This window comes from Cohnella cholangitidis, from assembly GCF_014107495.1.
GTDB lineage: Bacteria > Bacillota > Bacilli > Paenibacillales > Paenibacillaceae > Cohnella > Cohnella cholangitidis.
The window spans coordinates 2997501-3055171 of the sequence record NZ_CP041969.1; the positions used below are offsets into that span (position 1 = coordinate 2997501).

Annotated in this window: 56 protein-coding genes, 2 tRNA genes, 3 rRNA genes, 2 pseudogenes and 1 riboswitch (1 of these 64 only partly in view); of the genes and pseudogenes, 60 read left to right on the top strand and 3 right to left on the bottom strand. The window is 52.0% G+C overall.

Going from position 1 to position 57671, the window contains the following annotated elements; all coding sequences use genetic code 11:
• Nucleotides 1-23: 23 nt before the first annotated feature.
• The 5 genes from rrf (FPL14_RS14160) (at nt 24) to rrf (FPL14_RS14180) (ending at nt 3697) form a co-directional block, all read left to right on the top strand.
• Nucleotides 24-140 (top strand): 5S ribosomal RNA (gene rrf, locus FPL14_RS14160).
• A gap of 69 nt (nt 141-209) precedes the next feature.
• Nucleotides 210-286, top strand: a tRNA-Ile gene (locus FPL14_RS14165).
• Nucleotides 287-313: 27 nt separating this feature from the next.
• Nucleotides 314-389, top strand: a tRNA-Ala gene (locus FPL14_RS14170).
• A gap of 164 nt (nt 390-553) precedes the next feature.
• A 23S ribosomal RNA gene (locus FPL14_RS14175) occupies nt 554-3481 on the top strand.
• A gap of 99 nt (nt 3482-3580) precedes the next feature.
• Nucleotides 3581-3697, top strand: a 5S ribosomal RNA gene (gene rrf, locus FPL14_RS14180).
• Between the two features lie 134 nt (nt 3698-3831).
• Here the strand turns inward: rrf (FPL14_RS14180) and FPL14_RS14185 are convergent.
• Nucleotides 3832-4359, bottom strand: coding sequence for a transposase (locus FPL14_RS14185; RefSeq protein WP_182303601.1), 528 nt, complete (start codon nt 4357-4359; stop codon nt 3832-3834).
• Between the two features lie 161 nt (nt 4360-4520).
• Here FPL14_RS14185 and FPL14_RS14190 point away from each other — a divergent pair, with 161 nt between their 5' ends.
• From FPL14_RS14190 to rsmI, 11 genes are all read left to right on the top strand, one after another.
• Nucleotides 4521-4706 carry a sigma factor G inhibitor Gin gene (locus FPL14_RS14190; protein ID WP_182303602.1) on the top strand — a complete coding sequence of 62 codons (186 nt, stop codon included), beginning with the start codon at nt 4521-4523 and terminating at the stop codon, nt 4704-4706.
• Nucleotides 4707-4815: 109 nt separating this feature from the next.
• A complete protein-coding gene (locus FPL14_RS14195; protein ID WP_182303603.1) occupies nt 4816-6309 on the top strand; it encodes an aminotransferase class I/II-fold pyridoxal phosphate-dependent enzyme in 1494 nt (497 codons plus the stop codon).
• Complete coding sequence (wsfD, locus tag FPL14_RS14200) at nt 6302-7765, top strand: glycan biosynthesis hexose transferase WsfD (protein WP_182303604.1); 1464 nt, start codon at nt 6302-6304, stop codon at nt 7763-7765. Before FPL14_RS14195 ends, wsfD begins: the two co-directional genes overlap by 8 nt.
• Before the next feature lie 25 nt (nt 7766-7790).
• Nucleotides 7791-8429: a dTMP kinase gene (gene tmk, locus FPL14_RS14205; protein WP_182303605.1), complete on the top strand. Its 639-nt coding sequence runs from the start codon at nt 7791-7793 to the stop codon at nt 8427-8429.
• Between the two features lie 100 nt (nt 8430-8529).
• Nucleotides 8530-8859 (top strand): cyclic-di-AMP receptor, encoded by a 330-nt coding sequence (locus FPL14_RS14210; RefSeq protein WP_115995932.1) that lies wholly within the window; start codon nt 8530-8532, stop codon nt 8857-8859.
• A gap of 22 nt (nt 8860-8881) precedes the next feature.
• Nucleotides 8882-9325 (top strand): YaaR family protein, encoded by a 444-nt coding sequence (locus FPL14_RS14215; RefSeq protein ID WP_182303606.1) that lies wholly within the window; start codon nt 8882-8884, stop codon nt 9323-9325.
• A gap of 22 nt (nt 9326-9347) precedes the next feature.
• A complete protein-coding gene (gene holB, locus FPL14_RS14220; RefSeq protein ID WP_182303607.1) occupies nt 9348-10325 on the top strand; it encodes a DNA polymerase III subunit delta' in 978 nt (325 codons plus the stop codon).
• Between the two features lie 2 nt (nt 10326-10327).
• On the top strand, nt 10328-11128 hold the full coding sequence (locus tag FPL14_RS14225) for a PSP1 domain-containing protein (protein ID WP_182303608.1): 801 nt from the start codon (nt 10328-10330) through the stop codon (nt 11126-11128).
• A 92-nt stretch (nt 11129-11220) separates the two neighbouring features.
• Complete coding sequence (locus FPL14_RS14230; protein ID WP_407644653.1) at nt 11221-11586, top strand: initiation-control protein YabA; 366 nt, start codon at nt 11221-11223, stop codon at nt 11584-11586.
• Nucleotides 11587-11753: 167 nt separating this feature from the next.
• Nucleotides 11754-12593, top strand: a complete 840-nt coding sequence (locus FPL14_RS14235) for a tRNA1(Val) (adenine(37)-N6)-methyltransferase (RefSeq protein ID WP_182303610.1) — start codon at nt 11754-11756, stop codon at nt 12591-12593.
• Nucleotides 12590-13534: a 16S rRNA (cytidine(1402)-2'-O)-methyltransferase gene (gene rsmI, locus FPL14_RS14240; RefSeq protein WP_182303611.1), complete on the top strand. Its 945-nt coding sequence runs from the start codon at nt 12590-12592 to the stop codon at nt 13532-13534. The genes FPL14_RS14235 and rsmI overlap by 4 nt, the downstream gene beginning before the upstream one ends.
• Before the next feature lie 120 nt (nt 13535-13654).
• Here the strand turns inward: rsmI and FPL14_RS14245 are convergent, their stop codons facing one another.
• A complete protein-coding gene (locus tag FPL14_RS14245) occupies nt 13655-13909 on the bottom strand; it encodes an AbrB/MazE/SpoVT family DNA-binding domain-containing protein (protein WP_027086730.1) in 255 nt (84 codons plus the stop codon).
• A 331-nt stretch (nt 13910-14240) separates the two neighbouring features.
• Between FPL14_RS14245 and FPL14_RS14250 the strand changes: the two genes are divergently transcribed.
• From FPL14_RS14250 to FPL14_RS14320, 15 genes are all read left to right on the top strand, one after another.
• Nucleotides 14241-15533 carry an HD domain-containing protein gene (locus FPL14_RS14250; protein WP_182303612.1) on the top strand — a complete coding sequence of 431 codons (1293 nt, stop codon included), beginning with the start codon at nt 14241-14243 and terminating at the stop codon, nt 15531-15533.
• A 76-nt stretch (nt 15534-15609) separates the two neighbouring features.
• Nucleotides 15610-16383, top strand: a complete 774-nt coding sequence (locus FPL14_RS14255) for a TatD family hydrolase (protein ID WP_182303613.1) — start codon at nt 15610-15612, stop codon at nt 16381-16383.
• Nucleotides 16384-16560: 177 nt separating this feature from the next.
• Nucleotides 16561-16783: riboswitch (cyclic di-AMP (ydaO/yuaA leader) on the top strand.
• A gap of 276 nt (nt 16784-17059) precedes the next feature.
• A complete protein-coding gene (locus FPL14_RS14260; RefSeq protein WP_182303614.1) occupies nt 17060-18217 on the top strand; it encodes a resuscitation-promoting factor in 1158 nt (385 codons plus the stop codon).
• A 173-nt stretch (nt 18218-18390) separates the two neighbouring features.
• Nucleotides 18391-18942, top strand: coding sequence for a ribonuclease M5 (gene rnmV / locus FPL14_RS14265; RefSeq protein WP_182303615.1), 552 nt, complete (start codon nt 18391-18393; stop codon nt 18940-18942).
• 6 nt (nt 18943-18948) lie between these two features.
• On the top strand, nt 18949-19959 hold the full coding sequence (gene rsmA / locus FPL14_RS14270; RefSeq protein WP_182303616.1) for a 16S rRNA (adenine(1518)-N(6)/adenine(1519)-N(6))-dimethyltransferase RsmA: 1011 nt from the start codon (nt 18949-18951) through the stop codon (nt 19957-19959).
• A gap of 82 nt (nt 19960-20041) precedes the next feature.
• Complete coding sequence (gene yabG / locus FPL14_RS14275) at nt 20042-20920, top strand: sporulation peptidase YabG (protein ID WP_182303617.1); 879 nt, start codon at nt 20042-20044, stop codon at nt 20918-20920.
• Nucleotides 20921-21069: 149 nt separating this feature from the next.
• Nucleotides 21070-21345, top strand: a complete 276-nt coding sequence (gene veg, locus FPL14_RS14280) for a biofilm formation stimulator Veg (protein ID WP_115995944.1) — start codon at nt 21070-21072, stop codon at nt 21343-21345.
• Nucleotides 21346-21482: 137 nt separating this feature from the next.
• The gene (locus FPL14_RS14285) at nt 21483-21665 is read left to right on the top strand and encodes a small, acid-soluble spore protein, alpha/beta type (protein WP_182303618.1); all 183 of its coding nucleotides are present in this window, start codon (nt 21483-21485) and stop codon (nt 21663-21665) included.
• A gap of 177 nt (nt 21666-21842) precedes the next feature.
• Complete coding sequence (gene ispE, locus FPL14_RS14290; protein ID WP_182303619.1) at nt 21843-22706, top strand: 4-(cytidine 5'-diphospho)-2-C-methyl-D-erythritol kinase; 864 nt, start codon at nt 21843-21845, stop codon at nt 22704-22706.
• A gap of 101 nt (nt 22707-22807) precedes the next feature.
• Nucleotides 22808-23635, top strand: coding sequence for a pur operon repressor (gene purR, locus FPL14_RS14295; protein ID WP_182303620.1), 828 nt, complete (start codon nt 22808-22810; stop codon nt 23633-23635).
• Between the two features lie 27 nt (nt 23636-23662).
• Nucleotides 23663-24061 (top strand): RidA family protein, encoded by a 399-nt coding sequence (locus FPL14_RS14300; protein ID WP_182303621.1) that lies wholly within the window; start codon nt 23663-23665, stop codon nt 24059-24061.
• Nucleotides 24062-24170: 109 nt separating this feature from the next.
• Nucleotides 24171-24455: a septation regulator SpoVG gene (gene spoVG / locus FPL14_RS14305; RefSeq protein ID WP_115995948.1), complete on the top strand. Its 285-nt coding sequence runs from the start codon at nt 24171-24173 to the stop codon at nt 24453-24455.
• Between the two features lie 118 nt (nt 24456-24573).
• Nucleotides 24574-25971 carry a bifunctional UDP-N-acetylglucosamine diphosphorylase/glucosamine-1-phosphate N-acetyltransferase GlmU gene (gene glmU, locus FPL14_RS14310; protein WP_182303990.1) on the top strand — a complete coding sequence of 466 codons (1398 nt, stop codon included), beginning with the start codon at nt 24574-24576 and terminating at the stop codon, nt 25969-25971.
• Nucleotides 25972-25988: 17 nt separating this feature from the next.
• Nucleotides 25989-26945, top strand: coding sequence for a ribose-phosphate diphosphokinase (locus FPL14_RS14315; RefSeq protein WP_182303622.1), 957 nt, complete (start codon nt 25989-25991; stop codon nt 26943-26945).
• A gap of 62 nt (nt 26946-27007) precedes the next feature.
• The gene (locus FPL14_RS14320) at nt 27008-27652 is read left to right on the top strand and encodes a 50S ribosomal protein L25 (RefSeq protein WP_182303623.1); all 645 of its coding nucleotides are present in this window, start codon (nt 27008-27010) and stop codon (nt 27650-27652) included.
• 56 nt (nt 27653-27708) lie between these two features.
• Here FPL14_RS14320 and FPL14_RS14325 read toward each other — a convergent pair whose 3' ends face one another.
• The gene (locus tag FPL14_RS14325; protein ID WP_182303991.1) at nt 27709-27903 is read right to left on the bottom strand and encodes a hypothetical protein; all 195 of its coding nucleotides are present in this window, start codon (nt 27901-27903) and stop codon (nt 27709-27711) included.
• A 129-nt stretch (nt 27904-28032) separates the two neighbouring features.
• On the opposite strand from FPL14_RS14325, the gene pth reads away from it, so the two are divergent.
• From pth to FPL14_RS14470, 29 genes and pseudogenes are all read left to right on the top strand, one after another.
• The gene (pth, locus tag FPL14_RS14330) at nt 28033-28599 is read left to right on the top strand and encodes an aminoacyl-tRNA hydrolase (protein WP_182303624.1); all 567 of its coding nucleotides are present in this window, start codon (nt 28033-28035) and stop codon (nt 28597-28599) included.
• 80 nt (nt 28600-28679) lie between these two features.
• A complete protein-coding gene (locus FPL14_RS14335) occupies nt 28680-28910 on the top strand; it encodes an anti-sigma-F factor Fin (RefSeq protein WP_182303625.1) in 231 nt (76 codons plus the stop codon).
• 326 nt (nt 28911-29236) lie between these two features.
• Nucleotides 29237-32758, top strand: a complete 3522-nt coding sequence (gene mfd / locus FPL14_RS14340) for a transcription-repair coupling factor (RefSeq protein WP_182303626.1) — start codon at nt 29237-29239, stop codon at nt 32756-32758.
• Entirely contained in the window at nt 32745-33827 is a 1083-nt protein-coding gene (locus FPL14_RS14345; RefSeq protein ID WP_182303627.1) for a peptidylprolyl isomerase, read from the top strand. The genes mfd and FPL14_RS14345 overlap by 14 nt, the downstream gene beginning before the upstream one ends.
• Nucleotides 33828-33944: 117 nt before the next feature.
• Nucleotides 33945-34415 (top strand): hypothetical protein, encoded by a 471-nt coding sequence (locus tag FPL14_RS14350; RefSeq protein ID WP_182303628.1) that lies wholly within the window; start codon nt 33945-33947, stop codon nt 34413-34415.
• A 2-nt stretch (nt 34416-34417) separates the two neighbouring features.
• Nucleotides 34418-35005, top strand: a complete 588-nt coding sequence (locus tag FPL14_RS14355) for a hypothetical protein (protein WP_182303629.1) — start codon at nt 34418-34420, stop codon at nt 35003-35005.
• A complete protein-coding gene (locus FPL14_RS14360; RefSeq protein WP_182303630.1) occupies nt 34984-35580 on the top strand; it encodes a response regulator transcription factor in 597 nt (198 codons plus the stop codon). The genes FPL14_RS14355 and FPL14_RS14360 overlap by 22 nt, the downstream gene beginning before the upstream one ends.
• A gap of 86 nt (nt 35581-35666) precedes the next feature.
• Nucleotides 35667-36122 (top strand): DUF2269 family protein, encoded by a 456-nt coding sequence (locus FPL14_RS14365; RefSeq protein ID WP_182303631.1) that lies wholly within the window; start codon nt 35667-35669, stop codon nt 36120-36122.
• A 17-nt stretch (nt 36123-36139) separates the two neighbouring features.
• A complete protein-coding gene (locus FPL14_RS14370; protein ID WP_182303632.1) occupies nt 36140-36970 on the top strand; it encodes an arylamine N-acetyltransferase in 831 nt (276 codons plus the stop codon).
• A gap of 184 nt (nt 36971-37154) precedes the next feature.
• Nucleotides 37155-37940, top strand: coding sequence for a methionine ABC transporter ATP-binding protein (locus tag FPL14_RS14375; protein ID WP_182303633.1), 786 nt, complete (start codon nt 37155-37157; stop codon nt 37938-37940).
• The gene (locus FPL14_RS14380; RefSeq protein WP_182303634.1) at nt 37937-38605 is read left to right on the top strand and encodes a methionine ABC transporter permease; all 669 of its coding nucleotides are present in this window, start codon (nt 37937-37939) and stop codon (nt 38603-38605) included. The genes FPL14_RS14375 and FPL14_RS14380 overlap by 4 nt, the downstream gene beginning before the upstream one ends.
• A gap of 70 nt (nt 38606-38675) precedes the next feature.
• On the top strand, nt 38676-39599 hold the full coding sequence (locus tag FPL14_RS14385; protein WP_182303635.1) for a MetQ/NlpA family ABC transporter substrate-binding protein: 924 nt from the start codon (nt 38676-38678) through the stop codon (nt 39597-39599).
• A gap of 315 nt (nt 39600-39914) precedes the next feature.
• Nucleotides 39915-41197, top strand: a pseudogene (gene urtA, locus FPL14_RS14390) (urea ABC transporter substrate-binding protein).
• 137 nt (nt 41198-41334) lie between these two features.
• Entirely contained in the window at nt 41335-42240 is a 906-nt protein-coding gene (urtB, locus tag FPL14_RS14395; RefSeq protein WP_182303636.1) for an urea ABC transporter permease subunit UrtB, read from the top strand.
• A 33-nt stretch (nt 42241-42273) separates the two neighbouring features.
• Nucleotides 42274-43377 carry an urea ABC transporter permease subunit UrtC gene (gene urtC / locus FPL14_RS14400; protein ID WP_182303637.1) on the top strand — a complete coding sequence of 368 codons (1104 nt, stop codon included), beginning with the start codon at nt 42274-42276 and terminating at the stop codon, nt 43375-43377.
• Nucleotides 43328-44116: an urea ABC transporter ATP-binding protein UrtD gene (gene urtD / locus FPL14_RS14405; RefSeq protein WP_182303638.1), complete on the top strand. Its 789-nt coding sequence runs from the start codon at nt 43328-43330 to the stop codon at nt 44114-44116. The genes urtC and urtD overlap by 50 nt, the downstream gene beginning before the upstream one ends.
• Nucleotides 44094-44801, top strand: coding sequence for an urea ABC transporter ATP-binding subunit UrtE (gene urtE / locus FPL14_RS14410; protein WP_182303639.1), 708 nt, complete (start codon nt 44094-44096; stop codon nt 44799-44801). The genes urtD and urtE overlap by 23 nt, the downstream gene beginning before the upstream one ends.
• Nucleotides 44802-45323: 522 nt before the next feature.
• Nucleotides 45324-45974, top strand: coding sequence for an energy-coupling factor ABC transporter permease (locus tag FPL14_RS14415; RefSeq protein WP_182303640.1), 651 nt, complete (start codon nt 45324-45326; stop codon nt 45972-45974).
• A complete protein-coding gene (locus FPL14_RS14420) occupies nt 45971-46318 on the top strand; it encodes a PDGLE domain-containing protein (protein ID WP_182303641.1) in 348 nt (115 codons plus the stop codon). The genes FPL14_RS14415 and FPL14_RS14420 overlap by 4 nt, the downstream gene beginning before the upstream one ends.
• Nucleotides 46290-47084 carry a cobalt ECF transporter T component CbiQ gene (gene cbiQ, locus FPL14_RS14425; protein WP_182303642.1) on the top strand — a complete coding sequence of 265 codons (795 nt, stop codon included), beginning with the start codon at nt 46290-46292 and terminating at the stop codon, nt 47082-47084. Before FPL14_RS14420 ends, cbiQ begins: the two co-directional genes overlap by 29 nt.
• A 44-nt stretch (nt 47085-47128) precedes the next feature.
• Entirely contained in the window at nt 47129-47920 is a 792-nt protein-coding gene (locus tag FPL14_RS14430) for an ATP-binding cassette domain-containing protein (protein WP_220471241.1), read from the top strand.
• 184 nt (nt 47921-48104) lie between these two features.
• On the top strand, nt 48105-48647 hold the full coding sequence (gene spoVT, locus FPL14_RS14435) for a stage V sporulation protein T (protein ID WP_182303643.1): 543 nt from the start codon (nt 48105-48107) through the stop codon (nt 48645-48647).
• A 171-nt stretch (nt 48648-48818) separates the two neighbouring features.
• Nucleotides 48819-50528, top strand: coding sequence for an oligosaccharide flippase family protein (locus FPL14_RS14440; RefSeq protein WP_182303644.1), 1710 nt, complete (start codon nt 48819-48821; stop codon nt 50526-50528).
• A 7-nt stretch (nt 50529-50535) separates the two neighbouring features.
• Nucleotides 50536-52023, top strand: coding sequence for a bifunctional methyltransferase/pyrophosphohydrolase YabN (yabN, locus tag FPL14_RS14445; protein WP_182303645.1), 1488 nt, complete (start codon nt 50536-50538; stop codon nt 52021-52023).
• A gap of 188 nt (nt 52024-52211) precedes the next feature.
• Nucleotides 52212-52484, top strand: coding sequence for an HU family DNA-binding protein (locus FPL14_RS14450; RefSeq protein WP_169282098.1), 273 nt, complete (start codon nt 52212-52214; stop codon nt 52482-52484).
• Nucleotides 52485-52488: 4 nt separating this feature from the next.
• Nucleotides 52489-52770: an RNA-binding S4 domain-containing protein gene (locus tag FPL14_RS14455; protein ID WP_182303646.1), complete on the top strand. Its 282-nt coding sequence runs from the start codon at nt 52489-52491 to the stop codon at nt 52768-52770.
• Between the two features lie 155 nt (nt 52771-52925).
• Complete coding sequence (locus tag FPL14_RS14460) at nt 52926-54776, top strand: motility associated factor glycosyltransferase family protein (RefSeq protein WP_182303647.1); 1851 nt, start codon at nt 52926-52928, stop codon at nt 54774-54776.
• The gene (locus FPL14_RS14465) at nt 54773-56923 is read left to right on the top strand and encodes an Ig-like domain-containing domain (protein ID WP_182303648.1); all 2151 of its coding nucleotides are present in this window, start codon (nt 54773-54775) and stop codon (nt 56921-56923) included. The genes FPL14_RS14460 and FPL14_RS14465 overlap by 4 nt, the downstream gene beginning before the upstream one ends.
• A gap of 27 nt (nt 56924-56950) precedes the next feature.
• Nucleotides 56951-57671, top strand: a pseudogene (locus tag FPL14_RS14470) (Ig-like domain-containing protein) (its annotated part continues 557 nt past the right edge of the window); the annotation flags it as partial.

A 57671-nucleotide genomic window follows, 5' to 3' on the forward strand; every position in this document is an offset into this window, starting at 1 on the left:
AACTCTTTCACAAGAAATGCCGGTTTGGTGGCAACGGCGGAGGGGTTCCACGCGTACCCATCCCGAACACGACCGTTAAGCCCTCCAGCGCCAATGGTACTTGGACCGCAGGGTCCTGGGAGAGTAGGACGTCGCCAAGCCGGGCTTTTCTTATCCTTGTCTACAGGGTAGGAAAGGCGATAAGGCCCAGCAGCATCGGGCGCACATATTGGCCTTTAGCTCAGCTGGTTAGAGCGCACCCCTGATAAGGGTGAGGTCGGTGGTTCGAGTCCACTAAGGCCAACCATCTTGTTCTTAATTAAATACTACCCATGGGGACTTAGCTCAGCTGGGAGAGCACCTGCCTTGCACGCAGGGGGTCAGCGGTTCGATCCCGCTAGTCTCCACCATGAGACTTTCCGATGACTAACCATCATCGACAACTTGTACCTTGAAAACTGGATAGCGAAACAAAGCGCGAAAGAAGAAGAGTATCATCTCTGCCTTACTAGTGTCAAAAACGTCATTGACGACCGAACATTAGCCTTTGGCTAACGTTAACGGATCGCAATGTGGTTAAGCTAATAAGTGCGCACGGAGGATGCCTAGGCGCCAGGAGCCGATGAAGGACGCGACGAACAGCGATATGCTTCGGGGAGCTGTAAGTGAGCTTTGATCCGGAGATTTCCGAATGGGGAAACCCAGCTATCGTAATGGATAGTTACCCTCGAGTGAATACATAGCTCGTTGGAGGCACACCAGGGGAACTGAAACATCTAAGTACCCTGAGGAACAGAAAACAATAGTGATTCCGTCAGTAGCGGCGAGCGAAAGCGGAGAAGCCCAAACCAAGGAGCTTGCTCCTTGGGGTTGTGGGACGTCTCACATGGAGTAAAAAAAGAGAAGGTTAGGCGAAGAGGTCTGGAAAGGCCCGTCACAGAAGGTAACAACCCTGTAGCCGAAAGTCTTCTCTCTCCGAGACGGATCCCGAGTACCGCGGGACACGAGAAACCCCGTGGGAATCCGGCAGGACCATCTGCCAAGGCTAAATACTACCTGGCGACCGATAGTGAAGCAGTACCGTGAGGGAAAGGTGAAAAGCACCGCGGGAGCGGAGTGAAAAAGAACCTGAAACCGTGCGCTTACAAGAAGTCAGAGCCCGATCTAGGGGTGATGGCGTGCCTTTTGTAGAATGAACCGGCGAGTTACGTTCACGTGCAAGGTTAAGCTGATGAGGCGGAGCCGAAGGGAAACCGAGTCTGAATAGGGCGAATAAGTACGTGGTCGTAGACCCGAAACCGTGTGATCTACCCCTGTGCAGGGTGAAGGTGAGGTAACACTCACTGGAGGCCCGAACTCGTGAGCGTTGAAAAGCTCTGGGATGACGTGGGGGTAGGGGAGAAATTCCAATCGAACTCGGAGATAGCTGGTTCTCCCCGAAATAGCTTTAGGGCTAGCCTCGAGGTGAAGCATCATGGAGGTAGAGCACTGATTGGGTGCGGGGCCCGCCAAGGGTTACCAAGTCCAGTCAAACTCCGAATGCCATGTATGTATACTCGGGAGTCAGACGGCGAGTGCTAAGATCCGTCGTCAAGAGGGAAAGAGCCCAGATCATCAGCTAAGGTCCCCAAGTGTGTGTTAAGTGGGAAAGGATGTGGAGTTGCGAAGACAACCAGGATGTTGGCTTAGAAGCAGCCACCATTTAAAGAGTGCGTAATAGCTCACTGGTCGAGTGACTCTGCGCCGAAAATGTAACGGGGCTAAACACACCACCGAAGCTATGGCATGTACCTTAGGGTACTTGGGTAGGGGAGCGTTGAATGCGGGTTGAAGTCAGACCGGAAGGACTGGTGGACTGCATTCAAGTGAGAATGCCGGTATGAGTAACGAAAAGACAGGTGAGAATCCTGTCCGCCGAAAGCCTAAGGGTTCCTGGGGTAGGTTCGTCCGCCCAGGGTAAGTCGGGACCTAAGGCGAGGCCGAAAGGCGTAGTCGATGGACAACAGGTTGAAATTCCTGTACCACCGTAATCCGTTATGAGCGATGGGGGGACGCAGGAGGGGAACGACGCGAGCTGATGGATATGCTCGTCCAAGCAGTGAGAGGTGTGTGTAGGCAAATCCGCACACTGTAACCTCAAGCTGTGATGGGGAGGGAAAATCATAGTACCGAAGGTCATGTACCCACGCTGCCAAGAAAAGCCTCTAGCCAGGAGAAGGTGCCCGTACCGTAAACCGACACAGGTGGGCGAGATGAGAATTCTAAGGCGCGCGGAAGAACTCTCGTTAAGGAACTCGGCAAAATGACCCCGTAACTTCGGGAGAAGGGGTGCCCCGGTAGTGTGAATAGCACGAGGGGGCCGCAGTGAAGAGGCCCAAGCGACTGTTTAGCAAAAACACAGGTCTGTGCGAAGCCGCAAGGCGAAGTATACGGGCTGACGCCTGCCCGGTGCTGGAAGGTTAAGAGGAGTGGTTAGGGGCAACCCGAAGCTATGAATTGAAGCCCCAGTAAACGGCGGCCGTAACTATAACGGTCCTAAGGTAGCGAAATTCCTTGTCAGGTAAATTCTGACCCGCACGAATGGCGTAACGACTTGGGCGCTGTCTCAACGAGAGATCCGGTGAAATTTTAGTACCTGTGAAGATGCAGGTTACCCGCGACGTGACGGAAAGACCCCATGGAGCTTTACTGTAGCTTGATATTGAACTTTGGTACGGTCTGTACAGGATAGGTGGGAGCCTATGAAGCAGGAGCGCAAGCTTCTGTGGAGGCGCCGTTGGGATACCACCCTGATCGTATCGGAGTTCTAACTCACTACCCTTACCGGGTAGGAGGACCGTGTCAGGCGGACAGTTTGACTGGGGCGGTCGCCTCCTAAAAAGTAACGGAGGCGCTCTAAGGTTCCCTCAGCGCGGTTGGAAATCGCGCGCAGAGTGCAAAGGCATAAGGGAGCTTGACTGCGAGACCTACAAGTCGAGCAGGGACGAAAGTCGGACTTAGTGATCCGGTGGTACCGAATGGAAGGGCCATCGCTCAACGGATAAAAGCTACCCTGGGGATAACAGGCTTATCTCCCCCAAGAGTCCACATCGACGGGGAGGTTTGGCACCTCGATGTCGGCTCATCGCATCCTGGGGCTGAAGTAGGTCCCAAGGGTTGGGCTGTTCGCCCATTAAAGCGGTACGCGAGCTGGGTTCAGAACGTCGTGAGACAGTTCGGTCCCTATCTGTCGCGGGCGTAGGAAATTTGAGAGGGGCTGTCCTTAGTACGAGAGGACCGGGATGGACGCACCGCTGGTGTACCAGTTGTTCCGCCAGGAGCACCGCTGGGTAGCCAAGTGCGGAAGGGATAAGCGCTGAAAGCATCTAAGCGCGAAGCCTGCCTCAAGATGAGATTTCCCAATTCGTAAGACCCCTGGAAGAACACCAGGTTGATAGGCTCGGGGTGGAAGCGCGGCAACGTGTGGAGCTGACGAGTACTAATCGGTCGAGGGCTTATCCTAAACGAATGACATAGTAAGGCAATGATACACTCACCTTCTTCCTACATGCTTTGTTTCGCATCCAGTTTTCAAGGTGTAAGCCTTGAGTTTAAGATCCGGTCTGGTAACAATGGCGGAGGGGTTCCACGCGTACCCATCCCGAACACGACCGTTAAGCCCTCCAGCGCCAATGGTACTTGGACCGCAGGGTCCTGGGAGAGTAGGACGTTGCCAGGCCGGAGAATGAAGAAAGCACCCTAACAGGTGCTTTTTCTCGTTTCATATGGAAATTGCATTACTCATTGTTACTTGAAAATAGCGTTATTCCTCAAGCAGGAACCTGCTCATCGAATAACGCTATGACATCCAAGTTACTGGTGGTAATAAGAAACTTCTTTCGATTCCAATCGAACGACTCCGTCTCCGCGTTCGCGACGCAACGATAAAAGCAGTTTGAGACGCGGCGTCAGCAACCAGAGGTGCCAATAGACCATCGCGATAACAAGCGAGGAATGCGCCCACGGATAGAAGAGTCCCGCAACGCAGCATCCGACGAGAAACAGGTGGAAGTGCAGTCGGCGGAACAACGAAAGCTGGGTATCCATGATGGGCAGCGGGCCAATCCAAGGCCAATCCTTTCTGAAGGTCCATCTTTTCTCGGACAGCTTGTCTACGCGGCGAATGGTTATCCGCAACACTAGGGCATGAACGATGAGCATGAGAATCGCCCCGACGGCCGAATAGACCAAACCGGGCCAATCGTAAATAAAATAAAGCGCGGTTAACACGAGCAGCGCGGTAGACATGTAACTATACTTGCTTTCGGGACGTAGTCCTATTTTACGAATGAGCTTATAATTATAAAAGGTTGCATCGCGCATCGTTGATGGTTCTCCCAACCTTACCGATCCTCCTTGAACAAAAAACGTATTCTGTTCATTACTATCGGATGATAATGATCTTATTGTTATGTTTAGTATAGATTTCTTACTATGAATGCGTATATTTTCATAGAATACGGACATAATAGATGCAACAATAGGGAAGGGCAGGGAGGTTCATGGAAGAGAACGAACGAAAAACCTGCATCGTTTGCGGCGAGTCCAAAGAGGAAGGCATCACTGTTGTTACGGAATTCATCTGTACGTCATGCGAAACAGAGATGGTAAATACGAACGCGGATGACGAGAAATATCCCTTTTTCGTCAAACAGTTGAAACAGCTTACGGTGAGGTTTCACGCTTAATTGAACAAATATGTCTTTTAGGACTAAAGAGGATCAGCGACTCGATCGTTGTTCCTTTTTTTGTATTTGTCTATAATGAGGGGATATGGGTACAAGGGGAGGAATTCGGTTGTTGCAAGGAAAAGACAGGGCGCCGCTGTACGAAGCGTTAGTTGCTCACGACCAGCTGCGGGCGCATGCGTTTCATGTGCCGGGTCACAAACAACGCGCGGAATGGGGAGATACGTTGTCCGCTTCCTATTACAGCGCGCTCTTAGCCCTAGACGTAACAGAGCTGTCGGATACGGATGACTTGCACCATCCGGAAGGACCTATAGTGGAAGCCCAAAAGCTAGCGGCTGAATGTTACGGAGCGGAAGAAACGAGGTTCCTTGTCGGAGGGAGCACGGCGGGTAATCTTGCGATGATCATTGGCGTTTGCCATCCGGGAGATTTAGTGCTCGTACAAAGGAACGTACATAAATCGATTATTCATGGTTTAATGCTCGCAGGAGCTAAAGCGTTATTGTTGCCCCCTGATATTGACGAAACTTCCGGATTGGCGACCGTTCCGGGCAAGCGGCTATTGCAAGCAGCGCTTGAACAGCACCGCGATGCAAAAGCCGTCATCTTATCCGCGCCTAATTATTATGGGATGAGTCCTGATCTGAAGCCCCTTGTCGACGTAGTTCATCAATATGGCGTTCCCGTTCTTATTGACGAAGCGCATGGGGCGCATTTCGGATTTCACCCAAGCTTTCCGGATTCGGCATTGCGGGCCGGAGCGGATCTCGTCGTTCAATCGACGCATAAGATGCTTTCTTCGATGACGATGGGAGCAATGCTTCATATGCAAGGAGAGCGTATCCAAAGAGCGGCGATAAGACATACTTTAACGATGGTACAGAGCTCCAGCCCGTCTTTTCCGATCATGGCGTCATTGGATTTAGCCCGCAGACAGCTTCAAATGCAAGGTGAACAAGCTTTTCTTGCGGCAATGGAAGCCGTATCGCTTGCGGTTGACGGAATAGAGACAACGCCGTTTAGAGCGCTGGGCTATGGAGAATATGCGAACGAGCGCATCAAGTACGATCCGTTAAAGCTCGTTCTATTCGATGAAACCGCAAGACTAAGCGGATTTGAGCTAAGAGACGAGTTGCTGAAGAGGAATTGCGTAGCGGAGATGGCGGATGCACGTTATGCCGTGATGGCATTCGGGACGGGATCCGCGATCGAAGACGGCATTAGCTTGAACAAAGCACTGTCGGATATTGCTGATCATTTGGCGAAAGCAGAGATGGCCGCTGAACCTCTTACGAAGATTACCCCAACCAAGATGGACGAAACATTGCCTAAGCCTGTTTTATTCGGACGAGAACTTGTTCCCTCGAAATCCGCGGCAATCGATCATTGCGTCGGATTAACCGCAGCAGAATGGGTTATTCCTTATCCGCCGGGCATCCCCGTACTCTATCCCGGTGAAACGATAACGGAAGAAATCATCAAACAATTGAAGCTGTGGAAACACGAAGGGGCGCAAATTCAAGGCGTGCGCGATCCTGAACTGAATTGGATTCAAGTTCGGGCGGATGCCGATGATAGAGCAGAGGTGAAAGATGATTAAAACGAATTCCAATCGCGAGATTCGAAAAATCGTCGCGTGGGTAATGGGAATCACGACGAGCGTTCTAATTATCGGACTCCTCATGGTCCCCCCCGTGATCGGATTAGCGGATAGCGGTGATTTTGGCCGAGTGTTAGGGGTAACGGGGTTATCCGTGCTGAACCCGCAACAGACGTACGAACAGTTGTATTTTAATTATGCGCATCAGCAATACGGTTATGGCGGTTATACATTGGGCGGCTACGTCTCGACTCATGTTATTCTAGTCGCGATCGCGGGATTGATCGGGAGAGTGGTGAATGGCGAAGTTTTCGACATCCGCATACTCGGTCTGACCTATTCGGTCTTTTTCGTAGGGGCTGTTGCTTTGCTCGTGAGGAATGCGCCGGAAGCCGCGAACAGAAGAAATACCTTGATTGTGTCGGTCGTATTATCGCTGAGCTTGCTGTTCGTTTTTGCCGATATCGGATACCTAGCTTATTTTCAGTCGTTCTTCGGAGAACCGTATGCTCTTATCGCCACTTTGCTAATGGTCGCGTCAGCGATCGCCTTAGCATCTTCTCCAAAACCTACGGGAAAGCTTCTGGCCTTATTCATAGTAGCTGCGTTAGCGGTCGCCACTTCGAAAATTCAAAACGCGCCGTTGGGACTTGTTTTTGCGCTGCTTGCTTGGAGAATGATCGGTCTACGGTCGGATTCGATGTGGCGTAAACAAGTATGGACGGGTGTTGCCGTGCTCGTATTGGGGTCTGCGGTAATGATCCTCGTCGCGCCGGACAGACTGAAGAACACGAACTTATATCAGTCCATCTTCTTCGGAGTGCTGAAGGATTCGCCTAACGTGGCAAGGGATATGGAGGAACTCGGCATCCCCGAGAAATACGCGGTGCTGGCGGGAACGAATTATTTTCAGAAGGATACGGCCATCCCGCAGAAAGACCCCGTCTTGCGGCAAGAGGTGTTGGAGAAACTGAGCCATAAGGATATTGCCATGTATTATTTGCGCCATCCGTCGAGGCTCATGCAGAAACTGGATAGGGCCGCGGAGAACGCCATGTATATTCGGCCTTATTACCTGGGCAATTACGATCAATCCGCGGGCAAAGCTCCAAAGGAGATCACTTATTCGTTCAGCGCATGGAGCCAGTGGAAGGATCATCAAATGCCTCGCAGCGCGGGATGGTACATCGGCCTGATCTCCGCGTATTACGCAGCGTTAGGCATCGTATGGTGGCGCAACCGATCAAGAAAACTTCGGCTAGCGCTTGAAACGTTGGCGGTCGTGGCTTTGGCGGGCGTTTTTTCATGTATCGTGCCGTTAATCGGCGACGGCGAAGCGGATTTGGGCAAGCATTTGTTTATGTTTAATGTCTGCTTTGATATGATGGTAATAAGCGTGCTTGTAGGCGCGGTCTATGGGCTCATTAGGCTCGTTGAACGGAGAAATCGGATATAGGGGATAGTTGAAAGGGGAAAGTCGGGTGTCGGGCGGACTGTTCATTACGATAGAAGGCGGAGAGGGAGCAGGGAAGACGACGCTCATCTCCAGATTGTCCGAAAAAATCTATACGGAAACGAAACGGAAAACGCATAGTACCCGGGAACCGGGCGGCGTTCCGATCGCGGAGTCGGTCCGCAAGGTGATATTAGATACGAAGAACACGAAGATGGAAGCCAGGACCGAAGCTCTGTTGTACGCTGCGGCCCGACGCCAACATCTCGTTGAAATCGTAATGCCGGCATTGAACAACGATAAAATCATTATCTGCGACCGTTTCGTCGACAGCAGCCTTGCTTATCAAGGCTATGCGAGAGGACTCGGGATCGACAAAGTATGGGAGATTAACCGGTTTGCCACGGAAGATTGCATGCCGCACCTGACGTTGTATCTCGATCTTGATCCCGAGTTAGGCCTATCTCGCATCGAAGCGAATGCTCATCGCGAGGTGAACCGGCTCGATCTGGAGAACTTGTCTTTTCATAAGAAGGTACGGGAAGGGTATCTGGAAGTGTTGAAAAGGTTCCCTGACAGGATCCGAAAGCTGGATGCTTCGGGCAATCCGAATGAAATCGTCGATCAGGCATGGGTGCACGTAAGAAAGTTGCTTAGCGTACAATAACCCAAAAAAGAGGATTTCCGCGCACGCATGTCCAATTTATATAATAAAGTATAAATGTAGCTACAGACCCCTATTCAAGAACTTAGAGGAGGCCTGAACGATGAAATTACTGATAGCCGTCATTCAAGATAAGGATAGCAACCGGTTATCCAACGCTCTGATCAAGGAAGGATTCCGGGCGACCAAGCTGGCCAGTACCGGCGGATTCCTGCGCGCGGGCAATACGACTTTCCTGATCGGGATCGAGGACGACCGGATTCAAAGCGCGTTGGATGTCATTCGGGCGAATTGCAAAGTACGGGATCAGCTTGTCACGCCGGTATCGCCGGTAAGCGGAGCCGCGGATTCCTATATCCCGTTCCCGGTCGAAGTACAAGTGGGCGGAGCGGCCGTATTCGTGCTTCCGGTTGAGAGGTTTGAACATTTCTAATGTAGCCGGGCGGTGATTAAGGATGAAAATCCAGACAGGCTTCTATCCCGTTAACAAAACGGTACAGCGCGGTGAGATGACGGCAAGGCCGACGCAGGCTCAGAACTTCGGCGATATGATGCAGCAACAAGAAGAGCAGCGCACGCACGAGGAGCTTCAGCGGAAGCTGGAAGACATTCGCATGCAAGGCGAGCGCTTAACCCGATCGATGACCGTCCGGGAGCTCGTACTGTACCGACAAATGGTAAAGGCATTCCTGGAAGACACGGTTCGCCGCGGAATTGCGTTGAAGGAAACGAAAGGCTGGGACCGCAGAGGTCGCGGCAAACGATATAAGTTGTTGGAAGAAGTCGACGCGATGCTCGTTGCGATGGGTGAAGAGCTGCTGCAAAGCGAAGAAGGCAGAATCGATCTTCTTCATAAGGTCGGCGAAATCCGCGGGATTCTGATTAACATCGTATTCTAAGCATGACGTAAGGAGTACCATCATGGGGTTTCAACACATATCGGGACAAGAAAGGGCGAAGGCTCTTCTGCAGAACGCGCTGGCTTCCAGTAGAATCGCGCACGCATATTTGTTCGCTGGACCGGCCGGATCGGGCCGCAGGGAGATGGCGAACGTATTCGCTCAAGCCCTGTTCTGCGTACAAGGCGGAAATGATCCTTGCGGAGAATGCCTGGAATGCCGCAAAGTACTGCACGGCAATCATCCCGATCTTCATGTCATTAGCCCGGATGGGGCGACGGTGAAGATCGAGCAGATCCGGACGTTGCAGCGGGAGTTGTCTTATCGCAGCGTTGGAGCGGGATACAAGGTTTATATTATCGAAGGCGCGGAGACGATGACCGTTCAGGCCGGCAATAGCTTGCTTAAGTTTCTGGAGGAACCTCCTTCTCCCGTCGTTGCGATCTTGTTAACGCCTAGTGCCCAAGCGGTATTGCCGACGATATTATCGCGTACGCAGCTGGTATCCTTCGTGCCCGGCGACCGGGAAGCGTTGGAAAAGGCTCTTGTGCAAGAAGGCAAATCTCCGCTTCTGGCACGCGCTGCGGTGAATCTTGCATCCGGGTTGAATGCCAGCAGAAAATTGCTAGAAGAGAATTGGTTTGCAGATATCCGAAACGTAGTGATACAATTAGGCAAGGAGAATCCGGCCCGGTTCACTGCGAGCCTGCTGCAAGCGCAGACGCAGGTTTTTAAAACGGATCTCTCGGAACATGTTGAAACTTTGCTACAGTTGTTAGCTTTGTGGTATAGAGATATGATTTACGCAATGACCGACCGTCAGAACCAGATGGTGTTTCCGGACCAGGTGGAATGGATCTCTAAGACGGCCTGGAGCCGATCTATCCAATCTTGGGTTACGGTGATGGAATCCGCATTGACGGCGGCAAGAAGAATAAAGGCTCACGTAGCGCCTCAATTGGCGCTGGAGCAATTTCTGGTGAACGTGCGGGAGGGGTAGATTTGTACGATGTGGTGGGAGTCCGCTTCAAGAAAGCGGGCAAAATCTATTATTTCGATCCCGCCGAGCATCCGGTGTCCAAAGATCAGCATGTCATCGTGGAGACGGCACGTGGAGTCGAGTACGGTAAAGTCGTCGTCGGCCCGAAGACGGTAGGAGAAGCGGATGTCGTTCTTCCCTTGAAGAAAGTCATTCGAGTAGCGGGCGATCCCGATGCGAAGGCGGTCGAGGAAAACCGCAGTGCAGCTAAGAACGCGTTTACCGTTGGACTGCAGAAAATCAAGGATCACGCGCTTAAGATGAAGCTCGTGGACGTGGAATACACGTTTGACCGGAATAAGATCATCTTCTATTTTACGGCCGAAGGGCGCGTCGACTTCCGGGAACTGGTCAAAGATTTGGCCGGCGTATTCCGGACCCGCATTGAATTGCGGCAGATCGGCGTGCGCGATGAAGCTAAGATGCTCGGTGGTATTGGACCTTGCGGGCGCGTGCTCTGTTGTTCTTCATGGCTAGGCGATTTCGAACCGGTCTCCATCAAGATGGCGAAGGATCAGAACTTATCGCTTAATCCAACGAAGATATCGGGCTTGTGCGGCCGCTTAATGTGTTGCTTGAAATACGAGCACGACAATTATGAAAGCGCCAAGGAAGAATTGCCTGCGGTAGGACGGACGGTAATCACCTCCATGGGCGAAGGTAAAGTCGTCGGAATTAATCTTGGTAGTCGTAGCGTGCACGTTCAGTTGTTCGACCTAGGTAAAGTGAAAGAGTTGCCATTTGACGATGTCGTCTTGAAATAACAGCCGCGTGCGTGATGACTGAACGTGATGAAGCATCATTGCAACAGTCGTTCTGCATCGACATAATCGTGCCTTGAGGTGGATCGTTGTTCATGAAAGACATTTTCCTTCGCGTGGAAGAACTCGAATCGCATTTAGGAAACGTACATGCCGACTTCGGGAATCTCAAGCTGAAGATTAAAGAGCTGCTGGAGGAAAACCAACGGCTTAGAATCGAAAATCAGCAGTTAAGAAAAGTACTCAAGCGGGAAACAGAACCCGTCGCCGTGACCCAAGAAGTGGCGGAAGAACCGGCTGCCGTCAAGGGAGACAAACCGCCAGCGGTTATGGGCGTCGGCGAAGGCTATGATAACCTAGCCCGTCTGTATCATGAAGGCTTTCATATTTGCAATGTGTACTACGGCCATTTGCGAATGGAAGGCGATTGCTTGTTCTGTTTATCTTTTTTAAGTAAATAACCTTACGAATAGAGCAACGTACCGAGAGGTACGTTGTTTTTTTCATTTTCAGTCCGTTATAACAGACCATCCTATCGAGGTCCAAAACGCGAAACATTGCGATAGGCCAAGGAATCAAGTAAGCTAAGGGGCGTGAGCCATTTTTTTTGCTGGAAGGTGCCTGTGGAATGGAATCGAATCCGATGAGAGAGATCGAACCGTCTTTGCAAGCCGGGGAACGGCTTGACGATCTTCTTACCCATAACTTGAAAATTATCCAAAGCCCGGAAGTATTCAGTTTCTCGCTGGACGCCGTGTTACTGGCAAGGTTTGCCGGAGTGCCTCCGAGAGGACGCATTCTCGATCTATGCACGGGTAACGGCGTGATCCCGATGTTGCTCGCGACGCGAACCGACGCCAAGATCGACGGAGTGGAAATTCAGCCGCGGTTGGCCGATATGGCGCGAAGAAGCGTAGCTCTTAACGGGTTATCCGATAAAATAAGTATCGTGGAAGGCGACTTGCGCGAATGGAAACCGGACGGAGAGCTATACGATGCCGTTACGGTCAATCCGCCATACCTTCCGCTTCAAAGCGGCGATTATAAAGAGAATATTCACCAAGCGATGGCGCGCCACGAGATCGGCTGCAAGCTGGAAGACGTAATCGCGGCATGCGCCAAGTCGGTTCGAATCGGGGGACGCGTCGCTATGGTGCATCGCCCAAGCCGAATGGTCGACATTATTGACCTAATGCGTCGATATCGGCTTGAGCCGAAACGGATTCGTTTCGTTCATCCCCGTAAGGAAGCGGAAGCGAACATGATCTTAATAGAAGCAACGCGAGATGGCCGACCGGAAGCGCGTCTCCTGCCGCCGCTGATCGTATATGAAGAGGATGGGGAGTATACCCCTGAATTGCTCGCCGTATTTTACGGACAAGCTGCGGAGTTACCGGATTTCAAAAGACAGAACGGAAGAACGCCATTGTCCAGATCTAAGAATGATGGGGAGGGGGTAGGGGAATGAGCGATGACAACAAAGAAAAGGGGATCAGCTCCGAGAAAGCAATCGTTCAACGCAGCTTCGCCGGGCGCGAGATTCCCGGAACGTTATATTTGGTCGCGACTCCGATCGGTAACCTGGAGGATATGACGTTTCGGGCCATCCGTACGCTGAAGGAAGTACGGCTTATCGCGGCGGAAGATACCAGGCAGACCCGTAAGCTGCTGACGCATTACGAAATCCAGAACAGGCTGGTCAGTTATCATGAACATAATCGCGAGGCAAGCGGCCCGGAGCTCATCCGCCTGTTGCAGGAAGGACAGAGCATCGCATTGGTAAGCGATGCCGGCATTCCCGCAATATCCGATCCCGGCGCCGATCTCGTACGGGACGCGGTAGCGGAAGGCATCCCGGTCGTACCGATTCCCGGAGCGAATGCCGCGTTATCGGGTCTCATCATATCCGGACTCCCTACGGATCGTTTTCTGTTCGTCGGATTTCCGCCGCGAGACCGCAAGGGCCTAAACAAGATCCTCGACGGCTTGTCGGGAGAGACCGGAACATTGCTGTTTTATGAATCCCCGCACAGATTGAAAAAAACGTTGGCCGTGATCGGGGAACGGTGGAGCGGGCGCAGAATGGCTATCGTGAGGGAGTTAACGAAGCGGCACGAGGAAGTGGTCCGCGGAACGGTGGCTGCTTGCTTGGAGCATGTCGAGCAGGTTCCTCCGCTTGGAGAGTGCTGCCTTATAATAGAAGGAACAAAATCGGACGAAGAGGGAAGAGCCGGTTCGCGAGAAGCCAACCAAGGACAATGGTGGGAATCGTTAACTCTGGCAGAGCATGTCGCGCATTACGAGTCCCAGCAGCTTAAACGCAAGGAAGCTATGAAATCGGCGGCTGCGGATCGCGGATTATCGAGGCGTGACGTCTATCAGGCGTTGCTGGAAGCAAGCGACGAATAAGAGGATGACCGCAGGCAAAAAAAAGCCTCCCGAGAGCGAGCTCGGGAGGGGTGCAAGGAGTATTAAAAAGGTTGGAATTAACAATTATTAGAATACAGTTTTTATTATAAACTATTTTCTCTAATTTGTCACAGGTGAAGGTAAATCCTTCAAACATTCTCTGCAAACAATTTTTCCTTTGAAGTAGGTCACGTTCTCCGCATTGCCGCAGAAGATGCAAGCAGGTTCGTATTTCTTAAGCATGATGCGCTCTCCGTCTACGTAGATCTCAAGGGCGTCTTTCTCTCCGATGCCTAGCGTACGGCGCAATTCGATCGGAATAACCACCCGGCCCAATTCATCAACTTTCCGCACGATACCTGTAGATTTCATCATTTGGTAATACCCCTCTCATAAGGTTAAAATAAAAACAAACGGACTTACAAGGATAATCCTGTCCGTGTTCGCCAACATTCGACAAAGTTCTCTATTTTCCGTTTTCTATCGTACCAACCATTCCCAAAAAAGTCAACCTGTATTGCTAGGTTTGAAGTCCTGATATTCCTGAGAATTTCCTGAGAATCCTATTAAATAAGGCAATTTCAAGAACAATGAGTGCGCTTGCAAAACAACGACAAATAGGAAGACGATATTCGACAACATTCGACAAAATACGATATATATTTAGGGGTTATGTCGAAAACTGACAAATTATGAGGTGATGATTATGCTCACGAAGTTGCTAGAGGAGAAGGTTTTTAAGGATCCCGTCCATCATTCCATCTACGTTCAGGATCTAACAATCTGGAAGCTCATTAACACGCCGGAATTTCAGCGACTTAGAAGAATACGCCAACTAGGCACCTCCTATCTCACTTTTCATGGAGCAGAGCATAGCCGTTTTTCCCATTCCTTGGGTGTATATGAAATTACAAGGAAAATTATCTCTCAATTTGAGCGTAATGGATACTCGGACTGGCCGCAAGAGGAAAAATTGGTCAGTCTGTGCGCTTCTTTGTTGCATGATGTCGGACATGGTCCTTTTTCGCATGCGATAGAACAAATTTTCGATACGGACCATGAGCAATGGACCTGCGAGATCATTCTCGGGGATACCGGAATCAATCGGGTTCTGCGCGAAGTCGATCCGCAATTCCCTGCCCAGGTAGCTTCGGTCATTCGCAAGAAATACGAGAAACCGATCGTCGTCAGCCTGGTTTCGAGCCAGCTTGATGCGGATCGGATGGATTATTTGCTTCGGGATGCCTATTTTACGGGAGTTAACTACGGCACCTTCGATCTGGACCGTATTCTACGCGTGTTGCGTCCTTATCAAGGGAAGATCGTGGTGAAAGAGAGCGGAATGCATGCGGTTGAAGATTACCTCATGTCCCGTTACCAAATGTATTGGCAAATTTATTTCCACCCGGTTACCCGAAGCTCGGATATCGTATTACGGCAAATTTTCCGCAGGGCAAGCGAGCTATACCGGACAGGTTACGAATTCGCTTTTATGTTGCCTCCGATCAGTGCGCTTCTTGAAGGTACGATTTCTCTCGAGCAGTACATAAAGCTGGATGAAGCAATGGCGCAGACTACCTTCGGACAATGGTCGGAGGAGCGGGACGGGCTGCTGTCGGATTTGTGTCGACGGTTCCTGAACAGGCAGCTCTATAAATACGCTCCATTAAGCTCTGAGGATAACGCTTGGTTGGATGAAGTCCGACAAGAATGGCTGCAAATCGGACTTCATCCGGAGTATCATATGGAAGTCGATACGACGATGGACTCGCCGTACGATGTGTATAAACCGGGGGTATTGCCGGATGCTAAGGAGAAGCCTCCCATTCTGCTGCTGGACGAACAAGAGCGATTGACGGAGATTTCCGTTAAATCGGATATTATTCAGTCTATAGCCGGTTTGCATCGCGGGAAATACTACATTTATTATCCGGAAGACATGGTGCTTCCTCACGCTCATCGGCTCAGTGCCGAGACCCGCAAAAAGCTATCTATATAATAGAAGAATGTTAAAGCGAACTTCGTGATTAAAAGATGATTTTTGAACTACATTTAAGAAGGGGACATGATCCGACATGCTTATCGACACCCATGCGCACCTGGATTCTCCTAAGTTCGACAACGACCGCGAAGAGGTCATATCTCGCGCGCTTGAGGCGGGAATCGACACGATCGTGAATATCGGCTTTAACCGGGAGACGATTCCGACAACGATGGCGCTGGCCGAAAAATATCCCTTTATCTACGCTGCCGTCGGCTGGCATCCGACCGATGCGATAGATATGAGATTGGAAGAGGATCTGGCTTGGATCGAACGGTTATGCAACCATCCTAAAGTCGTTGCTATCGGAGAGATCGGCCTGGATTACTATTGGGATACTTCCCCGAAGGATATTCAACATACCGTATTTCGCGAGCAGATCCGTTTGGCTAGACGTCTGAACAAGCCGATCGTAATTCATAATCGCGATGCTCATGAGGATATTGTTAAAATTCTGAAAGAAGAGAAGGCGGAAGAAGTCGGCGGCATTATGCACTGCTTCTCCGGAAGTCCCGAAACGGCCAAAAAATGCTTGGATATGAACTTCTATATCAGTTTCGGAGGCCCGGTTACGTTCAAGAACGCAAGGGTACCGAAAGAGGTCATGGCACAGGTTCCGTTGGATCGAATTTTGCTCGAAACCGATGCTCCGTATTTAGCTCCGCACCCCCATCGAGGGCAACGGAACGAGTCGGCTTATGTTCGTCTAGTCGCCGAGACGGCAGCGGAAATAAAAGGAATTTCACTTGAAGAATTGTCAGATATTACAAGCAAAAATGGGCGTCGCTGTTTGAGCTTAACGAGATAAACGGATAATAAGGGAGTAAAACGCCTTCGTTTGAAGAAAAAACTGGCTTTTGATCGGAATAATCCTTAAGTAATGGTTAATTTCCGTGAAAATGAGGAAATTCGTCCGATGCATCATCTTTACACCTTTGGCGAGTAGAGGTTATTATCATCAACAGAAGTTCGAATATGACATTCCTTTTCCAGTGCGCTTAATCTCCCGAGTGGGAGAGTGGGGGACCCAACGCAGTGACGTTTATGCATGACGAACGTGCCACGCGGTCCGAGCAATCTTGGGGTGAATTTTGCAAGCGTTAGGGACGAGGCTCTATCTGAGTAACTCGACCTGACAGGAGCAAATAGGGCAACTCTCTTTCGCCCGAATCCGACAGCTAACCCCGCAAGCGTGATAGAGAGAGGTCAACCTCGTGCCGCGATTAATTCCTTACATTCTACTACATGCGGAAGCCACGAACAGGTCCTCTGTCTCGATGGCTTTTTGTGTTGAAAAAAAGAGCTGTGAGAGCTTGTACACCTTGCGAAAGGGTACACGAACTGGACAAGGCGGCGTTTGAAAATGACAGCCGAAATACAGATACGGGCTGGCAATAAAGCGTCGTTAACCATTTTGGATTAGTCGCGTCTGACAAGTATCATGCATCACAGTCGACGGCGGGGCTATGAAGGAGGAGCGAGATATGGGCATTATTCCTACTGAGGAAACCCATGTTCCACGACCGACCGGCAAGCTTTTCGCACTGCGATGGAAGCATGAGCATTTGCGCGCAGCTCTACTAGGCGCAATTCTCGTTTTTGCCATCACCATCATGTTCGTGTCGTTGTTGCAAAAAGCAGCCACAAAGAACATCACGATTATCGATAACGGAGTCGCTTCCGTTCTCGAAACCCAATCTTCGAACGTACTCGGTTTTCTCGAAGAACAGGGCATTCACGTAGGGCCGCACGATCGTCTTTCGCTACAGCCTACCGATTCTCTTGAAGAGGGCAGCCAGCTCGTCATTGATCGGGCGGTAGGAGTAACGGTTAAGGCGGACGGCCAAAAGGAAGTTACGTATACGACCGAAGATACGGTTGGGGGAGTCATAAGTTCGTTAGACATCAAACTGTCCGAGCATGACCGGATTACTCCGGCAATCGACAGTCCCTTGAAAGAGGGAATGACAGTAGCGGTCGTCAGGGTGCGTAAAGAAGTCACAGAGACCAAGTACCCGATCGCCTATAAGGTCGTGAAGCAAGACAACGATAAGCTGGAAACCGGCAAGCAAAAAGTCGTCACCGCGGGCAAGGAAGGTCTGGTCGTATTCAAAACCGAGCGTGTGTACGAGGATGGCAAGCTAGTCAGCCAGGAAATGATCGAGAAAACCGTTGCTCGGCCTGCCGTACAGCAAGTCGTGGCGATCGGCACGAAGAAGAAGGCCGAAGTGGCTATACTCACGTATAGCGGACCGCCATCTGCCGCCGAAGCGAAAGTCGTGAAACTGAACGGACAATCCGTTAAAGTTAAACGAATGCTCAACAATGTGACGCTGACCGCTTATTCCGCGGGATTTGCTTCTACGGGTAAATCCAAGGGAGATTCCGGTTACGGGATAACGGCATCGGGTACTACCGTTCAAGAAGGACGTACGATTGCGGTTGATCCCAAAGTGATCCCGATCGGCTGGTGGGTCTATATCGACGGCATCGGATTCAGAAGAGCCGAAGATACGGGCAGCGCGGTCAAAGGCAAGAAAATCGACGTTTATTACGATAGCGAATCGCATGCCAATAAGTTCGGGTTGAAACGCGGTTACACGGTATACGTAATCGGACCGAAAAAGCCGTCGTTGGATTAATCGAAACAGTTGCATCGCGTTTGAATAGAGTTTGGAATCGGGAAGAGGCTTACGGGCTTCTTCCCGTTCGTTGTTTTAAATCCGGAAGGGATAATAAGAGCGATGTACTTGCTGTCTTCCGTAAACTCGTATACGCTTGTAGGAATGGCTGCGTAAAGGCGGAATGAAATGTTATGATTCGAGAAATGATTGTCGTTGAAGGGAAAGACGATACAACGGCTGTCCATAGAGCCGTAGGAGCCGATACGATCGAGACGGGCGGATCCGCGATCGGCGAAGACGTGCTTAGACGCATAGAGCTTGCGCAGGAGCGTCGCGGGGTTATCGTGCTAACGGATCCCGATGCTCCGGGTGAACGGATTCGCAAGATCGTGACGGAGCGGGTGCCAGGCTGCAAGCATGCTTTCCTGACGAAGAACGAGGCTAGAGGCCGCAGGGGAATCGGGGTTGAGCACGCGTCGGACGAGGCTATCCGCAGAGCGTTGGAGGCCGTTCGAAGCCCGGAGACCGATTCCGGGGAGCTTGGGGAGATCGATTGGAGCGATCTGCTCGAGGCGGGCCTCATCGTGCACGCGTCTTCAGCGAGCCGCAGAGAGCGAATGGGAGAGCTGTTAGGAATCGGATACGCGAACGGCAAGCAATTTTACAAAAGGTGCCTCATGTTCCGGATTACGCGCGCAGAGTTTCTAGCCGCGCTGGAGCAGTTGAAGCGGGAAGGGTTATAGACGAATATGAAGAAAACGACGGATAAAAACGGCGGAGCAAAGAAATACGGTCCCCATACTAAGCCATATCAGTATTACAAGTCGTCCAAGCCTGAGGGTGCGGCGGCCAAACCTGCATCGGGTATAGGTTCCAACGAGATCCTTAAGGAAATCGCTACCTCCAGCCGTACTCGCGATATCATTCGCAAGCACGGGTTTACCTTCAAGAAGAGCTTGGGGCAGAACTTTCTGATCAACTCGGACGTGTTGGATCAGATTATTGCCGCAGCAGGCCTCGACGAGACGCGGGGAGCGTTGGAAGTCGGACCGGGGATCGGATCGCTTACGGAACGGTTAGCCAAGGCTGCGGGCAAAGTAGCGTCCGTGGAAATCGACAAGCGCCTCCTCCCTATTCTGGAGGATGTATTATCTCCCTATGAGAACGTGAATGTCGTCCATAGCGATATTCTCAAAACCGATCTTCAGCAACTATGGAAAGAACAGTTCTCGGGGCTCGCCGGCGTTAGCGTGGTGGCGAATCTTCCGTACTACGTGACGACTCCGATCATCATGAAGCTCCTGGAGGAACGTCTGCCTCTGGAGAATATCGTCGTCATGGTACAGAAGGAAGTAGCCCTTAGAATGGCGGCAAAACCCGGAGGGAAGGATTTCGGCAGCTTGAGCATTGCCGTTCAATACTATTGCGAGCCCGAGCTCGTCTGCATCGTGCCCGGCAAAGCTTTCATTCCCGCGCCTAACGTGGAATCGGCCGTTATCAAGCTGAAACGTCGCCTGGAGCCTGCCGTGAGCGTGCCGGACGAAGCGAAGTTTTTCCAAGTCGTACAGACCGCATTCGCGCAGCGCCGCAAAACGCTTGCCAATAACCTTGCGGCATTGTCCGGCAAAGACCGCAAGGGAGAGTTGGCGGATTTGCTGTTAGCGTGCGACATTAAGCCGGAACGCCGCGCGGAGACGCTATCGCTGCAAGAATTCGCACGGGTATGCGATGCGTTAACCCGAAGCGGTATGCTGGTTTAAGGCTTCGCGATCAAAAGCCGGCTTCCGGACGCGCACCCGAAGTCTCTTCGTTCCATAGGATAGACGAAGAGGTGATTTGCCCATGAAGCAGGGGGATCTAGTCGTTCGCAAATCCTATGGTGGAGACGTATTGTTCCGGGTAGCCGCATTCGCCGCGAATCAAGCCGTACTCAGAGGGATGGATTATCGTTTGCTTGCCGACGCGCCGATCAATGATCTCTATACGGTGCGAAATCCGGACGAGCTCGGCGGGACCCGCCAAGCTCGCGTACATGCGAATGAATCTTTACGTCGAATGAATGAGGAACGGAATCGGCAAGCCGCCCGCGTAGGGTACACAACGGCCTTGGACGATCGGCGCCAGCCTTTCTTCGAGATGCCTGGCCGCGTTCTCCATCTAGACGGAGATGCCAACTATTTGAGGAAGAGCATGCAGGTTTATAACCAACTGAAGGTTCCCGCGGAAGGCGTACACTGTCACGAGTCGCAAATGCCGCAAGTGTTAATGCGCTTGCTTCCCCAATTTCACCCGGACATCGTCGTCATTACCGGCCATGACGGGGTGCTCAAGCAACGCGAGGATCTGGAGCAGCTCAGCAGCTACAAAAATTCGTTGAACTTCGTACAGGCGGTAAACGTGGCGAGAGACTATGAGCGCAATCGCGATTCGCTTGTGGTTGTGGCGGGCGCTTGCCAATCCCATTTCGAAGCGCTGCTTCAGGCGGGGGCGAATTTCGCAAGCTCTCCCGGCCGCATTATGATTCATGCGCTCGACCCCGTGTACGTGGCCGTGCGCGCTTCCTTCACTCCTTTCAGGGATACGATCAACATTACCGACGTAATCGCCCATACGATCAGCGGAAGGCAAGGCGTTGGAGGAATCGAAACGATGGGACGATATCGGATCGGAGTTCCGAATTTAAAAGCGGTGAATTCAGAACAAAATGTGAACATTGTGTGACGAAAACGGCGAGAACTTTGGAAAAACCCAAGATCCATAAGGAAAATGACCGTTGACATGAAATCAGCATCGTTGATATAATATTCTGCTCATTTGACACCTCCCCTGGTTTTAGATATAATTTACAGGGAAAGAGGTGGTAGTGGATCATGGCTAAAAACGCTCTTCTAGAGATCAAACGAAGCCTGGAACCGCATGTCGGCTCCAAAATCATGCTCCGCGCCAACGGTGGACGACGCAAGACCATCGAACGCACGGGGGTATTGGAAGAAATCTACCCATCGGTTTTCATTGTTAAACTGGATCAGGAACAGCACGCGTTTAAGCGGGTTTCGTACAGTTACGCTGATATTTTGACTGAATCCGTGGAAGTTATGCTGTGCAATGACGATGGCCAGGTTCGCATCAATTATTTATCGCACTGACACGGTTTAATAGTACGGGCAGCATCGCGCTTGGGTTAAAGCGCCGTGCTGCCCGTTTTGCATGCATTGGCTTCCTTAAAGGCATCCTAAAGAAGGACTCAACTAGATGATGTCACTTACGCGTAGGAGGCGAAAGGATGAGTCGAAGAAGAGGCGTTATGTCCGAACAGTTCAAAGCCGAGCTGGCCAAGGATTTAGGGTTTTACGGCACGGTACAGCAAGAAGGCTGGGGCGGCATACGAACCAAGGATGCCGGAAACATGGTGAAGCGGGCAATTCAGATCGCCGAACAGGCGGTGTCGAAGCCTCCGCAATCTTAGCTGCGTGAAGGTATCGAGGAAGGAGGCGAAGTCCCGATCGGCGGGAATTCGACCTTCTTTTTCGCATTTATAGACGCTGTTTGTTATAATATGTAAAGGTTTTTTGGGGACTTGCGTCCTGTTATAATAACGATTTAAGGAATCAACAGAATCAGCCCTTTAATATGGGAAGTGGTGATGAACTTGTCGAAGATCTATGAGAAAGCGCCCGCTAAAATCAATTTGCTGCTGGATGTGCTGCGCAAGCGGGAGGACGGCTTTCATGAAGTTGAAATGATAATGACGATGGTCGACTTGGCCGATCGCTTGGAGATGGAAGAGCTTCCTCGGGATCAGATCGTGTTGACGAGCCAAGTGGGCTTTATTCCGCTAGATGAGAAGAACCTCGCTTTCCAAGCGGCCAGATTAATGAAAGAGCGCTACGGGGTGAAACGGGGCGTCTACATTCATTTGGATAAGCAAATACCGGTGGCTGCCGGACTTGCGGGCGGCAGCAGCGATGCCGCGGCGACTCTGAGAGGGCTTAACCGCCTATGGAATCTGGAGCTGTCGACGGATGAGCTGGAGTCGTTAGGGGCGGAGCTAGGCTCCGACGTTCCCTTCTGCGTGCGAGGAGGGACCGCATTGGCTCGCGGACGCGGAGAGAAGCTGCAAACGATCTCCCCGCCGCCGCAATGTTGGGTTATTCTGGCGAAGCCTCCGATTAACGTATCGACGGCAGACGTATACGGGAAATTCCGGGTTAACGAGCTTAAGGAGCATCCGTCCATTCCGGATATGCTGGACGCCTTGTCCCGGCAATCTTTTCCGGATATGTGCGCCTCGCTTGGCAACGTATTGGAGAGCGTAACGCTTAACCGTTATCCCGAAGTTAAACAAATCAAAGATTGTATGATCAAGGCGGGAGCGGACGGAGTGCTCATGTCCGGAAGCGGGCCAACCGTATTCGGGCTCGTATCCAAAGAAATCAAGGTTGCCCGGGTATACAATGGCCTAAGAGGCTTCTGTAAAGAAGTATATGTGGTAAGAATGCTAACATAATTGTTGAATCAGGCTGCAGCAAGCCAATCTTCTTGAACAAAACCGTATAAAAATGTTATGATACTCCTAAAATATTCGGATTTTGGACGGGAGAGGGGAACGTGAAGAAATTGAAACGAAGCGCTAGGCTCGTGGAAATGACGCAATACTTATTGGCCCGTCCTCATACGTTAATTTCTCTGACAGCATTTGCCGAGCGTTATCAGTCGGCCAAGTCGTCTATTAGCGAGGATTTGGCGATTATTAAAGAGGTATTCGAGGACGACGGAATCGGGGAACTGAATACGTTAGCCGGGGCGGCAGGGGGCGTGCGTTTCGTTCCGAAGTGCCGCAAGGATCAAGCCCTGGAGAAAATGGGTTCGATCTGCCGCGAATTAGAGCAGCCGGACCGGTTGCTTCCGGGCGGTTATTTATATATGACGGACCTGTTGGGACAGCCTGCGATGATGCAAGAGGTTGGCCGGATGTTCGCCACGGCGTTCGCGGATCGGAATATCGACGTCATCATGACGGTAGAGACGAAAGGTATACCGCTGGCTCATGCCACCGCGCAATACTTGAATCTGCCGGTCGTGATCGTTCGCCGCGACCATAAGGTTACCGAAGGCTCTGCCGTAAGCATTAACTATGTCTCGGGCTCGACCAAACGAATTCAGACGATGTCTCTGGCACGCCGAGCGCTTAAGGAAGAGTCGCGCGTACTTATTATCGACGACTTCATGAAAGCCGGAGGAACGATACAAGGAATGGTCGATTTGCTGTATGAATTCCGTGCAGTCGTTGCCGGGGTAGGGGTATTCGTGGAATCGGGCGAGATCGATAGCGAAGAGCGGTTGCTTCATGACTACGTATCGCTTGCCCGCTTAACGGAAGTGGATCTGAAAACCCGTCAAATTAACGTGCAGCCAGGCAACTTTTTTCTGAAATAAGGTTACGTACAATTGGAGGAAAAGATTATGGCGCTCAAAATCGTCTCAACATCCGAAGCACCTGCGGCTATCGGGCCGTACGCGCAGGCCGTACGCGCGGGCAATTTATTGTATACCTCCGGGCAGATTCCGCTCACTCCCGCCGGCGAGCTCGTAGTCGGAACGATTCAGGAACAAACGCATCAAGTATTAACCAATTTGAAGGCGGTATTGGCGGCTGAAGGAGCAGGGTTCCGGGACGTCATCAAAACGACCGTTTTCTTGAAGGACATGAATCAATTTACGGAGTTCAATTCGGTGTATGCATCGTACTTCGGAGACCATACTCCAGCCCGTTCAACCGTAGAAGTGGCAAGGCTTCCGAAGGATGTTCTTGTCGAAATAGAATTGATCGCGGCGATATCTGTCGAAACTGTCAGGAATTAAAAAATTATTTCAAATTTAGCAGTTGTTTTTCCATATTTAAGAAGGAATTTGCCCTGATTTGTGGAATATTACACCAAGTCTTTCTGATGGACAAAGGTGGTGAACACAGGTGCAAATTACAGACGTGAGACTCCGCCGCGTCAATTCGGAGGGGCGCATGAAAGCCATTGCTTCAATCACGATCGATAACGAATTCGTCGTACACGACATTCGCGTTATCGACGGAAACAATGGAATGTTCGTCGCTATGCCGAGTAAACGGACTCCGGATGGAGAATTTCGGGATATCGCTCATCCGATTTCTTCTGGTACACGCGAGAAGATTCAAGCTGCAGTATTGGCTGAATACGAGCGAGCCGCGCAAGAAGAAGAAGTTATGGTCGAAGGGGCATAATAGTGAAAATCGAAAAGAGGGCCCACGAGGCTCTCTTTTCATTTACCCGAGAATGAGCTATGATTCTGGTGATGTTTAAATGATCTGGAGTCGCAAAGGAAAGGGGCTTATTTACCCGATGAAGAAGATGGCGATCGTGCTTGCGGCGGGACAGGGCAAGCGCATGAAATCGAAACTATATAAGGTGTTGCATTCCGTATGCGGGAAGCCGATGGTCGGTCACGTATTGGATGCGGTTCGCGGAGCTTCCTGCGAGCGTTCCGTCGTAATCGTGGGCCATGGGGCAGAGGTCGTTAAAAGCACGTTAGGAGACACGGTGGAGTATGCTTTGCAGTCGGAGCAGCTCGGCACCGGGCATGCCGTTCTGCAAGCGGCGCCGCTGCTTGAGAATGAAGAAGGCGTAACGGTCGTGATCTGCGGGGACACTCCTCTTGTGCGCCAGGAAACGATAGAAGCGATGATCGACCTTCATACCAAGCAGGGGGCAGCCGCTACGATCCTGACGGCCGATTTAAGCGACCCTGCGGGTTACGGCCGTATCGTACGAGGTGCGGATAACAGCGTTCTTCGTATCGTAGAGCATAAAGACTGTACGCCGGAAGAAGCCGCCATTAAGGAAATTAATACCGGCACGTATTGTTTCGATAACCGGAAGTTATTCCAAGCGTTGGCGCAAGTGACGAACGATAATGCCCAAGGCGAATATTACTTGCCGGACGTAATCGGAATCTTGCAACGGGACGGCGATGCCATCGTTGCTTGTTTGGTGGAGGATCCGGCGGAAGCGATCGGAGTTAACGACCGGATAGCGCTTGGAGAGGCGGAACGCCTCATGAGATTGCGGATTAATAAGGGCCACCAGGTGAATGGCGTGACCTTCATCGATGCCGAGCATACGTATATCGAAGCGAACGTGAAGATCGGTTCGGATACGATTCTTTACCCTGGCACGGTGCTTCGCGGCCAAACGACGATCGGCGCCGACTGCGTGATCGGGCCTTCGACCGAATTGACGGATACGGTAGTCGGAGATAGCGCCATGATCCGCCAGACGGTCGCCGAAGGGGCGGAAATCGGGGACGAATGCAACGTAGGGCCGTTCGCATACTTGCGCCCGGGAACTAAGCTGGGACATCATGTGAAAATCGGAGATTTCGTGGAGATTAAGAATACGGTTATCGGAGAACATAGCAAAGTACCTCATTTAAGCTATGTAGGTGATGCTATCGTCGGATCTAACGTAAATATCGGTTGCGGAGCGATTACGGCTAATTACGACGGGTATAATAAATCGAAGACCGAAATCGGCGACAACGTCTTCGTCGGCAGCAATGTTAATCTCATTGCTCCGCTCAAGATCGGCGCCGGAGCTTATATCGTAGCAGGATCTACCATTACGCAAAACATTGCGGACAACGATCTGGCTATCGCTCGCGAGCGACAAGTGAATAAGCCGGGGTACGCGGAGAAAATTCGCGCGCGCGCTAAGTCCAAGAAGGAAAGAGAAACCGAATAAACAAAGGCGGTTATGCGATGGCCTATTCGGATCCAACATTAAAACTGTTTTCCTGCAGCTCGAATCCCGAGCTGGCGAAGGCGATCGCCGGCCATATCGGTCTCGAGCTCGGGAATGCTGAAATGAGCCGGTTTAGCGATGGGGAAATTCACATTCGGCTCGATGACAGCGTCAGAGGCAGTGACGTATATGTTATCCAGTCGACGTCCGCCCCCGTTAACGACCATCTGATCGAGCTTCTGGTCATGGTGGATGCGCTTAAACGGGCATCGGCCAAGACGATTAATGTCGTGATGCCCTATTACGGTTACGCGCGCCAGGATCGCAAGGCGCGTTCTCGCGATCCGATCACGGCGAAGCTCGTCGCCAATCTGATCGAAACCGCCGGGGCGCATCGCGTAATCGCAATGGACTTGCATGCGATGCAAATTCAAGGCTTTTTCGATATTCCCGTGGATCACTTGCTGGGCGTTCCCATTTTGGGGGATTATTTTCAAAGCAAAAAGCTGAACTCTCCCGTTGTCGTATCGCCGGACCATGGAGGGGTTGTTCGGGCGCGCAGATTAGCGGATACGCTGCAAGCGCCGCTGGCGATTATCGATAAGCGCAGACCCGAGCCCAACGTCGTAGAAGTGATGAACATCATCGGGGATGTGTCCGGTCGAACGGCCATTCTGATCGATGATATTATCGATACGGCGGGCACGATCGCGTTAGCGGCCAATGCGCTTAAGAAAGCCGGGGCGGCGGATATTTACGCTTGTTGTACGCATCCGGTGCTCTCCGGTCCCGCTATCGAGCGTCTCGCGGCCTCTCCGATCCTCGAGATTGTCGTAACGGACACGATTCCTCTTCGGCAGCCTTGCAACACGGACAAGGTCAAGGTACTTTCCGTGGCGCCGTTAATTGCGGAAGCGATTGTTCGAATTCACGAGCAACAGTCGATCAGCAAACTGTTCGAGCCTCATATTTAATGTTTAATGACCTCCTTCAAAGGGTAAAACAAGGTTAGACGTACTTGAGGAGGTATTCAGGAATGAGCGCAACGTTACAGGTACAAGCACGAGAGACATCGACCAAAGGCGATTTAAAACGCATTCGCAACTCCGGTCATATTCCGGGCGTTGTTTACGGTAAAGGTTTAGAAGGTTCTTCGAGGATAACGATAGATGCCAAGGATTTGGCGGCTCTGCTGAGAAGCCAATCCAACGCCGTCATAGATATGGACATCCCTTCGTTGGGCAAGCAACCGGTCATGCTGTCGGAGCTGCAACGGGATCCGATATCCCGCCAAATCCTGCATATCGATTTTCATCGCATCGATCTCAACCAGAAGGTCTCGACTACGGCGCGTTTGGACATTACGGGGGTATCCCCTGGGGAAAAAGAAGGCGGAATGCTCCAACTCATCGTTCATGAAATCGAGATCGAGTGTTATCCGAAGGATATTCCCGATTCCATAGCCGCCGATGTGAGCCGATTAGAGATGGGCGATCATCTGACGATAGGGGAATTGAATCTGCCTAACGGGGTAGAAACGACTCAAGACCCGGAAATGGTCATAGTAGCCGTTCTCGCTCCGCAGAAAGAACGTACGGAAGAGGAATTGGAAGCTCTTGACGACAAAGCCGAGGAAGACCGCAAGCATTCGGAAGCGGCGACGGCAGTCGAAAAAGGTTAAACCGAATTGAAAGGGGCCGCGCTGCGGAAGCGCGGCCCCTTTCAGGTTATGCGGCGTTAGTATCCGGGACGGGACACGAAGGTAAATTGCTTGCGATTGTAGAAAATATTGTTGACCTGAACGAATTCTTTGCCATAATATTCGATGAACCCGATATCGCTGTGTCGCTGCCCGCAGTAGATTTGCACTGGAACCTCCGAGGACATATGATCTAGGAAATGCCGATCATCATAGAGCATTTGGCCGTTCATGTACACCTCAATTACCCCCTCTTTCTTTATGGACTATGTATTGATTAGGACACATGAAGGGCAAAATTCGTTGCATCAATTAAAAATTTTTTTATCTGTATCGCTACAAGATGGAGGATGAATAACGTTATGCGTTGGATTGTCGGACTAGGAAATCCAGGCTCCAATTATGCTCAGACGCGTCACAATGCCGGATTCATGGTCATTGACGAGATGGCCCGCCGGCTGAACGTCGAGGTCGGCACGCAGAAGTGCAAGGCTCTGGTCGGGGAAGCGCGCGTGGGGGACATGAAAGTGGCATTGCTGAAGCCCATGACTTATATGAACTTGTCGGGCGAGTCGCTGCGCGCATTTATGGATTACTATAAAGTAAAGCTTGAGGACTTGATCGTCGTGTATGACGATCTCGATACCGAGGTTGGCCGCATTCGCCTAAGGTACCAGGGAAGCCCGGGGGGCCACAACGGCATCAAATCGATTATTCAGCATATGGGCACCCAGAACTTTAACCGGGTTCGGGTAGGCATTTCGCGGCCACAGCCGGGGATGGTTATTTCCGATTACGTGCTATCGAATTTCGCCAAATCGGAGCAAGCCGACCTGCGCAAATCCGTGGAGGACGCTTGCGACGCGATCGAGTTCGCCTTAAGCCATTCCTTCGAGCAAACGATGGCCAAGTACAATGCCAAAGGCTGATACGCTTAAAAAAGGCACTTTGCGGGAATACTGGAGAAGGAAGCGGGAAGCCGCATAACCTTACTTCAGGAGGCATACATATGGCTGTAAACTATATTTGCCGACATTGCAGCATGTCGCTTGGACGGTTCGAGAACGCGGATGTCCCGGAGTATAAGTTGGGCCTGCATTTCTTGACCCCCGAAGAGCGAAAGCGTATAATAGCGTATAATTCCAACGGGGACGTGACCGTACGGGTAATATGCGATTATTGCAGCCAGACTTTGGATGCCCACCCGGAATTGGCTTTGTTGAGCAATCCATTGCAATGAACGCTGAAGCATCACGTTCCGACATCCTCAAGGAGTCCTTGGCATGTGCCGGGGCTTTTTTTGAACGTTACAGAAAGTTTGACTACGCTAAAGCATGAAAGCGGAAGAAAATTTTCTGTACCTGGGAAAACTTCCGTTAAATCGCGGTCGCTCATCCTTGGGGAACATCGATAGAAGTTTTTCTTACGATACTGCAGAGCGAATTTACGTAAGGAACATCGGTTTGGCCGTCCTCTCTACAACAACCCTGCGATCCGCGTTACGTCGCATGTTGTTCGTTGGAGTCAGGGGAGGCTGACCCGTGTGTATCGGAGAGGGGAAATGCCATGAAGCCGCTAATCCAATCGTTGGTGACCGATCCCGATTTAATTAGCGTCATACAAGGGCTTAAAGGCGGAATGCGGGAGCAGCTTGTCGCTGGCTTGTCCGGTTCCGCGCGCCAAGCGGCTATCGCGGGGTTGTATCGGGAATTGCAACGGCCTATTCTCGTCATTACCCATAATATGTTCTCGGCACAGAAAATGGCGGACGATCTGCAGGAATGTCTCTCGGCCGAAGAGGTGCTGCTGTATCCCGCTAACGAGCTTATTGCGGCAGAGACGGCGATTTCAAGCCCGGAAACGTCGGCACGACGACTAGAAGCGATACTCAAGCTTGCGGAAGGCTTCCGCGGCATTATTGTCGTGCCGTTCGCAGGGGTTCGGAGATTCCAGCCGGACCTGAAGACGATGGCGGAAGCCCATTTGGATCTCAAGGTCGGTCATACGCTGCCGATGGAACAATTCCTTCGCGGAATGATCGAACTCGGGTATGAGCGCGTCGATCGGGTCGAGCAGAAGGGGCATTTGAGCGTGCGCGGGGGGATCGTCGATTTCTTCCCTTTAGCGTCCGCGGCCGCTTATCGCGTGGAGTGGTTCGACGACGAGATCGATTCCATCCGTACGTTCGATCCCGCCGACCAACGGTCGATCGACAAGCTGGAGACGTATACGGTGCAGCCAAGCCGCGAATGGATCGCGGGAGAAAGAAGATTCCAGAATGCGGCCCAGCATGCCCATGATTTGCTGGAAAAGCAGTTGGAGAAAATGTCCGACCGGCAAGCGAAAGAGCGGTTAAGCTCCGAAATTTCCCGGGAAATTGAGCTATTGCGACAAAATGTTTATTTTTCCGAAATTTACAAATATATTTCTTTGCTGTATCCGGAGAGACAGACGCTGCTAGATTACGTTCCTAAGGATGCCATTCTGCTCATGGATGAGCCGAACAGGCTGGGAGAAACCGCGCGTCAGCTGGAACGCGACGAGTCGGAGTGGACGACCCATCTGTTGCAGCAAGGGAAGTCGCTGCCGGGCTTCGTGCTGGCCGTCTCCGCGGAGCAGGCGCTTTATCCGAAAGGCTTCCAGACGGTGTACATGAGCTTGTTCGTAAGGCAAATTCCGCATACGCAGCCGCAGAACATTATTAACTTCGTCTGTCGCTCGATGCAAAATTTTCACGGACAGATGAACGTGCTCAAGGCGGAGATGGAGCGTTGGCGCAAGAGCGGGATCCGCATCCTCATGCTCGCGGGCAACGCGGAGCGCGCGGATAGAATGAGACGGGTGCTCGAGGACTATCAGATCGAACCGCCGGAAATTCTGCAAGGGAACCTGCAGAGCGGTTTTGAGCTGCCTTCTATTAAGCTTGTCGTCATCACGGAAGGCGAGATGTTCACCCAGAAGCAACGGAAGGCCAGACGCGTCGACCGCCATCTGGACAACGCGGAGAGGATCAAGAGCTACACCGAGCTTAAGGTTGGGGACTACGTCGTTCACCAGAATCATGGCGTCGGCAAATATCTCGGCATCGGAACGTTGGAAGTCGGCGGTATTCACAAGGATTACCTTCATATCGTATATGCGGGCGGAGACCGCCTATCCGTCCCTGTCGAACAATTCGACCTGATTCAGAAATATATCGGCAACGAGGACAAGGAGCCTAAGGTTAGCAAGCTGGGCGGCGCCGATTGGAATCGGGTAAAATCGAAGGTCCGCAGCTCGGTTCAGGACATCGCGGACGATCTGATCAAGCTTTACGCGGAACGGCAAGCGACGACGGGCTTCGGCTTCGGGGACGATACGCCGTATCAGCAAGAATTCGAAGAGATGTTCCCTTATGATGAAACGGCAGACCAGCTTCGCGCCATTCAGGAGATCAAGCAGGATATGCAAACTCCTCGCCCGATGGATCGGCTGCTCTGCGGAGACGTCGGTTACGGAAAGACGGAAGTCGCGATCCGAGCTGCGTTCAAAGCGGCCATCGAGGGCAAACAAGTCGCGGTGTTGGTACCGACTACGATTCTAGCGCAGCAGCACTATGAGACGTTCCGGGAGAGGTTCTCCGGGTATCCATTCAATATCAAAGTGTTAAGCAGATTCCGGTCCCGCAAGGAGCAGACGGATACGATCAAGGGCTTGAAGGCCGGTACGGTAGACGTCGTAATCGGTACGCATCGCTTGCTCTCGCAGGATATCGTGTTCAAAGAGCTTGGATTGCTTATCGTGGACGAAGAGCAGCGTTTCGGGGTTACCCATAAGGAAAAGCTGAAGAAGATCAAGACGAACGTGGACGTGTTGACCCTTACGGCAACGCCTATTCCGCGTACCCTTCATATGTCCATGTTAGGGGTAAGAGATCTGTCCGTTATAGAGACGCCGCCCGAGAACAGGTTCCCGGTTCAAACTTACGTCGTGGAATATAGCCCGACGCTTGTTCGGGAGGCCGTGGAGCGGGAGCTCGCGAGGGATGGACAGGTCTATTATTTGTATAACCGGGTACAAGGGATTTATCAGATTGCCGAACAGATCAGCGGACTCGTTCCGGATGCCCGCGTCGCTGTGGCGCATGGCCAAATGTCCGAGCAAGAACTGGAGAGGACGATCTTGGACTTCCTCGACGGGGAATACGATGTTCTGGTCAGTACGAGCATCATTGAGACCGGGGTGGATATCCCTAACGTGAATACACTGCTCGTGCATGACGCCGATCGAATGGGGCTATCCCAGTTGTATCAGCTTCGCGGACGCGTCGGACGGTCTAACCGGATCGCTTATGCGTACTTCACTTACCAGAGAGACAAGGTGCTAACGGAAGTCGCGGAGAAACGTCTGCAATCGATCAAGGAATTCACGGAGCTCGGTTCGGGCTTCAAGATCGCCATGCGCGACTTGTCCATTCGCGGAGCGGGTAATTTGCTCGGCGCCGAGCAGCACGGCTTTATCGCTTCGGTCGGCTTCGACCTGTATTCCCAGATGCTCGCGGAAGAGATCCAAAGCCGCAAGCTGGAGATGGGGGGAGTCGTTCTGCCTCCGCAACCGGTTAATACCCAGCTCGATCTGGGCGTGGATGCTTACTTGCCGCCGGAATACATTTACGACAGCATCCAAAAAATCGAGATCTACAAGAAGGTCGCGACGGCAACCTCGCTCGAGGACGTCGAAGATCTGTTCGAAGAGCTGATCGACCGGTTCGGAGAACCGCCTAAAGCGGTGCTTAATCTCATGACGGTTGCCAGATTAAAGGTGTACGGACGGAAATACGGAATCGAATCCATAGTCCGCCGCGGAGACGAGCTAACGTTGAAGCTGGAGGAACGCCGCCGCGCGGATGTAGACGTGAACAAGCTCAAGTCGCTGGAGGCGAAATTCCAAGGCCGCATGGTTACGGCGTTCACGGATCAACAGCTGCTTATCCGCTTTAAGGTAAGGGGAATGGATGAGAACGCTTTATTGGCGCTCGTGGAGGACTTTCTGGTACAATACAAAGAAGCGACAAAATCAAAGGGGGAACTACAAGATGTTGCACCATAAAAGCATGCCGTACCGCCGGCTCGCTATGTTGACGCTGGCATTGGTCATGCTGGTCGCATTAATTTCCGCATGCGGCAAGAAAGACGGAGGTACCGTTCTCGCCACGTATAAAGGCGGAGAAGTTACAGACAAAGAGTTCGACAAATATATCGCGTTCCAAACGATTATGGGTAATCAAATGGCGATGTACGTGTCGATTCCTCAATTCAAAGAGCAGATCGTTAAGCAGTACATCATCAGCAAAGAACTTATCAAAGGCGTTTCCGAAGAGGATAAGAAAAAAGCGAAAACCGCTGCCGATACCTTTAAGAAGCAGCTTGAAACGGCACGAAACACGCAGGCGGATTTGAAGCAACATATGGAAGATAGCGACTTATCCGTGAAAGAGGCGGTTGCCCTTTTCCAAGAAGCGAGCGAGTTCCAGTCCTATTACGCCGCTAAAGGAGAAGAGTTCAAACCTAAGGTAACCGAAGACGAGATCAAAGCGGAATACGCGAAAGATCCTTCTGATTTCAACGAAGTTACCGTGCGCCACATCCTGATCAAGGTTAACGATCCGCAAACCGGGCCGGTACGGACGGACGAGGAAGCTTTGAAAATCGCCAAAGAAGTTAAAGCCAAGCTGGACGCGGGCGGCGATTGGAAAGAGCTTGCGAAGCAATACTCCGAAGATGATGGATCGAAAGAAAACGGCGGTCTATATGAGAAGCAGAAAGCCGGCGGATGGGTGGCCGGGTTTAAGGAAGCCGCCAATACGCAAGAAATCGGCAAAATCGGCGAACCGGTCCAATCGGAATTCGGTTACCACGTCATGAAAGTCGAGAGCCGCGTAGCGACTCCGTACGAAAAGCTGTCCGATACGGATAAGGACGGAATCAGAATCGCCATCGCATCCGTCAAAGTGAATGAGTTTTTGACAGCGGAGCAGGACAAGCTGGAGATCAAGGTAACGTTGCCGGAAGAACCGTCGCCTAGCGCATCGGGTACTCCTAGCGCTTCCCCTTCGGCATCGCCATCCGCTTCCCCAAGCGCGTCGCCGTCCGCATCTCCGTCGGCTGCCGCTAAGTAATCGCAATAACGATAACCGAAGACGTGACTTGGAATTCCGAACGAGCAATCGAGGGGTTCCGGGCACGTCTTTTTTATGCTATACTCCTGCGCGAGAAGATATGATGGAGGGTAAACCGTGAAACGATGGCCTGCTGATCTCGCCCGATTGTTGGATAGACAGGTGCCTATCTTTATCCATGTGGCAGCCGCGCACGATGAAATGCCGCCTATGAGCTGTCGCGGGTATTTCGCGCGAACGGATGAACGGAGCGGCCAGGTGTGGATCGGAATATTGAAGAGCCAGTGGGCAAGGCTGCAACCCTATATACAGCGCAAGAGCAAGCTTGCGGCGTTGCTTACTTGCGGATTAGATAATGAGTCTTACCAGGTTAAGGGCACGTTCGTGGAACGCCGATCTTGCTCGGATGAGGACAACGCAACTCTCGAGGATCAGATAAAAATCACGTTCCGCCACTATCCCAACCTTGTCCCGTTAGTCTCGGTTCATCCGTCCGATTGCCTGTGCATCGGTATTGAAGTTCAGTCGATCTATCAGCAAACCCCCGGCAAGGATGCAGGGGCTTTGATATACGAAAGGGGAGTGTAACGATGCTGCCTTCCCAGATGAAGTCCGCATTCGATGGGGCCATGCCGTCGATTATCGTTACGAGCTCGGAAGACGGAACTCCTAACATTACGAATTTGTCGAGAATATGGCTAGTCGATGACGAGCACGTCGCGATCGCGAACCAGATGCTTAACAAGACGGCAAACAATCTCATGGCGAATTCCCATGCCTTGATCAAGACGGCAACTCCGAGCGATCTGATGCATTGGGAGCTTGACGTCGTTTGCGTTCGGGAGGAACTGGAAGGCGCTTTATTCGAGACGGTTCGCCGGCATATCGAGACGATCTCCTGGATGGCCGGAATTCCCGATTCGGTCCCGCTGCGGTCGATTCTCGTCTTTCGGGTACTGAACGTCCGCAAATGCGTTGAAGAATCGCAGCATCTCGTTCCGGTTCCGGAAACGTACGGGGACCTGTTAAAAGTACTTTCGGCGGCGTTGGGGTTGAGCCGATCTTCCTATTGGACGCTGGAGAAGGATGCAGGGCCCACTCTCCTCGCTCGCGAGGCGTTCCGGGGGCGGGCACGGACGAATCCGCGCTTGAGGCTATGGGACGGTTTGCGGCATTAGCCGCTACGGGGGATAAACCGATACGCCTAAATAACATCAGCTCTCAGATCAGATATGCGAGCTCCAGCCGATCGGAACGGGGCGGACCAAGCAAGCCGTCGCTTCCCAATCATCTGTTGGCGTTTCCGATTATCGCTTTCGGCGAGAGGGTGGGGGTCGTTTGCTGCGAGGAGGCGGAATCCGGCGGGGAAGCTTTCGGCCGTCTGGACGATCGTTATCTCGCTAAGCTCTCCATTAGGCTGGGAGAAGCTCTTGCCGCTATGCCCGGAGCCGATCCGCGACAGCGAGAAGATAGGCTAAGGCAGGTCGTCGAACGAACGGGATTGGAATGGGAGAAGAGCACGGAACCGTTTCATTCGCTGCTAAGCGCCAGGGAGCGTCAAGTCGCGATGCAGGTCGCAACCGGGCTTACGAACGGCGATATCGCCAAGCAGCTCTATATTAGCGTTCGAACGGTCACGACGCACCTGGAGCGGATTTTTCTGAAGCTGAACGTGACCTCTCGGGCGGCGCTTACTAGGTATGTCGTAGAAAAAGGCCTTCTAACCGACGATGCCGATCGCTTGCAGCCCTAAATACGTAATGCTACCGATACCGGAGAGCGGACTTCGCCGTTTATCATGAGAAGCGTCAACCAAATCTCATGAAAGCGGTGTTTAGTATGGAATGGTTAGTGTTGCTTCATGTCGTTTCGGCAGTTCTAGGGTTAGGTCCGGCGTATGCCTTTCCGTTGCTGCTTAACAATGCTCCTACTGTACACGAAATGCAGAGGAATCTTAGCGTCGTAACCCGAATGGAAATTTTCCCGAAAATATTCGGTACGTTGGCTTTGCTCTCGGGGCTGGCGTTGTTTTGGCTAGGGTCGTACGGTCCATTCATGCAAATCTGGATCGCGGGTACTCTGCTGGTGTACGCGCTCATAGAAATCGTGGTCATCGGGTTGCTTAATCCGACCGCGACGAAGCTGCTTGCCGCGATCGGCAAGCTTGATTCCGGCGAAAAGGAAGCTCAGCCTGCTTCCGAGCTCCAAATGAGCTATTCTCGGGTACGAAATTACCATATTTGGAGCTGTGCGCTAGGGTTGATTATTTTCGCCTTCATGGTTATTAAACCTTAGCGAGCGTAGGAGGCGCGATGATGAGCATAGACTTCGCGACGAAGGAGAAATATTTGAAGCTGCTAGGTTTGAATCCCCTGCATGGGGCAGCCTCTTACGAATATTTGCGCGAATTGGTGAACGTCCACCTGCATCGCATTCCATTCGAGAACGTGAGCAAGCTTTACTATTACCGCCACAGGAGCAAGTCCGGACTTGAATGGATGCCGGATATGGCAACCTACTTGGACAATTTGTCCGCAAGAGGGTGGGGAGGCAATTGTTATATCTTAAATACGCATTTCGGCCAACTGCTTAGATCCTTAGGGTTTCATGTCGAGCTAGTGCGGGCAATCGGAGGAAACACGCATTTGGCTTTAAAAGTTACGGTCGAAGGTCACCCGTTCTATGTCGACGTTGGCTACGGCGCGCCGTTGTTCGAACCTCTTTCCCTGGCTGAACAGCTTCATTTCGTTCGATGCGGGGAAGAGGTTGAAATCGTGCGGGAGGGCGATGGCCGTTATCGGATCGACAGGCGCGCGAATGGACAAAGCTTCGTCACGAAAGTCATCGAGTGGAATCCGGTAAGCTTGGATAGCTTCGACGATCGGATTACGGACTCCTTGAGAGACGAAGACGACAACCCGTTCATGCGCAGGATCGTAGCGACGTTGTTTAAGCGAGACGCCGCCTATTCCGCCATTAACAACAAACTGTTCATCAAGTCGAATAAAACGACGGAAGTCCATGAATATACGGATCGGATCGAGTGGCAAGAGATGATGAAGCGTACCTTCGGCTTTGCTTCGGGCGATTTGGATCAAGCGGTTGATTTTCTGGGCGCGCGCGGTATTCGATTGTTCCCGTGACCATCCGCCGAAATCGGAAATACAAATAAACCTTGACATTAGGTCATACATGAACTAAATTAAATAAAAACCAATATGTTTACTTGGAATTAAATCGGTTGACCAGTTAACTGGAAACCAAGCCCCGCGACTTTTAAGCCGAAGCGCGGATGCTTGGTTTTTTGTGTTGGGACGGAGTGAGATTATGATCGTCATAAGGGATTTAAGCAAAACTTACAAAACGGCGAACGATACGCTCACCGCATTGAATGGGCTCAACTTAACGATCGGACGGGGCGATATCTTCGGCATTATCGGGTTCAGCGGCGCGGGCAAGTCGACGTTGGTTCGATGCATGAACCGGTTGGAAGAACCGGACGCGGGAAGCATCCTCATCGGAGATACGGTCATAACGGATCTGAACGACAAGGAGCTGCGATTGGCCCGAAGGAAAATCGGCATGATCTTCCAACAGTTTAACTTGTTCGAGGGCAAAACGGTGTTTCAGAACGTGGCGTTTCCGCTGAAAGTTGCGGGCCATAACAAAGCAACCGTCAATAGACGCGTCAGAGAAGTATTGGAGATGGTTCAGCTAAGCGATAAAGAAAACGCCTATCCCTCGCAACTAAGCGGAGGACAAAAGCAACGCGTAGGAATCGCGAGAGCCCTCGTCAACGAGCCGGACGTTCTGCTATGCGACGAAGCCACCTCCGCCCTTGATCCGCAAACGACTTACTCGATCTTGGAACTGCTTCAAGAGATCAACAAGAAGCTCGGTTTGACGGTGGTATTGATTACCCACGAGCTCGATGTGCTGCAGCATATTTGCAACCAAGTAGCCGTGATAGAGAAAGGTACGATCGTTGAAACCGGAACGGTCGACAAGTTCTTCCTCGCGCCCGAGAGCGATACGGCACGGAGGTTCGTCAACATCGTGGAGCATTATCGGCAGAAGCGCTACGTGTTGGAAGGGGCGGGGTCGGGCATATGAGGGATGATCTGTTAGAACTGCTATGGGAAGGATTGCGACAGACGCTCTACATGCTCGTATGGGCATCGTTTTTCGCCATTATTCTGGGTTTGATTCTTGGGATCACGCTAGTCGTGACGGAGAAAGGCAACGTGCTCGAAGCGCGGCTTATCCATAAAGTCGTTAGCTTCGTCATTAACGGCGTTCGCTCCCTTCCGTTTATCATCTTGATCGTACTGCTCCTGCCTGTAGCCAGGTGGGTCGTCGGAACTTCGCTCGGCCCTACGGCCGCGATAGTATCGTTGTCCATCGGAGCGGCTCCTTTCCTAGGTCGCATCGTCGAGAGCGCTTTGAAGGAAGTGGCTATCGGCAAGATCGAGGCCGCCAAGTCGTTCGGGGCTTCTCCCTTCGACATTATTTTCCGAGTGCTGATTCCGGAAGCTCTTCCCGCTCTTGTTCGGAGCTTGACGATAGCGGTGATCGCCATTACCGAGTTGACCGCGGTTGCGGGCGCAATCGGTGCCGGCGGACTCGGCAGTCTGGCTATTCGGTTCGGCTACCAGAGATTCCGCGAGGATATTCTGTTCGCCACGGTTATCGTCATCATTTTGCTCGTCCAGGCGATCCAGTGGACGGGAGATTACATAGCCAGATCGATCAATAAAAGACGGTATAAGCTGGAATAGACCGTAGGAGCGTCATAAAGGTTTCACTGTTCTACCAAATAGATAGCAAAAAAAGCGGGAGTGAGAGAGAATGTCCAAAAAAAGTTTGTTTGTCCTCGTATCGTTATTCGTCATCTTTAGCGCGGTAATCGCGGGGTGCGGCTCGAAAAACAACAATAACGCGTCGCCTGCAGCCGCATCGCCATCCTCGTCAAGCTCGCCGGAAGCTTCGGCAACGGCTACCGCATCCAGCAGCCCTTCGGCCTCCGAATCCCCAACGGCAGCTGCAACGCCGGAAGTCACTCTTAAAGTAGGTGCGGCAGCCGTACCGCACGCGGTTATCCTTGAATTCGTTAAGCCGGCTCTGAAGGAGCAAGGAGTGAACCTGGAGGTCGTCGTATTCGACGACGAAGGCCAATTGAACCCGGCTCTGAACGAAAAACAAATCGACGCCAACTATTTCCAACACGTTCCTTATTTAGATTCCGTTAAAGGAGAGAAGGGGTACGATTTCGCCGTGACGACGAAGGTGCACGTCGAGCCTATCGGTTTCTACTCCGATAAGCTGAAATCCAAGGACGAGATCAAAGAAGGCGCGACGATCGGCATCCCGAACAATCCGTCGAATGAATATCGGGCTTTGGTCCTGTTGCAACAGCAAGGGTTCATCAAGCTTAAGGAAGGAATTACGACATATGAAGCAACGCCTAAGGATATCGTAGAGAACCCTAAGAAGCTTAAATTCGTCGAAGCGGATTCCGCGACGCTGCCTCGCGCGCTGCCTGATCTGGATGGCGCGATCATTAACACCAACCTGGTGCTCGAAGCGAAGATCGACCCGAATTCCGCCCTGTTCCGCGAAGACGCGAACTCACCTTACGCGAACATTATCGTAGTCCGCACAGGCGACGAGAACAACGAGGCGATTAAGAAACTGGATGTCGCTCTCACTTCGCCCGAAGTGAAGAAGTTCATCGAGGATACCTACGGAGTGGCTGTCGTACCGGCATTCTGATCCGTATCGCAACCTTATTCAATAAATCTTAAGAAAGAACCCTCACCGGGGAGCGGAGAGACGCGAGTCTCGAAACATTCCGTAGTGAGGGTTTTTTTGATGATTTTTAATCCTCGCGACCACATTTATGTTATATAATATTACATAATTACCGCGAATAATTAGAGTTAATGAATCATAACAACACTTTGTGTAAGGTATATTGACACAAAACCTAACATAGCCATATAATGTAATTGCGAACGGTTGGGCTGTGGAGAGAACCAAACGTTCGGATTTAGAGAGAAACCATACTAAAGATCGGGGAGTGGAAGGATGAAGAAGGGCAATGGTTTAAAAGGATTGGTTCTGGCGTTGACGGCAAGCTTGGTGTTGGCGGGTTGCGGCAGCAATAATAACAACGAGGCGGGTAGTTCGTCGTCGGCTCCTGCGTCGTCGTCGGCATCTTCGGCGGCTGCGTCGCCGGCTGCGGCCGGCGGAGATACGGTTAAGGTAGGGATTCTGCACTCCTTAAGCGGAACGATGTCCATCTCGGAAGTAACGGTTAAAAACTCCGAATTGATGGCCATTAAAGAAATCAACGCTAAGGGCGGCGTGCTGGGCAAACAGATCGAAGCGGTAGTAGAGGACGGCGCGTCCGACTGGCCGACATTCGCGGAGAAAGCCCGCAAGCTCTTGTCCGAAGATAAAGTCGCGACGGTATTCGGGGGATGGACTTCCTCCAGCCGGAAAGCGATGTTGCCCGTATTCGAAGAATTGAACGGACTGCTATGGTATCCCGTTCAATACGAAGGATTGGAATCATCCCCTAACATTTTCTACACAGGCGCTACAACGAATCAACAGATCATTCCTTCCGTTGACTTCTTGTTGGAGAAAGGGAAGAAGAAAGTGTTCTTGCTAGGCTCCGACTACGTATTCCCGCGCACCGCGAACAAAATCATCAAGGCGCAACTGGCGGCCAAAGGCGGAGAAACGGTAGCGGAAGAGTATACTCCTCTCGGACATACGGATTACACCACGATCATTGCGAAAATCAAAGAAGCGAAGCCTGACGTCGTCTATAACACGCTTAACGGCGACAGCAACGTAGCCTTCTTCAAACAATTGAAAGACGCGGGCATTTCCTCCGCCGACCTCATGACGATCTCCGTATCCGTTGCGGAAGAAGAAGTGAAAGGGATCGGGCCCGAATACTTAACGGGGCACCTCGTGGCTTGGGATTACTACCAAACGACCGATACGCCGGAAAACAAAGTTTTCGTCGAGAACTTCAAGAAAGAATACGGCGCCGACAGCGTAACGAGCGATCCGATGGAAGCGGGTTACGTGGCGGTATACCTTTGGGCGGCCGCGGCGAAAAAGCGGGATCCTTCGAGGTGGATAAAGTGAAGGAAGCGGCTAAAGGCATCGAATTCAATGCTCCGGAAGGTAAAGTCACCATCGATGGAGATAACCAGCACATTTATAAAACGGTTCGGATCGGCGAGATCAAAGCCGACGGTCAAATCGTGGAATTATGGAACTCCGGCGGTCCCGTTAAACCGGATCCGTATCTCGCGACGTATGACTGGGCGAAAGGTCTAAGCGATCAATAATGGATTATTCGCCGTTGAAGCTGGGGAAGTGTTCGGTGCAAGCCGGGGCTTCCCCTCGCTTATCGGTAGGCGCGTAAGGGTGGAACGCATCGACGGGAGTTATGTGAGTTGATGTATTTGGAGCAGGGGGTTACGTCATGGAAATATGGATTTCGCAAATTTTCAACGGTTTGAGCGTGAGTTCGATTCTGTTGTTGATCGCTCTTGGTCTCGCCATTACTTTCGGCTTGATGAGAGTCATCAATATGGCGCACGGAGAGTTCATCATGATCGGTGCCTATGGGGCGTACATGACCCAGCAAATATTTAAATCAACCCTTCCCAAGAGCCTATTCGACGCTTATTTTCCCGTTGCTATACTTGTCAGCTTCGTCATCGCTTTCGCGATCGGTTACTTGCTTGAAGTGACGCTTATCCGATTTCTCTACGGCAGGCCTCTGGATAGCTTGCTCGCTACGTGGGGAGTCGGATTAATGCTCCAGCAGCTTGCTCGTTCCATTTTCGGGGCGCCTAACGTTGCGGTTGCGAGTCCTTCCTGGCTCGATGGCGGACTGACTCTATTCACGGGAGTGGTGCTTCCTTATAAACGGTTGTTCATCATTGCGCTTGTGGCGCTTTGCCTATTCGCGATGTATCTGTATATCTATCGCAGCAACGCCGGACGTCGAATGAGAGCGGTCATGCAAAATCGGGAAATGGCCGCCTGTCTCGGAATCTCGACAAGGCGCGTCGATGCGTTCACGTTCGCCATCGGTTCCGGAATCGCCGGTATAGCGGGTTGCGCGTTAACGTTGATCGGTCCGATCGGGCCGTCTATCGGCACTTATTATATCGTGGATGCTTTTATGGTCGTCGTCCTCGGCGGCGTCGGCAAGCTGGTCGGTACCGTAGCCGGCGCGCTCGGCATCGGGGTGTTCAATACTCTGTTCGAATGGTGGTCGGACGCCTCGCTCGGCAAAGTGTTGGTATTCCTCTGCATCGTCGCCTTCCTGCAATGGAAGCCGATGGGGATGTTTGCGGTTAGAACGCGGTCCTTGGATTAGTAACAGATTAACGTATGGAAGAAGGTGATCGCGGTGCTATCCTCCTCTATTCTGCCGCGCCGGGTCTGGTTGCTGCTCGGCTACGCCGTCGCTGCGGCCGCATTGTTCTCCGCGCCGCTTTATTTGAACGATTTTCGGTTGAACTTGCTGGCTAAATGTTTGGCGTTCGCTATCGTCGCTCTTGGATTGGATCTGCTATGGGGTTACACGGGCATCTTGAGCTTAGGGCACGGAGTATTTTTCGGGCTGGGGGCATACGCGATGGCGATGCATCTGAAGCTTGTATCGAGCGGTTCGCGGGTGCCCGATTTTATGGATTGGATGGGGTTAACGAAGCTTCCATGGTTCTGGGAGCCGTTCAAGAGCTTTGCCTTCGCGGCGTTCATGGGCATCCTCATACCGGCGTGTTTGGCGCTTGTGCTCGGATTTTTCACCTTTCGTAATCGAATTCGCGGCGTTTATTTTACGATTCTTACCCAAGCGCTGGTCATTATTACGGTGACTTTGTTCGTCGGACAACAGGCCTATACGGGCGGAACGAACGGACTTACCGGCTTTACGAAGATGTTCGGATACAGTTTGAAATCGGACACAGCCAAAACCATGGTCTACTTGGCTACGGTGGTCGTCTTGATCGTGGCTTTCCTGCTTTGCAGATATTTGGTCAAAAGCCGCTTCGGCAAGGTATTGCGGGCAATTCGGGACGGCGAGAACCGTACTCGCTTCCTGGGCTATGATCCGGCTAGTTACCAGATGACGGCTTTTGCCGTATCGGCGGGTTTGGCGGGAATCGCGGGAATGCTGTTCGTGCTTCACGTAGGGATTATTTCTCCGACGATGATGGCGATCGTGCCTTCCATCGAGATGGTGCTACTAGTCGCGATCGGCGGACGCGGAACGTTGGTCGGCGCCGTAATCGGCGCGGTTATTATGACGCAAGCGAAGAGCGAGCTTAGCGCTTCTTATCCGGACTTCTGGCTGTTCTTGCTCGGCGCGTTGTTTATCGTGGTCACGGTGTTCTTGCCGGGCGGGATCGTCGGTTTGGTCCGTCAATTGCGCCAAACGATTATTAGGAGGCGGAGTGCGAATGAAATCAACCTCAATACTGTCGTGCCAGAAAGTAACGGTGTCGTTTGACGGATTCAAGGCGGTCCAAGAGATGAGCTTGGAGCTGGCGGCGGGCGAGCTTAGGTTTCTAATCGGGCCGAATGGCGCAGGCAAAACGACGATGCTGGACGCCATATGCGGCAAGGTTAAGCCGGCTTCCGGCGGCGTCGTATTCCATGGGCGCAAGGGGACGGTAGACGTTACCCGGCGCAAGGAGCATGAGATCGCGCAGCTCGGTATCGGGCGAAAGTTTCAGACGCCGTCGATCTTCACGGGATTGACGGTCGAGGAGAACTTGGAGATCGCAATGGCGCAGAATCGCGGAGTTTGGGCGACCTTGCGGGCGAAGATGAACGCACACGACCAAGAACGCATCGATGCGGAGCTTGAGCTGATCGGTCTGGGCGATAAGAAGCGGCTTCGCGCGGGGCTTCTGTCTCACGGGGAAAAGCAGTGGCTGGAGATCGGGATGATGCTGCTGCAGGAACCGGAAATCCTCCTGCTGGACGAACCGGTAGCGGGGATGACGGATAAGGAAACGGACAAAACGGGCGAGCTGTTGCAGGAAATCGTGCGTAAACGCACGGTTGTCGTCGTGGAGCACGATATGGAGTTCGTGCGTAATTTCGCGAGCAAAGTGACGGTCATGCATGAAGGGAAGCTTCTGAAGGAAGGGTCCATGGACGAGGTGCAAAGAGACGACCGGGTGGCGGAAGTGTACCTGGGCAGGAAAAGGCGGGATTACGATGTTGTCAGTTCAACGGCTTGAAGCGGGATATGGCGAGAGCGTGATTTTGCGGGACGTCTCGCTTACGGTTGAACCCGGCCAGGTCGTCTGCCTCATGGGCCGAAACGGAGTGGGGAAGTCGACGCTGGTGAAGAGCATCATGGGGCTGCTCAAGGCCAGAAAAGGATCCGTATCGTTCAAGGGAGTAGACGTGACGAAGCGTGCGCCGGGCGAAAGGGCGAAGAAGGGGATCGGATACGTCCCGCAAGGGCGCGAGATCTTCTCGCAGTTGTCCGTCTACGAGAATCTGCGAATCGGACTCGAGGCGCACCCGGATTCCGCCAAGCGCAGGAGCAAGGCGATTCCGCAGGAGGCGATCGAGAAATTCCCGATCCTTCCGACCTTCTACAAGCGTCGCGGAGGCGACTTGAGCGGAGGCCAGCAGCAACAGCTGGCTTTCGCGCGGGCGTTGATATCGGAGCCGGACCTTCTCGTGCTAGATGAGCCCACGGAGGGTATTCAGCCTTCTATCGTGGATGATATCCAAGACGTCATCCGATCCATTCGCGACGAGGGGAAAACGGCTATTCTTCTGGTCGAGCAAAGCTTGGATTTCGTTCGCAGCGTAGGCGATCGCTTCTACATCATGGAGAAGGGCTCCATCGTATGGCAGGGCGGACGAGAGGATCTTGACGACCCCGCGGTGATGAAGCACCTGACGATATGAGGCAAACACCGATTGCGGTGTCGCGAAAAATGGAGACGGGGTGAAGAGGGTGTCATGCCTGGTCTTCGCTCCTTTTTTCGTTCTGGAGCTGGTTCAGACCCTGCTATGATGTTATTGTGATGACCTAGTTGTAAAAACTACACCTAGATCTCTTGCAGAAGCGTTACCTTTAAGTTTAGTTGTAGAATATACATTTATTTTTTGTAAGTAAGGCCATTTTTGCGTTGTTTGACCAAACTAACTGTAATAAATCCACTTAGATTCTAAATATCAAAAGAAGAGTCGGAACTAGTTGCAATAAATCCACTTAGATCACAATAAACCTATATCGTTTGATATTGATGGTTAAAAATTGCGACCCGAGCAGTAAGATAAAACATTAATGTAATATTAGATAACATAAACATTGACGTTGAAAAAGCGATATTGGTAGAATAATAACAAATTAAAAGAAATTTTTCATTGATTTGTGAATAAACCTCACAAATGAAACTCGGTGAATGGATAAGGAGGGTACTCGCATTGCATATTCCAGACGGCTTCTTGGACGTGAAGTCATGCCTAACGACAGGCGCGCTCGGAATCGGAGCCGTGGCGTATAGCCTGCGGCAAACGCGCATGTCGCTTGCCCGGCCGGAAGTGCCGAAGATCGCGTTGATCGGAGCCTTCGTCTTCGCTGCCCAAATGTTGAATTTCCCGATTGCCGGCGCGACTTCCGGACATTTTCTCGGAGGGGCGATGGCGTCGATTTTATTCGGTCCGGCCGTCGGCGTAGTCATCATGTCCGCGGTGCTGATCATTCAAGCTTTAATCTTCCAGGACGGGGGCTTGACCGTGCTTGGGGCCAATATCGTTTGCACGGGGGTAATAGGTTCTTATGCAGGTTACGGAGTGTACCGCCTAGGAACCAAGTGGCTGCAAGGCCGCGCCACGAAAGCGGTCAGCTTCATTGCCGCTTGGTGCTCGATCGTATCCGCTTCGTGCGGGGTAGCGCTATTGCTTGCTTGGTCGGGCACTTTCCCTCTGAACGTGGCGCTTCAAGCAATGGCAGGTTGGCATAGCTTGATCGGAATCGGAGAAGGGCTGATCACGGCGCTGGTTGTTGCTTACCTGATGGAACGTAACGTAGCCTTCGAAGGAATCCCGGCCAAGAAGGAGGTAAAACTGACATGAATAAGCAACCGATCGTCACGGCCAAGAAAACAAAATGGATCGTCATGGCGGTCGTTACCTTGATCGCGGCAGGGTCGATTTCCTACTTTGCTTCCCCTCATCCCGACGGATTGGAGCGCGTCGCGGAAGACCATGGGTTCATCGATCAGGCTAAAGAGCCTTCCTGGACGGCATGGATACCGGATTACGAGGTTCCCGGCATTCCATCGCCTTATCTGAAAGTCGGTTTGGCCGGAGTTATAGGAGCTCTGCTGCTGTTCGGGGCATTATATGCATTGACGAAGCCGCTCGCGCGCCGCAAGGAGGCAGATGGCCATGGGGAAGGCAATCATCACCCTTCATGAGAACGAAGAGTTGAATCCTCTAATCGCTAAGCCATCGCATCGCCTGTGGACCGTGTTGGTTCTTCTAGGCGCTACGGTTGCCGTGGAGCGGTCTTCCATTCTTATCGCGGGGGCCGGGGCGTTCCTCTTGCTGTCGTTATGGTGCGGCATATCGATTAGAACGATACTTGGACGTTTGCTGCTCTTGCTGCCTTTCGGCGCGGGGGCGGCAATTTTTATTCCGTTTCACACGGAAGGGACGCCCGTTATCGAATGGTGGGGTTACGCGGCCACCGAAGAAGGCATCCAACGGGCGGCCGTTATTCTGCTTAAGCTGGTTAACGCTAACTTGCTGCTTACTTATTTGCTGACGGTCACTCCGTTATTCGTACTCCTTCGGAGCTTGCGGTCAGTCGGCATCCCGGCTGTGCTGCTCGAGTTGATCCTGCTCATGATGAGATACTTTTTCTTGTTAAAGGATGAAGCTCTTAGCATGGTAAAGGCGCAGCGGGCCAGGGGGATGAGCTTTAAGGGGTGGTTATGGAATTCCCGGGCATATAAACGCTTCGGAGAGTTGGCGGGCGTGTTATTCCTGCGGGCTTATGAAAGAAGCAAGCGAATCTATATCGCGATGTCGGCGAGGGGCGGATTGGAAGGGGAGAAGGTTATGGGAAAAAAGAAGAGACGAAAATCGCGGCGGAGCCCTTTTCCGCTCCAAGTTCGCCGCCGTTATTTGCCGCCGAGGTTAGAGGGGTCGGTTTTGCCTACGGGAAAATCAAGGCGCTGAACGGGGTCAGCTTCGATATACCGGTTGGTTCGAAGGTGGCGTTAATGGGACCTAACGGGGCGGGAAAATCGACGCTTATTTCTCTTCTTAACGGTTTGGAGCTCTCCCAATCCGGGGAAGTACGGTTATTCGGCGAAACGGTGAAACGGGACAATGGAGATCGCCTGCGCAGAAGGGTCGGCGTCGTCTATCAAGATCCCGACGACCAAATTTTCTCCACTTCCGTCGAGGAGGATGTGGCTTTCGGTCCGAGAAATCTGGGATTACCCGCGGAGGAGGTGGAGGAACGGGTGGATTCGGCGCTTGCCAGCGTAGGCATGCTAGAGATGAAGCGAAGATCGCCGTTCGAGCTGAGCTACGGCCAGAAACGCAGAGTCGCCATCGCCGGCGTGCTGGCCATGCGGCCGGATTTCATCATTCTCGACGAGCCGATGTCGTTCCTTGATCCGAAAGGGCGCGACGAGCTGCAGGCATTGCTGGATTCCATGCGAATGAAGGGCATGACGATTCTGATCGCGACGCACGACGTCGATTTTGCCGCGGAATGGGCGGACCAAGTGCTGCTGCTTAAGGATGGCAAGCTGCTCGCTTCCGGAACGACAGATCTGCTGTTCGACGACGAGTTGATCGAGCAAGCCTCGCTACACCTGCCGAGGTTGGCCCGTCCTTTTCGCTTGCTGCAAGGGGCAGAGGAGCATCGTCCGCGCTCGGTTAAACAGGCGGCACAGATGATCTGGAGGCTAATCATGAAAGGAATGCCGGATCTGGACAATCGGGGCGACGATTACGAAGCGATGCAGCATCCGGCCGGGATAAAACGGTTTCCTCCTTCCTGAGACGAAATGGATGATTCCTCCAAGCGAGGGTGAACGCATAAGAAAATGGGAGCGGTTAAATACTACATTCACGATTCGATGACACCTTTTTCCGATTGTTCAAGCGTTCGTCATAAAGGCCGGCATGTCATTGGCGCCGGCAACCGCAGAGCGAATACACCAATGAAAGTGGGGCAACACGAGCATGAAAGCAACCGGGATTGTACGCCGCATTGATGACCTCGGTCGGGTCGTCATTCCGAAAGAAATTCGTCGCACGCTCCGAATCCGTGAAGGAGATCCTCTGGAAATATTCGTGGATCGCGACGGTGAAGTTATTCTCAAAAAATATTCCCCGATCGGCGAGCTGGGCGACTTCGCCAAAGAATACGCGGAGTCACTGTCCGAGAGTACGGGGCATATCGCTATGATTTCCGACCGCGATACCTTTATAGCCGTTGCGGGCGCTTCCAAGAAGGAATATTTGGACAAGCCGATCGGAAGCCTGTTGGAAAGCTGTATGGAAAATCGCAAAATCATCTTGGAATCGAACACGGGCAGCCATGAGGTTCTGCGCGACGTAAGCGAAACGATCAGCTCTTTCGTCGCGGCACCTATCGTTGCCGGCGGAGACCCGATCGGAACCGTAGTGCTGTTAAGCAAAGACGAGCAAGTGAGCATGGGAGACATGGAGAGCAAGATGGTGGAGACGGCGGCAGGGTTTCTGGCGAAGCAAATGGAGCAGTAATTCCGATAGATAAGCCAAAAAAGTTTCCCGTACAGATGGTCGATCTGTTCTCCGGGAAGCTTTTTTGCTGTGCGGCTTTCGATTATAATCGAAACACGGGCCATGCAACGGGAGAAAGGAAAAGCCGGTTTTACGTGTCTTGAAGAGCGCGGGAATGGGGAATAGACGGAAATGGGAATTGAATATGATCCCCGGATGGCGGGGAAAAAGGCGATCTGGCAAGGAGCGGCTTTACTGGGCGGAGCGGCATTGTTATCCAAGCTGATCGGCACGCTGCAGAAAATACCGCTGCAAAATATGGCCGGAGACGAAGTGTTCGGCTTGTACAGCGCGGTGTATGCGTTGGCCGTGATGTGGATGACGCTGGCTTCGGCGGGCATCCCCGTGGCGGTAAGCGTGCTCGTGGCCGAGAGAACGGCGAACGGCGACGAGTACGGAGCGCAGCGGGTGCTTAGGTGGGCGTTAGGGTTGCACGGCGTAAGCGGGATGGTGATGTTCGGGATATTATGGCTGGGCGCGAACGGGTTCGCAAGCTTGCTAGGGCTGCCCGACGCCGCTTCGGCCATTCGGATGTCGTCGCTCGCTCTGCTGGTCGCTCCCGCGACGGCGGTTCTTCGAGGTTACCGGCAAGGCAGAATGGAAATGCTTCGGCCCGCGGTGTCCCAGCTTGTCGAGCAAATCGCGCGCGTCGCGTTCATGCTGGTCGCTCTCATGGTGGCGATTAACGCGTCCTGGTCGCCTTCGGCAACGGCCGCTTCCGTACATGGCGGACTAGCCGCAGGAGCCGCGGCAGGTCTGATTGCCATGTTAGGGTTTACGGGTCGTGGCCGCAACAAGCCGATCATCATCCGCGCGACCGGGGCGAGGAAAATTTACGGCAAAGACGGAACCGTCGGTTCGACCATTCGTCGGATACGGATCACCGAGACCCGAACAGCCTTGTTGAAACGGATTTTCGCGGTAGCTGTCCCGGTGGCGATCGCATCGGTAATAGCACCTCTGTTCGGGTTAATCGACGCTTTCTCGATTCCGCGGTTTCTGCAGCAAGACGATGGTGAGGCCGCGTGGTCTATCGCCCAGTACGGCGTCTACAATCGCGGGGTCGCGCTGCTGCAGCTCGTAGTCATGGGGTCTGCCGCAGCGGCCTCGGCGCTTGTTCCTGCGTTAACGGCTGCCAGGGCTCGCGGCGACGATAAGGAGTTCGCGACGCGCGACCAGTTCGTCATGCGCATGTCCTGGTGGCTCGGTTGCGCGGCTGCACTTGGATTGGCGTTGCTCGCGTCGCCGATCAATCGGGCTCTGTTCGCCGACGGCAGCTGCAACGCCGCGATGGCGATCATCGCCTTGGCCGCCGTGGGCGGCACGCTGCAGGCGGCAAGCGCCGCGCTGCTGCAAGGCATGGGCGACCTGCGGTCGCCCGCCGTTAACTTGGCCGCAGCCGCGCTGCTCAAGTTAACGCTCAACGCCGTGCTCGTACCCGCGCACGGCATCCGCGGCGCCGCCGCGGCGATGGCGCTCGCGTTCGCCATCGCGGCAGTGCTGAACGCGCTATCCTTGCGTCAGCGCGTTCAATTGCCCGCCCCGCGCTTAAGCATCGCGTGGCGCTCCGCCGCTGCGCTGGCCGCGATGGCGGCCGCGGTCGCGTTGCTCGCGCTAGGGCTAGGCGCGCTAACCGCCGCGCTGCCCGCGCGCTTGGCGGCACTGCTCGTAGCCCTGCCGGGCGTCGCGGTCGGCGCCGCCGTCTTCGCCGCGGCGCTCGTCGCCTTGGGCGCCGTCTCTCCGCAGCAGTGGCGCGAGCTGCCGGGATTGTCCGGCAGCCGCCTGGACACTTATATGCTTCGCATTCGATCTCTGTTTACCAGATTGCATAAGGAAGGATGATCTACATATGCCACCCTCCATTACGGTCGTCGGGCTCGGTTCCGGCGGGGAAGATCAATTAACGTTAGGCACGCTGAAGGTGCTGGAGCAATCCAAGCGTCGATACTTGCGCACGGCGGACCATCCCGCGGCCGCCGATCTTAAGCTGCGCGAGATCACCTTCGAGTCGTTCGACCGCGTGTACGAACGGCATGATTCGTTCGACGAAGTGTACGACGCGATCGCGCGGGAGCTACTCGATACTGCACAAAACCATAGCGACGAGAATATCGTCTATGCGGTTCCCGGTCACCCGATGGTCGCCGAGCGGACGGTACAACTGCTCCGGCAAAGAGCGCCCGGAGCGGGGGTAGAGCTAACGTTGTTAGGGGGCGAGAGCTTCCTTGATCAGGCTTTCACTCGGTTGGGCTTCGATCCTATCGAAGGGTTCCAATTGTTGGACGCCTCCGAATTGACCCGCGAGCATCTTCGGCCTCGATTGCATACGGTTATCGGACAAGTGTACGACTCTTTCACCGCATCCGAAGTCAAGTTAACGCTCATGAACGTGTACCCGGACGATCATCCGGTAATCGTGGGTCAAGCGCTTGGCGTAGAAGGACAAGAGAACATTTTGCAAGTGCCGCTTCACGAGCTCGATCGTCTAGAGTCTTACGGGAATCTCATGCTCGTCTACATTCCGGCCAGCGCGGATGATCGGCTGCGCAGGCGTTCGTTCGAACGGCTGCACGAGATCGTCTCCATCCTTCGCAGTCCGGAAGGATGTCCATGGGATCGCGAGCAGACGCACCAATCGATTCGCCGCAATTTCATCGAGGAAACGTTCGAGGCGATCGAAGCGCTCGATCTCGATGATCCGGACGGCATGAAGGAGGAGTTCGGCGACGTCATCCTTCAGGTGCTGTTGCACAGCCAGATGGAAGAAGAGACGGGGGCGTTCGATGTCTACGACGTACTGGCCGAACTGAACGACAAGCTCATTTTCAGGCACCCTCACGTCTTCGGCGGGGAGAATGCCCAAGATGCGGAAGAAGCGCTGAAAAATTGGGAACAAATGAAGGCCGAGGAGAAGAAACGCAAGGGCATTCCGGAGCGGAGTTCGATTCTCGACGGCATTCCTAAAGATTTGCCCGCGCTTCCCCGCGCGCACAAGCAGCAGAAGAAAGCGGCCGGAGTCGGCTTCGATTGGCCCGATCTGGACGGCGTGTTCGACAAAATCGAGGAAGAGCTTCAGGAGCTTCGCCAAGCCGCCAAACAAGAATCCCCGGAGCGCCAGAAGGACGAGTTAGGCGATCTGTTGTTCGCGGTCGTCAATGCTTCGCGGTTCATTAAGGCCGATCCCGAGGAAGCGCTGGCGGGCACCAATCGCAAGTTCGCGGCAAGATTTAAATACATCGAAGAGCAACTGCGTATAAGCGGTCGTACTTTTGAGCAGACTGACTTGTTAGAGATGGAAGCATGGTGGCAGGAGGCTAAATCGCACCTTTTACCTTAAAAAAACTTAAATTTCGCCGAAATCCCCGTACTTTCTACCTATTTCGAGAAATTTTTTTCAAGTTTGGCAGGATTTTTTTAACATCGGGCAGAATAGTATCCTTCGTGCATTAAACAATCAAACGTTTCAAGCGGCTATCGGCTTGCGGGAACGTAATAAGGTAACAATCATAGGAGGAATTCCGTACCATGAACAAAACAGATCTGATCAACAACATCGCAGAAAAAAGCGGCTTGACTAAGAAAGACGTAGAATCCGTATTGAATGGCTTCCTGGGTGAAGTTACTGACGCTCTTGCAAGCGGAGACAAAGTTCAACTGATCGGTTTCGGCACGTTCGAAACTCGCAGCCGTTCCGGTCGCGTAGGACGCAACCCGCAAACAGGTAACTCCATCACGATTCCAGCTTCCAAAGTACCTGCTTTCAAAGCGGGCAACAAATTGAAAGACGCCGTTAAGTAAATTAATGCGTCTGGATAAGTATTTGAAGGTGTCGCGGCTCATCAAGCGCCGCACCGTCGCGAAGGACGTGTCCGATCAAGGACGCGTCCTTCTCAACGGTAAAGAGGCTAAGCCAAGCGCGGTCGTCAAAATCGGGGATGTGCTGGACATTCAATTCGGTCAGCGTACGTTAACCGTAAGGATAGAACGTCTGACGGAATCTAGCCGTAAAGAGGACGCCTTGGGGCTCTACACCATCCTGAAGGAAGAAGCCCGCAAGCGGGAAGAAGATCCTTTTGGGCTTTAATGGACTTTCGGGTTTGCGAAAATTGGAATAGAGATCGAACAAAGTCAGCCAATGGGCTGGCTTTTTTTATTGGCACCGCCCCCCTTGGGAAGGAAATATATAACAATATGTCGAATTATGTAAATACATTATTGAACTTAGGTAGGAGACACAGCATGTTACTCAAAAACTTGGAATACTTAAGGGCAAATCGTACCGACCTCTATCAACGGCTAGTCCATATCGATAGGTTGGCACAAAACGATCGGCTACAAATTCAATCCATTGAGAAATCCTCTCCGAATCCAAACTGCCTACTGATATTTAACCAGTACAGCTTTCATTTGCATGAACCCTCCGATCCCTGGGGAGAAGCGGATAGAATGCTTCGGACAATAGCGAAGAAGATCGCCGAAAAAGATCATCATTTGCTATTTTTCGGAGCGGGTTTAGCTTATCATATCCGAAATTTTGTTGCTAAACATCCCGATGTTCCTTATTCCATCTATGAGCCTTCGCCGAAAGTCTTAAAGGCGCTTTTATGTGAAATATCTTTGGAAGATTTGAATATGCCAATGCTGCGAGATATCTATTTAGGCTTTGATCGGGTGAGAACCGTTCAAGAAATAAAATCTTTCATAAACCGAACTCCCGCTGGCTTTACGATAGTGACTTTACCGTCGTACAAAAAAGTGTTTGGCGACTTAAATAAACAATTTATACAAACAACTCAACAACTGGTCAAAAGAAAGCAACAGCAAATGGGAATCAATCGCCATTTCGAGAAGAAGTGGGTCTATAACGCTTTGAGGAATTTCCGTTATACGTTGGATGCGCCGAGTGTTTTCGATTTTCGGGAGCATTTTGAGAATAAGCCCGTTCTGCTTGTGTCAGCCGGACCGTCTTTAGAAGAAGAGATCGAGAATATCAGGAAAATCAAGGAACAGGGGTTAGCCTACATATTTACTGCCGGTTCGGCGATTAACGTTTTTATCGAACACCAAATCGTTCCCGATGCTGCTTTTACCTATGACCCCGGGCCATTTAATAGGAATGCTTTTACTCGCGCTATTCAAGAAAATAAGGTGCCGTTTCCAATGGTTTACGGCAGTACGGTCGGAGAAGGGACATTGGAGCAATTTCCATGGTCCAAAGTCTATATTCCGATTACCCAAGATCCCATGTTGGCCTATTACGGTATGCATGATCTTGAATCGCCGGTCATTCACGATGCGCCTTCCATTGCGATTGTTACTCTTCAGGTTCTGATTGCTTTAAAGTGCTCATCGATCATTTTAGTCGGTCAGAATTTTGCTTTTCGAGACAATCAATATTACGCGGAGGGAGTTCCTTATTCTTCTAGGAATACTACGGAGAGAATTCCGGTCGCAAGCGTGGAGGGAGATACGATATTCACGAATTCTCCGCTGAACCTAATGCGGTACGAGATGGAACATTATATTAATAAAAATCCTTCGTTCAAGATCATTAATGCCACTAAAGGCGGGGCAGCTATCAAAGGCGCACAGTATATCCCATTATCGGAAACCATTTCGAAGTGGGAAGGAAACCGTTCGGTGGTCGACAACTGGTTGTTGAAGCCTAGAGCGCGCGAAATGAACCTATCCCTCCTATTAGCGCAAAGCGAGCGCATGTTGGAGCAACGCAACGAGCTGGGGAAATTGTTTGCGGAGTTAGATCGAACTTTAACACTTCTTAAGTCTACGTATTCTCCGCCAATTTTTCATCAATTTGATAACTTGTTTAAATCATTGCAACAGAATCTATTTTTCCGGTATTTTCTGCAACCTATGAATAGAGTCGGTTACGAAGTGCTCTTTAGCAAAACCGTCAGCATAAAGCTCAAGACCGATTTGCGGAAGAAAGCGGAACTGGTTACCTCCTTATTCGCTTCTTTTTTAGAGGGATGCAATAAGGATTATAACGATGTTCAGCCTTATTTCGAAGAGCTTACCCGAACTATCGAACAATATGCCGAATTGAAAAAGGGGGCTATCGCAAAATGAATAAAAAATTGAAAGTATTAACCTACGCGGCGGCGACGTCGCAAGTTATCAGCTTGTTGTCCCCTTATGTCTCGCATGCAACGAATCCATTTGTAAATTCCGCATCCAATGTCGCAAGTTCGAATAAATCAGATAAGCCGGTAAACGTATTATCTTATTCCCTTTTGTCCAATCCCTATCCCAAGATTCTGCAATATCTGCCTCTTTACAGCGGGATACCCGTAAATGCGAATTTAGTTCTGGCTTTTGATACGCCTATGCAACTTGGCAATGGCAGCATTTCTATAGTGAATCAAGAGGATAATTCGATTGCACAATCTTTTAATATTTATAGCGGAATGGTCCGCGGCGCGAATATTTTATTAAGCGGAAATAATATGATCATTGATCCGGGCGTCGATTTGTTCGAAGGATCCAACTACTATGTTTTGGTATCAAGCGGGGCATTGGTAAGCACCGGCAACATACCGTTCTCCGGAATAACTTCTCCTTATGCTTGGACATTCCGGACTCAGGACACTCAGGCACCTAAGTTAATGGCCTCTCCGATAAACAACAATCCGCCGATGTTGGCAAGTGTTTCTCCGGAAGGCAATAACGCGGCAATCTTCGGTTTCTTGAGGCTTACGCTTGATAAGTGGGTCGAATTAGGCAATGGCTATATCTATCTGTATAAGCAAGGGGAAGCAGCGCCAGTATTGAGCGTGGAGATTATTAACGGGGTAGTGACGGCTGGTCCTTATGATGTATGGACAGAAGTTAGCAGTAGCACCACTGTGTCGGTAGTGGTCTTTCCGTTTATAAGATTGGAAGAGGAAACCTCGTACTACGTGCAGGTAACGTCCGGTGCGATCGTGGACACTGATGGGCGCGCGTATGCGGGTATCAGTGACACGACGACGTGGGATTTTACGACGATGAACGCGAAGCCCTCCATCGATTATGCAGAACCCACAAGTTACGGTACAAGTATTGATACTGACCTCTTTATTTGGTTTAGCGAGGCAGTGCAATTGGGCAACGGTCTTATCGAAATCAGGCGTCAATCCAATGGATCGGTCGCCCAAACCATCGAGGTTGCAAACGGAACGGTTACGGGAGCTACAGCCTATATTAGCGGCAATGTTGTTACGATTGACCCGGATATGGATTTAGAAGAGCAGACAGACTACTACGTGACGTTGGAGAGCGGTACGTTCGTAGACCTGGACGGTGTAAATTTTTCAGGAGTAACTTCTCCATATGGTTGGACATTCAGGACAAAAGATAATCAAGCCCCGAGTTTAGTGAGCGTCTCTCCGGAAGGCAGCGACGCGTCAATTTCCGGCAACTTGGCGATTACGTTCGATGAGAATGTCACCTTCATGAGTGGCTACATCCATCTGTACAAACAAGGTGAAGCAACACCGGTACTTAGCGTAGAGGCCAGCAGCGGCTTTTTGAAAGCCGGCCCGTATAAGATATGGATGTTTTCCGGCACGTCGATCTTCATTGATCCTAATTTGGATTTGGAAAAGAACGCCTCGTACTACGTACAGATCACGTCCGGTGCAATCGCGGACTATGACGGGAACGCCTATGCAGGCTTCAGCGACACGACGACATGGGATTTCACGACGATGGACGAGCGGCCTGTAATCAACTATCTAGGACCCACATATAGCGGGGTAAGCGCGAATGCGGATCTCTATATTGAATTCAACGAACCCGTGCAGTTAGGCAACGGGCGCATCGTAATCTGGCGGTCATCCGATGATTCGATAGCGCAGACCATTGAGATTGCAAACGGAACGATAACGGGTGCAACAGCCCAAATCTTCAGCGGTTCGGTAACGATAGACCCGGATCTGGATTTGGCAGAGCAGTCAGAATACTACGTGACGATGACGAGCGGCACGTTCACGGATCTGAACGGGTCAATCTCTTACGGCATAGCCACTACCTATGATTGGAGATTCACCACCGGAGATTTTACGGCACCGGGATTAGTGAGGGTCTCTCCGGAGGGCAGCGACGCGTCAATTTCCGGCAATTTGGCGATTACGTTCGATGAGAATGTCCAATTAATAAACGGCTACATCCATCTGTACAAACAAGGGAAGCAGCGCCGGTACTTAGCGTGGGGATCGTCGACGGAGCTGCGGTGAGCAGGCCCGTATACGGTATGGACGTCCGGCACGTCGATTGTCATTGATCCATATGTGGATTTGGAAGAGAACGCCACGTATTATGTACAAGTGACGCCGGGCACGATTTACGATTTTTCGGGGAACGCCTATGCAGGCTTCAGCGACACGACGACATGGGATTTCACGACGATGGACGAGCGGCCTGTAATCAACTATCTAGGACCCACATATAGCGGGGTAAGCGCGAATGCGGATCTCTATATTGAATTCAACGAACCCGTGCAGTTAGGCAACGGGCGCATCGTAATCTGGCGGTCATCCGATGATTCGATAGCGCAGACCATTGAGATTGCAAACGGAACGATAACGGGTGCAACAGCCCAAATCTTCAGCGGTTCGGTAACGATAGACCCGGATCTGGATTTGGCAGAGCAGTCAGAATACTACGTGACGATGACGAGCGGCACGTTCACGGATCTGAACGGGTCAATCTCTTACGGCATAGCCACTACCTATGATTGGAGATTCACCACCGGAGATTTTACGGCACCGGGATTAGTGAGGGTCTCTCCGGAGGGCAGCGACGCGTCAATTTCCGGCAATTTGGCGATTACGTTCGATGAGAATGTCCAATTAATAAACGGCTATATCCATCTGTATAAGCAAGGGAAAGCATCGCCGGTACTTAGCGTGGGGATCGTCGACGGAGCTGCGGTGAGCGGGCAGTATGATGTATGGACGTCCGGCACGTCGATCGTCATTGATC

What these genes read in the sequence shown, in the direction of transcription:
- cbiQ (WP_182303642.1), top strand. Translation starts at nt 46,290, where the DNA reads ATGGGGAAGGCAATCATCACCCTTCATGAGAACGAAGAGTTGAATCCT.
- holB (WP_182303607.1), top strand. Translation starts at nt 9,348, where the DNA reads ATGGGGTTTCAACACATATCGGGACAAGAAAGGGCGAAGGCTCTTCTG.
- FPL14_RS14320 (WP_182303623.1), top strand. Translation starts at nt 27,008, where the DNA reads ATGAGCGCAACGTTACAGGTACAAGCACGAGAGACATCGACCAAAGGC.
- FPL14_RS14430 (WP_220471241.1), top strand. Translation starts at nt 47,129, where the DNA reads ATGGGACCTAACGGGGCGGGAAAATCGACGCTTATTTCTCTTCTTAAC.
- FPL14_RS14440 (WP_182303644.1), top strand. Translation starts at nt 48,819, where the DNA reads ATGGGAATTGAATATGATCCCCGGATGGCGGGGAAAAAGGCGATCTGG.
- FPL14_RS14285 (WP_182303618.1), top strand. Translation starts at nt 21,483, where the DNA reads ATGAGTCGAAGAAGAGGCGTTATGTCCGAACAGTTCAAAGCCGAGCTG.
- rsmI (WP_182303611.1), top strand. Translation starts at nt 12,590, where the DNA reads ATGAGCGATGACAACAAAGAAAAGGGGATCAGCTCCGAGAAAGCAATC.
- wsfD (WP_182303604.1), top strand. Translation starts at nt 6,302, where the DNA reads ATGATTAAAACGAATTCCAATCGCGAGATTCGAAAAATCGTCGCGTGG.
- FPL14_RS14460 (WP_182303647.1), top strand. Translation starts at nt 52,926, where the DNA reads ATGTTACTCAAAAACTTGGAATACTTAAGGGCAAATCGTACCGACCTC.
- FPL14_RS14315 (WP_182303622.1), top strand. Translation starts at nt 25,989, where the DNA reads ATGGCCTATTCGGATCCAACATTAAAACTGTTTTCCTGCAGCTCGAAT.
- urtB (WP_182303636.1), top strand. Translation starts at nt 41,335, where the DNA reads ATGGAAATATGGATTTCGCAAATTTTCAACGGTTTGAGCGTGAGTTCG.
- pth (WP_182303624.1), top strand. Translation starts at nt 28,033, where the DNA reads ATGCGTTGGATTGTCGGACTAGGAAATCCAGGCTCCAATTATGCTCAG.
- FPL14_RS14375 (WP_182303633.1), top strand. Translation starts at nt 37,155, where the DNA reads ATGATCGTCATAAGGGATTTAAGCAAAACTTACAAAACGGCGAACGAT.
- FPL14_RS14465 (WP_182303648.1), top strand. Translation starts at nt 54,773, where the DNA reads ATGAATAAAAAATTGAAAGTATTAACCTACGCGGCGGCGACGTCGCAA.
- yabN (WP_182303645.1), top strand. Translation starts at nt 50,536, where the DNA reads ATGCCACCCTCCATTACGGTCGTCGGGCTCGGTTCCGGCGGGGAAGAT.
- FPL14_RS14385 (WP_182303635.1), top strand. Translation starts at nt 38,676, where the DNA reads ATGTCCAAAAAAAGTTTGTTTGTCCTCGTATCGTTATTCGTCATCTTT.
- FPL14_RS14245 (WP_027086730.1), bottom strand. Translation starts at nt 13,909, where the DNA reads ATGATGAAATCTACAGGTATCGTGCGGAAAGTTGATGAATTGGGCCGG.
- FPL14_RS14255 (WP_182303613.1), top strand. Translation starts at nt 15,610, where the DNA reads ATGCTTATCGACACCCATGCGCACCTGGATTCTCCTAAGTTCGACAAC.
- rnmV (WP_182303615.1), top strand. Translation starts at nt 18,391, where the DNA reads ATGATTCGAGAAATGATTGTCGTTGAAGGGAAAGACGATACAACGGCT.
- FPL14_RS14355 (WP_182303629.1), top strand. Translation starts at nt 34,418, where the DNA reads ATGCTGCCTTCCCAGATGAAGTCCGCATTCGATGGGGCCATGCCGTCG.
- FPL14_RS14215 (WP_182303606.1), top strand. Translation starts at nt 8,882, where the DNA reads ATGAAAATCCAGACAGGCTTCTATCCCGTTAACAAAACGGTACAGCGC.
- spoVT (WP_182303643.1), top strand. Translation starts at nt 48,105, where the DNA reads ATGAAAGCAACCGGGATTGTACGCCGCATTGATGACCTCGGTCGGGTC.
- FPL14_RS14325 (WP_182303991.1), bottom strand. Translation starts at nt 27,903, where the DNA reads ATGAACGGCCAAATGCTCTATGATGATCGGCATTTCCTAGATCATATG.
- FPL14_RS14380 (WP_182303634.1), top strand. Translation starts at nt 37,937, where the DNA reads ATGAGGGATGATCTGTTAGAACTGCTATGGGAAGGATTGCGACAGACG.
- urtE (WP_182303639.1), top strand. Translation starts at nt 44,094, where the DNA reads ATGTTGTCAGTTCAACGGCTTGAAGCGGGATATGGCGAGAGCGTGATT.
- ispE (WP_182303619.1), top strand. Translation starts at nt 21,843, where the DNA reads ATGAACTTGTCGAAGATCTATGAGAAAGCGCCCGCTAAAATCAATTTG.
- rsmA (WP_182303616.1), top strand. Translation starts at nt 18,949, where the DNA reads ATGAAGAAAACGACGGATAAAAACGGCGGAGCAAAGAAATACGGTCCC.
- FPL14_RS14365 (WP_182303631.1), top strand. Translation starts at nt 35,667, where the DNA reads ATGGAATGGTTAGTGTTGCTTCATGTCGTTTCGGCAGTTCTAGGGTTA.
- FPL14_RS14370 (WP_182303632.1), top strand. Translation starts at nt 36,140, where the DNA reads ATGATGAGCATAGACTTCGCGACGAAGGAGAAATATTTGAAGCTGCTA.
- FPL14_RS14300 (WP_182303621.1), top strand. Translation starts at nt 23,663, where the DNA reads ATGGCGCTCAAAATCGTCTCAACATCCGAAGCACCTGCGGCTATCGGG.
- FPL14_RS14235 (WP_182303610.1), top strand. Translation starts at nt 11,754, where the DNA reads ATGGAATCGAATCCGATGAGAGAGATCGAACCGTCTTTGCAAGCCGGG.
- FPL14_RS14230 (WP_407644653.1), top strand. Translation starts at nt 11,221, where the DNA reads ATGAAAGACATTTTCCTTCGCGTGGAAGAACTCGAATCGCATTTAGGA.
- FPL14_RS14250 (WP_182303612.1), top strand. Translation starts at nt 14,241, where the DNA reads ATGCTCACGAAGTTGCTAGAGGAGAAGGTTTTTAAGGATCCCGTCCAT.
- glmU (WP_182303990.1), top strand. Translation starts at nt 24,574, where the DNA reads ATGAAGAAGATGGCGATCGTGCTTGCGGCGGGACAGGGCAAGCGCATG.
- yabG (WP_182303617.1), top strand. Translation starts at nt 20,042, where the DNA reads ATGAAGCAGGGGGATCTAGTCGTTCGCAAATCCTATGGTGGAGACGTA.
- FPL14_RS14260 (WP_182303614.1), top strand. Translation starts at nt 17,060, where the DNA reads ATGGGCATTATTCCTACTGAGGAAACCCATGTTCCACGACCGACCGGC.
- urtD (WP_182303638.1), top strand. Translation starts at nt 43,328, where the DNA reads ATGAAATCAACCTCAATACTGTCGTGCCAGAAAGTAACGGTGTCGTTT.
- FPL14_RS14345 (WP_182303627.1), top strand. Translation starts at nt 32,745, where the DNA reads ATGTTGCACCATAAAAGCATGCCGTACCGCCGGCTCGCTATGTTGACG.
- FPL14_RS14190 (WP_182303602.1), top strand. Translation starts at nt 4,521, where the DNA reads ATGGAAGAGAACGAACGAAAAACCTGCATCGTTTGCGGCGAGTCCAAA.
- FPL14_RS14360 (WP_182303630.1), top strand. Translation starts at nt 34,984, where the DNA reads ATGGGACGGTTTGCGGCATTAGCCGCTACGGGGGATAAACCGATACGC.
- FPL14_RS14420 (WP_182303641.1), top strand. Translation starts at nt 45,971, where the DNA reads ATGAATAAGCAACCGATCGTCACGGCCAAGAAAACAAAATGGATCGTC.
- veg (WP_115995944.1), top strand. Translation starts at nt 21,070, where the DNA reads ATGGCTAAAAACGCTCTTCTAGAGATCAAACGAAGCCTGGAACCGCAT.
- FPL14_RS14335 (WP_182303625.1), top strand. Translation starts at nt 28,680, where the DNA reads ATGGCTGTAAACTATATTTGCCGACATTGCAGCATGTCGCTTGGACGG.
- mfd (WP_182303626.1), top strand. Translation starts at nt 29,237, where the DNA reads ATGAAGCCGCTAATCCAATCGTTGGTGACCGATCCCGATTTAATTAGC.
- FPL14_RS14450 (WP_169282098.1), top strand. Translation starts at nt 52,212, where the DNA reads ATGAACAAAACAGATCTGATCAACAACATCGCAGAAAAAAGCGGCTTG.
- FPL14_RS14455 (WP_182303646.1), top strand. Translation starts at nt 52,489, where the DNA reads ATGCGTCTGGATAAGTATTTGAAGGTGTCGCGGCTCATCAAGCGCCGC.
- FPL14_RS14210 (WP_115995932.1), top strand. Translation starts at nt 8,530, where the DNA reads ATGAAATTACTGATAGCCGTCATTCAAGATAAGGATAGCAACCGGTTA.